This is a genomic window from Blautia aquisgranensis (genome assembly GCF_040096615.1).
In the GTDB taxonomy this organism is placed as follows: Bacteria; Bacillota; Clostridia; order Lachnospirales; family Lachnospiraceae; genus Blautia_A; species Blautia_A aquisgranensis.
In genome coordinates, this window is record NZ_JBBMEJ010000003.1 from 115,344 (window position 1) to 173,014 (window position 57,671).

Consider the following 57,671-nt stretch of genomic DNA (forward strand, 5'->3'; position numbering starts at 1 on the left):
TTTAATACCGCTTCTTGTGGCGATGCTTAAGGATGTTTTGTCAACGATGCCGTGGTCGAAAACATATTTTGCAACACAGCGGATACCGTTTCCGCACATGGCACCCTGGGAACCGTCCAGATTGTACATATCCATCTCACAGTCTGCAATCTCAGACGGACGGATCAGGATCAGGCCATCGGAACCGATTCCGAAATGGCGGTCGCTGACGAATTTTGCTACCGCGGAAGGATCCTTTACAGTTTCTTCAAAACAGTTTACATATACATAATCGTTGCCAATACCGTGCATTTTCGTGAATTTCATAATAATAACCTCCTTATTTGTGAACATTATACTTGTTTTTTCCACAGGAGCACAAGCCCTTCGTGGAAAAAACACTCCAGGTTTTCCAGTTTCTTCCTCAGATATTATAGTATACTGGATAATTGTTATCGAAAAGTGAATTTTACCAGGGAAATATTTTATTCACTTGCATTTTACGAAAAACATGGTATCATAAAACAAAGAAATATGCACAAGCATGCATAAATATTCCTGTATTTCGCCGGACGCGGTGCTGATCATGAAGTGAACAGTAACATCAGGTGGTAAAGACAAGAAGAACGTGACCGGAGCGATATACACAGAATTCAGGAGGAAAAAAGAAATGAAGAGAAAATTTATGGCACTTGCACTTGCGGCCGCTATGACAGTATCCATGACATCTGCAGTTTTTGCAGCAGACAAGATCGAGAGCGCAGATGATCTGGAAGGTAAGAAGATCGGTGTTCAGCTTGGAACAACAGGCGATACACTTGCTACAGATGTAAAGGATGCAACTGTTGAGAGATATAACAAAGGAAACGATGCAGTTCTCGCTCTGAAACAGGGTAAGGTTGACTGTGTAGTAATCGACAGCGAGCCGGCCAAGAAATTCGTTGAGAAGAATGACGATCTTGAGATCATTGAGAACGTTTTTGACAAGGAAGAGTATGCGATCTGCCTTTCCAAGGACAATGCAGATCTTACCAAAGAATTCAACGATGCACTGAAAGGGCTTGGCGACGAGGGAACTCTGGATTCCATCAGAGATAATTACATCGGCGATGATGCAGGTAAGACTCCATATGAGACCCCGAAGGATGCAGACCATTCCAAGGGAACTCTTACAATGGCTACCAACGCAACTTTCCAGCCATACGAATATTATGACGGAGACAACATCGTAGGTATCGACGTTGATATTGCACAGGCAATCTGTGACAAACTTGGATATGAGCTTAAAGTTGAGGATATGGAATTTGATGCGATCGTAAATGCAGTAAAATCCGGTAAAGCTGACTTTGGTGCAGCAGGAATGACTGTAACAGAGGATCGTAAGAAGAGTGTTGATTTTACAGATCCATATACAACAGCAGAACAGGTTATCATCGTACAGAAATAATTTTTTCTGACAGAAAACTTCAGGAACTTCATTCAGGTTCCGGATATCCGGGGTATACTTCCGGGTTTCGGAACCTGTAGTTTTGGAAAGGGTGGAAATTTTGAGTCTTATTGAACAGTTTCAGTTTAACTTTCTGGACGACAATCGCTGGCAGTTCATTGTATCCGGTCTGAAAAATACGATCATCATTACATTTTTTGCAGTACTTCTTGGTATTTTTCTGGGCTTCGTGATCGCCATTGTACGTTCAACACATGACAAAACAGGAAAACTTAAGATCCTGAACGCGATCTGCAGAGTTTATCTGACTGTAATTCGTGGAACACCTACCATGGTACAGCTGCTGATCGTATATTATGTAATTTTTGCAACTGTAGATCCAGGTAAGGTTGTGGTTGCGATCATCGCCTTTGGTATGAACTCAGCGGCATATGTGGCTGAGATCGTGCGTTCCGGTATCATGTCCATTGACCAGGGACAGTTTGAGGCCGGACGAAGCCTGGGACTTAACTACACACAGACAATGACGAAGATCATTCTTCCGCAGGCGGTCAAAAATATCCTGCCTGCTCTTGGAAACGAGCTGATTGTGCTTCTGAAAGAGACCTCCATCAGTGGTTACATTGGTCTTACTGACCTGACACGTGGCGGAGATATCATCCGAAGCCAGACCTACAGTGCGCTGTTTCCTCTGCTTGCAGTGGCAGCAATCTATCTTGTGATCGTTTGTTTCCTTACCTATCTTGTAGGAAGACTTGAGAGGAGGCTGAGAACCAATGAGCGTAAGTAATGAAGTACTTCTTGATGTGCAGGGGCTTCAGAAGGCCTATGGCAGTAATCAGGTCCTGAACGGAATCACCACACAGATCCGTCGTGGCGAGGTGGTAGCGATCATCGGACCGTCCGGCTGCGGTAAATCCACATTTCTCCGTTCCCTCAATCTTCTTGAGGAGCCTACCGGGGGAAAAATCCTCTTCGAAGGAACAGATATCACAGACCCGAAGGTGGATATCAACCGCCATCGTCAGAAAATCGGAATGGTATTTCAGCAGTTCAACCTGTTTCCGCACAAAACCGTAAAAGAGAACATCATGCTTGCTCCAGTAACACTGAAGCTGATGAGCAAGGAAGAGGCAGAAAAAACAGCTCTGGAGCTTCTGAAGCGCGTCGGCCTTCCGGATAAGGCAGATTCCTATCCGGATATGCTTTCCGGTGGTCAGAAGCAACGTATCGCCATTGCAAGATCCCTAGCCATGAACCCGGATGTGATGCTTTTTGATGAGCCAACATCCGCACTTGACCCGGAGATGGTCGGTGAGGTTCTTGAACTGATGCAGGAGCTTGCAAAATCCGGCATGACCATGGTAGTGGTAACACATGAGATGGGCTTTGCCCGCGAGGTGGCAACAAGAGTTCTTTTCATTGATGAAGGAAAGATCCAGGAAGAGAATTCCCCGAAGGAGTTTTTCGCAAATCCGAAGAACAAGAGACTTCGCGAATTCCTTTCGAAGACATTATAAGAAACACAGCAGATTGGATGGTCTTCAGTTCCTGCGTGAGGGCAGGATGAAGGGCATCCGTTTTTGGGGCATGTCTATCATTATAAAGCGTGTGCATTGAGAGAAGCATATTGCCGGTCACAGAGCAAACAGTCATCCACAGGATTTTCTGCCACTGTCGGGATTACAGTAGGATCACAGTCGTTGCTGTAAAAGACTGAGAGCTGTGTTATAATCTCTGTAAGAAGGCAGAAATAATAAAGGTTCGGAAGGCGCTTTTGACTATAGCGATCGAAGAATAAGATCTGAGGGGGAAATTTATGATTATTTACAAAGGAAAAGATTATCAGGATGTAAGCAGAAAGGCAGCCAATATCATGTCTGCACAGATCATTATGAAGCCAGATGCAGTGCTGGGTCTTGCAACCGGTTCCACTCCGGTGGGAATGTATGCACAGCTGGTGGAATGGTACAAAAAGGGAGATCTGGATTTTTCGCAGGTGACGACTGTAAATCTGGATGAGTATAAAGGGATTTCCGGGGATAATGAGCAGAGTTACCGATACTTTATGAATAAAAATCTGTTTGACCATATAAACATCGATAAAAACAAGACCTTTGTGCCGGATGGACTGGAAGAGAACAGTGACAAAGCCTGTGCAGAGTACAATGCGGTTATAAGCCGGACCGGTGGTGTGGATATGCAGCTTCTGGGAATCGGGGAAAACGGACACATCGGATTTAATGAGCCGGGTGCAGCCTTTGAGAAAGAGACGCACTGCGTGGACCTGACAGAAAGTACGATCAGGGCTAACGCGAGGTTTTTTGACAGCATGGATGAGGTTCCGAAGCAGGCATATACCATGGGAATCAAAAATATCATGGCAGCCAGAAAAATCCTTCTTGTGGCAACCGGTGTTGCCAAGGCAGAGGCTTTATATAAATCGCTTTACGGGCCGATCACGCCTAATGTTCCGGCATCCATTCTTCAGCTGCATCTGGATCTGACGGTGGTAGCCGATGAGGCTGCACTTGCGGTCATCCGGGAAAAAGGACTTCTGTAGAGGGAAGAGGAAAGTTACGACAGAGAGGGGTAAAAATCATGATCATCAGAAACGGAAAAGTATTTCAGGAAGACGGCACCTACCGGGAAATGGATCTGTATGTGGAGAAAGGCAGACTGGTTTCCTGTGAGCAGGAGGTTTCGGATAAAAAAGAGCTCGATGCGACTGGTCTGAAGGTGCTGCCGGGGCTTATTGATATCCACAGCCATGGCGCAGTGGGACATGATTTTTCCGATGCAGATGCGGCAGGTCTCCGGAAAATCCTCCAGTACGAAAAAGCCCACGGTATCACATCATATTGTCCTACTTCAATGACACTGCCGCTGGAGCAGCTGAGAGGGATTTTTGCTTCAGCAGAAAAAGTGGAGCAGGATGAGAGCTGTGCGCGAATCATAGGTGTGAATATGGAGGGACCGTTTCTTGATCCTGCGAAAAAAGGCGCGCATGTGGAAGCATACATCCGGAAGCCGGATGTGGAATTTTTCCGGGAGTGCCAGGAGGCAGCAGGTGGCAGGATACGGATCGTGACAGTAGCTCCGAATATGGAAGGCGCAGAGGACTTTATTGAAGAATTGAAGGACGATGTGGTGATCTCTCTTGGACATACAGGAGCAGATTACGACTGTGCGGTAAATGCCATGAAAAAAGGTGCTCATCATGTGACACATCTTTATAATGCCATGAATCCGCTGAATCATCGTGCGCCCGGTGTGATCGGGGCTGCGGCAGACGATCCGGACTGTATGGTGGAGATGATCGGAGACGGAATCCATATTCATCCGTCAGTGGTGCGTAATACGTTCCGGATGTTCGGGGGAGAACGTATCGTACTGATCAGCGACTCCATGATGGCAGCCGGAATGGAGAACGGAACGTATGAGCTGGGCGGTCAGGCAGTGACCATGAAAGACAGAAAAGCGGTTCTCGCTGACGGGACGATCGCAGGATCGGCAACGAATCTCTATGAATGTATGCAGTGTGTGATCGCTATGGGAGTGCCGGAGAGTGCGGCCATTTTTGCAGCGACAAGGAATCCGGCGAAGAGTATTGGGATTTACGATGAGGTGGGTTCGCTTGAACCTGGAAAAAGGGCAGATATCGTGCTTGCAGATGAAAAACTTAATCTTGTGCAGGTAATCTGAGAGAATGAGAACAGGTCAGAACTGTACAATAGAACAATGCAGAAATAAAAGGATGATTTCAATTCCTGGATAAACAGGGGTTGAAACCATCCTTTTTTGTACTTGATAATTAATTATTCAGACTGCTCCTTGCCGGAGGCATTCTTCGCAGCTTTCATTTCGCTGTAGCAGTATTTGATGATCGACTTTCTGGTTATGATTCCGATAAAAGCACCCTGGTCATCGATAACCGGAACAAAGTTCTGGTTGATGGCGCGGTCCAGAAGATCCTCCATGTTGGAGTCTGCGTGAACCGGCTTGTAGGTTGCCCGGCGGGGGATTGCCATAATTGGGATTCCTTCCGTTTCCTTGATATCGTGGATGTCTGCGCGGCGCATGCCCCAGAGAAGATCGCCCTCTGAGATGGTGCCGAGATATTTGCCGTCCATGGTAAGGATCGGGATGCAGGAGTACTTGCGGTGCTCCATTTTTTCGAGAGTTTGACGAAGAGTTTCGTCCTCGAAGATGTAGGCTACCTCGCTCTTTGGAATCAGAAAAAACAGAATGTTCACGTTATTACCTCATTTCTGCAAAAGTAAATTCGGGGTTGTTTACAGAAGCTGGAGGCCATGTGCTTCGGCAGCGTCTGTGATCTCTTTTGGCCAGAGGGATACGTGTACCTCTCCGATATGTGCCTTGCGGAGGAAGAACATGCAGATTCGGGACTGACCGATTCCACCGCCGATGGTATATGGCAGTTCTTTGTTGAGGATCGCTTTCTGGAAAGGAAGCTCTCTTCTGTCGTCGCAGCCTGCTTCTGTGAGCTGGCGGTCAAGAGCTGTTTCGTCTACACGGATTCCCATGGAGGACAGCTCAAGGGCGATATCAAGTACCGGATAATATACAAGGATATCTCCGTTCAGTTCCCAGTCATCATAGTCCGGGGCACGTCCGTCGTGGCGCTCTCCGTTGGTGAGAGTTTTTCCGACTTTCATAAGGAATACGGCACCCTTTTCACGGGTGATCTTGTATTCACGTTCCTTCGGTGTGCAGTCCGGATACATGTCAAGAAGCTCCTGGGTTGTGATGAAGAAGATATCTTTCGGCAGGATTTCCTCGATGTAGTCGTACTGTACTGCCATGTATTTCTCAGTTTTACGAAGGACGCTGTAGATATTGCGGACAGTTTCCTTGAGAGTTTCCATGGTGCGTTCTTCTTTTGAGATGATCTTCTCCCAGTCCCACTGGTCTACGTAAACAGAGTGGATATTGTCAAGATCCTCGTCGCGTCGGATCGCTACCATATCGGTATAAAGTCCTTCACCATGTGAAAAACCATATTTCTTAAGTGCATAACGTTTCCATTTAGCCAGAGAGTGTACGATCTCGGCGTTGCTGCCCTCGATCGCCTTGATATCAAAGCTTACCGGACGTTCTACACCGTTAAGGTTGTCGTTAAGACCAGACTCCGGTGCTACAAAGGTCGGAGCGGATACTCTGAGAAGATTGAGCTTCTGGGAGAGTGTCTGCTGGAAGAAATCTTTTACGGTTTTGATCGCAATCTGTGTATCATGGAGGTTCAGGTCTGCATGATAGGTTGCGGGGATTGTGATTGTATTCATTATCGGCTCCTCCTGATGATTTTTTGGCTTATCTGCTCTGTGAGGTATTATAGCAGAAAATGGGTGGGGTGGCAATAAAAGAAAAGGGCTGTGTATTATATGCCGGGTATGATATACTTAAAACAGTGAATGCAGAAAAACAGTACAAAACGAGCTTTGATGGGATAATTAACTGTCTTGGCAGATACAGGATGGAGGGAGCTTATGGCTGGTGAAAAATGTCAGGTATGTGGTGGAAAAGTTGTAAATGGAAGGTGTTCTCTCTGCGGAATGCCGTATCGGAATGACGAGGTGCTTTATCATCTGAATGAACCCCGGGAGGTGCATTATGGTCATGCTTCTGCCAGAGTCCGGGAAAAGATGCGAGGATATGCCGAAATGTCCGGCACTGGAAAAACACAGCAGAGGAGTGCAAACGGGACGGCGGGAATGCCGGGCACAGTAAGAACGGAAAAGAAGGGAAATACCGGGAAGCGCAGAGAGATAGCTGCAACAGTACAGCGATCGCAGAATAGTGGCAGCATGCCAGGGAATATGAGTGGTCAGACGAGAGGAAATATGCAGCGTGGTTTCGGAACAAGAACCGGACGGGGCGGAATCTCGGAACTGAATCGTCAGAAAACAGAGAAAACATCAGCTGATATGAATCAGAGGAAGGTCATGAACCAGCGTGAAAATCAGCCTTCTGAGAAGAAAAAATCCGGTTCAAAAGCGTGGATCATTATATGGTTCATCATAGGGATTATATGTGCGGCTCCGGAAATGTGGAAGCTGTTCCTGAACTGGCTTGTAAATAATTTGTAAGAATATTTCCGCAGTGAGATCAGGCAGTGCTAAGAGTCTGTATTTTTTTGTATACAGAAATACCTCTTTTCTTTTCATGCCAGCTGTGGTATACTCATGCCTAGCACAATATATAGAGAAAAAACAAGATATAGGTATCGTAAACACTATATATAGTATTGGGAGAGATGAGTCATGATATATGTTATTAAGAAAGACGGAACAAGAGAAGAGTTTAATCCTCTGAAGATCGTGGCTGCCGTAAACAAATCAGCAGAGCGTATTCTTTACACTTTTTCAGATGAAGAGAAGGATTTTATCTGCCGTTTTGCCCAGGAGCATGCGGATTCCCTTGGGAAAAATGAGATCGAGATCCAGGAGATGCACAACATCGTAGAGGGTGCTCTGGAGCGTGTGAATCCGGCCGTAGCCAAGAGCTATCGTGATTACCGTAACTATAAGCTGGATTTTATTCATATGATGGATGACGTCTATACCAAGAGCCAGGCGATCCGTTATATTGGCGACAAGAGCAATGCCAATACAGACAGCGCACTTGTAGCGACCAAACGAAGTCTGATCTTTAATGAGCTGAACAAGGAGCTCTACCGTAAGTTTTTTATGAACCGTAACGAGCTTCAGGCATGTAAGGACGGATACATTTATATTCATGATCAGTCTGCGCGTCTGGATACAATGAACTGCTGTCTCTTTGATGTGGCTGCTGTACTGAGCGGTGGCTTTGAGATGGGTAATGTATGGTACAATGAGCCGAAGACTCTGGATACAGCCTTTGATGTTATGGGAGATATCATCTTAAGTACAGCTGCACAGCAATACGGCGGTTTCACTGTGCCGGAGGTTGATAAGATCCTGGCTCCGTATGCGAAAAAGAGCTATGACAAATATATTTCTGAATTTATGAAATATTCTGATGAGAGCTGGAAGGGCCGTGAGGAGAGGGCAGTTGAGTATGCGCTTGATAAGGTCCGCAGAGATTATGACCAGGGCTGGCAGGGAATCGAGTACAAGCTGAATACAGTCGGTTCCTCCAGAGGTGATTATCCGTTTGTTACGGTGACACTGGGACTTGGAACAGAGCAGTTCGAGAAGATGTGTACGATCTCTCTTCTTGAGGTTCATCAGGGCGGTCAGGGTAAGGCCGGACATAAGAAACCGGTGCTTTTTCCGAAGATCGTTTTCCTCTATGATAAAGAAATTCATGGCCCTGGAAAATGCTGTGAGGATATCTTTGAAGCCGGTGTGGAATGCTCCTCAAAGACCATGTATCCGGACTGGCTTTCCATGACGGGTGCTGGCTATATCTCCAGCATGTACAAGAAATATAAAAAGGTCATCAGCCCTATGGGATGTCGTGCGTTCTTAAGTCCGTGGTATGAGCGTGGCGGAATGGAGCCGGCGGATGAGAATGATACACCTGTTTTTGTGGGACGTTTCAACATTGGTGCGGTAAGCCTTCATCTTCCGATGATCCTTGCCAAGGCGAGAGCGGAGAGCAGAGATTTCTACGAGGTTCTTGACTTCTATCTGGAAATGATCCGTAATCTTCATATCCGTACCTATGAGTATCTGGGACAGATGCGTGCATCGACCAACCCGCTTGCATACTGCGAGGGCGGATTCTACGGCGGTCATCTGAAACCGAATGAAAAGATCGGCAAGATCCTGAAACCGATGACAGCGTCCTTTGGAATTACCGCGCTGAATGAGCTGCAGGAGCTTTATAACGGCAAGTCCATTGCTGAGGATGGAGCTTTTGCACTGGAAGTTCTGAAATATATCAACGATAAGGTAAATCAGTACAAGAAAGAGGACGGATATCTTTATGCAATCTACGGAACACCGGCAGAGAGTCTCTGTGGTCTGCAGGTAGAGCAGTTCCGAAAGATGTACGGAATCATCGAGGGTGTTTCTGACAGACCTTATGTGAGCAACAGCTTCCATTGTCATGTAACAGAGGATGTAACTCCGATTGAGAAACAGGATCTGGAGGGACGTTTCTGGGAGCTTTGCAATGGCGGAAAGATTCAGTATGTGCGTTACCCGATCGGTTACAACAAAGAGGCAATCCGTACATTGATCCGCCGGGCTATGGATCTGGGCTATTATGAAGGTGTGAACCTTTCTCTTGCATACTGTGATGACTGTGGACATGAAGAACTTGAGATGGATGTGTGTCCGGTCTGCGGTTCCAGAAACCTGACCAAGATCGACCGTATGAACGGATATCTTTCCTACAGTCGTGTGCATGGAGATACCCGACTGAATGAAGCCAAGATGGCGGAGATCGCTGAGAGAAAATCCATGTAAAAATATTTTGCGGAATATTCCGGATAGTTCAGATGTTGAAAGATCCCGTACTCAGACTACTGTTGGAGCATGTCTGAATACGGGATCTAAGTAAATTTAGATATTTATTTGATGATAGTTCCTGTTTTTTCGAGGTATCCCTCTTTTGCATGAGCCATATCAGTGATGATGGTACGGCGTCCGGTACCTTTCTCAACGAAGGAAACACCTGCTTCGATCTTAGGAAGCATGGAACCTGCTGTAAACTGGTCATCAGCGATATATTTCTTCGCATCATCGGTGGAAATGGTATCCAGATAAGACTCGTGATCTGTATTACGATCAAGACTTACTTTCTCAACACTTGTGAGGATCAGCAGTGTATCTGCGTTCAGCTCCTCTGCAAGAAGTCCGGCTGCGCGGTCTTTCTCAATGATGGCGCTGGCACCGTTCAGCTGTGCACCCTGCTCGAGAACGGGGATTCCGCCGCCGCCTGCTGCGATAACGATCTGCTCAGCCTGGGAAAGAACCTTCACAGTTTCAATCTCAATGATCTTATGCGGCTTCGGAGCTGCAAGGATTCGTCTGTACTGGCCTTCGCCTACTTTTGTGACAAAGTTACCTTTTTCTTCTTCTGCCTCAGCCTCCTCGGCGTTGAGAACACGGCCGATGATCTTCTCTGGCTCTGCAAAAGCTTCATCGTAAGGATCGATGACAACCTGTGTGAGGACTGTGCTTACCGGCTTAAAAATTCCTCTGGAGATAAGCTCCGCACGAATGGCGTTCTGAAGATCATAACCGATATAACCCTGGCTCATGGCAGAACATACAGACATTGGTGCAAATGTGTAATCAGGATGTGCCTTGCCGAATTCGTTCATTGCGGTGTGGATCATCCCTACCTGCGGACCGTTGCTGTGGGAGATTACCACGCGGGTGCCTTCTTCTACCAGGTCAGCGATCGCTTTCGCTGCGAGTTTGGTAGCTTTTTTCTGTTCTGGAAGTGTGGTGCCAAGTGCTCGGTGGCCTAATGCAACTACTACGGTTTTTTCGCTCATAGGAAATACCTCATTTCTCTCTAAAATGATTACTGTTTAAAGTAATGAATACTATATTTCATTATAAAAGACCTATGTGGGAAATGCAATAGAATTATTTTTTGCAAAGGAAAAACCGCCTGACGTATCAGGCGGCTGGTTTCCTACTATTTTTTGAGGGGGGAGATAGAGAGTGGTTTTTCATCTATCCAAGATCTATTATATAGATGAATTATGTTTAAATTATGTCGTCAATCTAAAAGAAATCGAAAATTTATAAATAAAGTTTAAACAAAGTTTATATTTTTTATATGTAGTTGCGCCATATCGTGGAATGTGCTACATTAAAAGAGTCTTATTTCCGCGTTCTGCGGGAAATATTCACGCATCAGTTCGATGCAGAGATCCATTTTTGTAAAAAAATCGTAGCTGTGTATGAAGAAGCACCGGAATTGCAGGAAAATTGCCTGTTTATGCACTGCTTTTTCGAGGAGGGATGCCTTTGCTTGTGGAAAAGTAAGCTCTGATAAAGAAATCGTGTGTAAAAAAAGACTGCTGCAAAGGCAGAGACAGGAGAATGCTATGAAAAACAGAATATGGAGACGGATCCGGAAAACCGGTATTGCTGTTGCAACTGCAGGGGCTGTGTTAAGTGGCGGATTTTTAACGGAAACAGTAAAAAGTGCAGAGATTGAAGCAGTAGGAATAACGATTGGACAGAGTGGTTCCTGGACAGACAAGGAGAACGGGCGTGCGGAACTGAATATCCATGTAGAGGGGATTAAGAGATGGATTGATGAGAGAAAAAAACAGGAATCAGAAGCCCTGGAAGTGAAAAATATGCAACTGGAGGACGTGACGGCGAAAATTGCAGAAGTAAAAAATATGGAGCAGAATGCCAAAGAATATGAGGAGATGAATTTCGAAAGCAGGGAAGAAGAGATTGAAAAACCGGAAGTCGGAGAAACAGAAACTGAATGGACAGAAGAAATTGTGAATCAGGAAAATACAGGGTCAGGAAAACCAGAAGCAGAAAATACGGAATCGGAAATCGAAGAGACGGAAAATGCAGAACAGGGAGATGCAGAAACAGAGAATACAAGAGCGGAAATTGAAGTTCAGAAAACAATAGAACAGCAGACATCGGAACTGGAAAATATGGAAGATCAGGAAAGGGAGGAAGAATATGAGTACATGGAGGAGCTGGCATCCGGGGAAGCAGTACAGCAGGAGAATGAAAAGTCGGAGGAAGCGGGTGAAAGCACACCGGCGGGAGCACCGTCCGTTGGAGAAGATGTAGAATACGGGGAAAATGAGGCGGCGAAAATCTCAAATGTAGTATTGGAAGAAAAAGTGGATGGTGAGACCGAAGAGCCAGAAAAAGATTCAAAGGAAGATTCAGATGAAGTATCAGAAGCGATTACGGATGAAACTCAGAAAAAGCCACAGATAGTATTGCCAGATCTAGCACTCATAGTTTATGTTTCGGAATATTTTCAGCCGGAGTTATCGGAACTTGATGAAAATATATCCACCAGCCAGATAACCATAAAAAACCAGCAGGGAAAAAAAACAGAGATTACCAGGATAGAATATAAAATAGATGCAGATTCTTTAAACGAAGAACAGGAACCAATTTCTTTGAGGATTCCACTCCTGCTGCGTGAAGAATATCGCTGTCCGGCAGAAAATATCAGCTGCCATTTTGTACAGGATGAACCCCTCGGAAAGGATAGAAATGGTGCAGGAACCTTTCTTCTTATGAAAGAAAACGGAGAAGAACAGGTACTGGCAGAAGGAATCTCACCTGTTCTGGATGTGGAAGCAGCAAAAGCAGATATGAGCCTTGCCATAGCATCAGAAACAAAGAAAATGAAGGCCGGACAGACGATCCGTTACAGAGTTGATATTGCAAATACAGGAAAGCTGGATCTGACAGATATTCAGCTGAGTAGTATTTTTTCCTGCCCGAAGATCATTCAGCAGTGGGAAAATGCGGAAGGACTTACTGCGAAAGGCGCAAAAGCACAGCTTCTGACATTAAAAGCAGGCGAAAAGAGAACGCTCTATGTTCTGGCACCGCTGGAGAATGAGCAGGAGAAGCCTCTGGAGCATAAAATAGAGGCAGAAGCCAGCGTGAGAGGAAGAACAGGCGAGACGATCATGCGAAGTGCGTCTATGACCAGCGAGCTTCAGCCGTTAAAGGCCGACTTTACGGTAAAGAAAAACGCAGACAGGGAGAAAGCTGCACCTGGCGAAACAGTAACCTACCAGATCTGTATTGTAAATACCGGTGAAAAAACGCTTCATTCTGTAGTAGGAACCGAGCGTTTTCAGGCAGAAGGAATAGAGGCTTATTTTGTGGAGCAGGAAGGAATTACGCTGAATCGCACAAAGACAAAGGCCCTGATCCAAAAGATTGCGCCCGGAGATGCAGTTTCCCTGCAGGCGGTGGTGAAGATTCCGGAAAAAACGGTAGATCAGAAGCTTTTGAATCAGGTAACTGTTACAAGTCAGGAGACCGGAAGCCGGGTCGTGGAGGCATCTTCACAGGTCACAGTGGAAGGAAATGTAATGGCAATTAAATCAGAAGAGAATATTCAAAGAACAGAAAACGATCAGGATGAGTCGGAGATCATATATGCCCAAGGCGATTCCATGGCAAGAGCGGCGACTTCTCATCCGAAAACAGGCGATGAGTCCGGCATCGAGCTTTTTACCTTGCTTATTCTTACCGCAGGGCTTACGATTCTGGGCGGAATCTGGCTTCACCGGAAGTACAGAGAGCTCCACAAAGAAAAACGCTGAACAGGAAATTGACAGAAAGCAGTGAACATTCCGTGAAATGCCGGAGACGGGCTTTTACAGGTGGAAAGAAACGTTGAAAACAGGGGGGAGGTGTGCTATTCTATATGGTATGTACATTAACTAAGAATAGTATACTTTCCTGTTTTCCGCCCATGCGAAAAACAGGGAAAACGGAGGAGAAAAAATGAAACTTTTATCCTTATTAGAACATCTTGAATATAACTGTCTTCAGGGAAGCACAGAGCAGGAGGTAACTTCTGTTGTCTATGATTCCCGTAAAGTAGAGGAAGGAAGTCTTTTTATCTGCATCCGGGGTGCAGTGGTGGACGGACATAAATTCGTTCCGGAAGTTATTGCCAAGGGTGCAAAAACTCTGATCGTTGAGGAACCGGTGGAAGCTCCGGCTGATGTGACCGTGATCCAGGTGAAGGATACACGTTATGGCATGGCCTTTATTTCCGCTGCATGGTTCGGACATCCGGCCGAAAAACTGAAGACCATCGGAATCACAGGAACCAAGGGAAAAACCACTACCACTTATATGGTGAAATCCATTCTTGAGAATGCAGGTTATAAGGTTGGCCTGATCGGAACCATCGAAGCGATCATCGGAGAGAAGCGTATTCCGGCAGCCAATACCACACCGGAATCTTATATGGTGCAGAAATATTTTCATGATATGGTAGAAGCTGGATGTGATGCCGTTGTCATGGAGGTTTCCTCACAGGGACTGATGCTGCACAGAACTCAGGGATTTATCTTTGATTTCGGTATTTTTACCAATATCGAGCCAGACCATATCGGACCGAATGAGCATAAGGATTTTGATGATTATCTTCATTGCAAATCCATGCTTCTCAAGCAGTGCCGTGTAGGAATCGTGAACAGGGACGATGAGCATTTTGATAAGATCATTGAAGGACATACCTGTGATCTGGAAACTTATGGATTTTCCGAAAAAGCAGATCTCCGTGCTGAGGATGCAAAGCTTGTGGGCAGAAAGGGATACCTTGGTATTTCCTACCATGTGAAAGGTCTTCTGGACTTCCCGGTGGAGATTGACATTCCTGGTAAATTCAGCATTTACAATTCTCTGACAGCGATCGCAATCTGCCGTCATTTCAAGGTATCAGAGGAGAACATCATCAAGGCTCTCAAGGTGGCGAAGGTTAAAGGCCGTATTGAGATGGTTAAGGTTTCTGATGAGTTCACACTGATGATCGATTATGCACATAACGCAATGGCTCTGGAGAGCCTTCTGGGAACACTGAAGGAATACAACCCGCACAGACTGGTATGTCTGTTCGGCTGTGGCGGTAACCGTTCTAAGCTCCGCCGCTATGAAATGGGCGAAGTTTCCGGAAAAATGGCTGATCTTACCATCATCACATCCGATAATCCGCGTGATGAGGATCCGCAGGCTATTATTGATGATATCAAAGTCGGTATGGCGAAAACCGACGGTAAATATGTGGAGATTCCGGACCGTAAGGAAGCAATCGCCTACGCGATCCATCATGGTGAACCTGGTGATATCATCGTGCTTGCCGGAAAAGGTCATGAGGATTACCAGGAAATTAAGGGTAAGAAATATCCGATGGATGAGCGTGTGCTGATCCAGGAGATTCTGGAAGAAGACAGGAAAGCGTAAACGCATGATCTATGCAGATGTGATCATTGATATTTCACATGAGAAGCTTGACCGGGATTTTCAGTACCGTGTACCGGAAAGGCTGGAGAAAGAGATCTCACCGGGTGTTGTTGTCACAGTTCCCTTTGGAAAAGGCAATACGCTCCGAAAAGGTTACGTGATCGGAATCTCCGAAAAACCAAAATACGATACATCCAGGATCAAGGAGATCGAAGGGGTATCCACGGACGATGAGACAACAGAATCCCGTCTTATCGCCCTGGCTGCCTGGATGAAAGAAACATATGGTTCCACTATGATCCAGGCTCTTAAGACTGTTCTTCCTGTAAAGGATAAAGTCCGTGCAAAAGAAAAAAGACTGATTTTTTTCTGCGGGGACAGGCAGGAGGGAGAGGCACTTCTGGAGAAACTTTCCGGAAGCCGTTTTAAAGCAAGAGAGCGTTTTCTGCGGGCAATTCTGGAGTCCGGAAGTCTGGAATACACCTCTGCGGTGAAAGAACTTGGAGCAAGTACTGCGGTTCTGGAATTCTTTAAAGAAAAGGGAATGATCCGGATCGAGAGCCAGGAGATGTACCGTATTCCGGATAGCAGAGATCTGGTAAAGGAAGACAGGAAGCTGCTTTTGAACCGTGAACAGAGGGAAGCGGCGGAGCAGATCATGCGGGAATGGCAGACGCAGAAGCCCAGACCGGCGCTTCTTTTCGGAGTTACGGGAAGCGGCAAGACGCAGGTATACATGCGCCTGATTCAGCAGGTACTCTCAGAAGGCAGGCAGGCCATTGTTCTGATCCCGGAGATTGCCCTTACCTATCAGACTGTACGGCGTTTTTATGCCATGTTCGGAGATAAGGTGTCTGTGTTAAATTCCAGACTTTCCCAGGGGGAGCGTTATGACCAGTTCAAGAGAGCGAAGCGTGGCGAAGTGCAGGTGATGGTAGGACCAAGATCTGCACTTTTTACGCCATTTTCGAATCTGGGGCTGATCGTGATCGATGAGGAACATGAGCCCACTTACAAGAGTGAGAACACACCTCGGTATCATGCAAGGGAGACTGCGATCCAGAGAGCCAGACTGGAGCATGCAAAAGTGGTGATGGGGTCTGCCACACCATCACTTTCTGCATACAGCCGTGCGTCCGTTGGTGAGTATCTTCTTATAAAACTGACCTCACGTTATGAAGAAAGACCGCTTCCTAAGGTATCAATCGTGGATTTAAGGGAAGAATTAAAAAAAGGCAACCGTTCTGTCTTAAGCACGGAGCTTAAAACTTCCCTGCAGGAAACACTTCGAAGAAAAGAGCAGGCAATGCTTTTTCTTAACAGGCGTGGTTATGCAGGATTTGTTTCCTGCCGTGCCTGTGGACATGTAATGAAATGTCCTCATTGTGACGTGTCCTTAAGTGAGCATAACGGCAGTCGTCTGGTCTGTCATTATTGCGGCTATGAGACTGTGAAGCCCCAGTCATGTCCCTCCTGCGGATCTCCGCATATTGGCGGTTTCAAGGCAGGCACCCAGCAGATCGAGAAGGTTATTGAGAAGTATTTTCCAGAGGCAAAAGTGCTTCGAATGGATTTTGATACCACAAGGACGAAGGACAGCTATGAGAAGATCCTGGCATCCTTTGCCAGACATGAGGCAGACATTCTGGTGGGAACGCAGATGATCGTCAAGGGGCATGACTTTCCGGATGTGACACTTGTGGGAGTGATTGCTGCGGATCTTTCCCTGAATATGGACGATTATCACTGTGGCGAAAGAACTTTTCAGCTGCTGACCCAGGCCGTGGGCCGTGCCGGACGGGGAATGAAGCCGGGAACTGCTGTAATACAGACCTATCAGCCGGAGCATTACAGCATTCAGGCGGCAGCAGTGCAGGATTATGAGGAATTTTACAGGGAAGAGATGAGTTACCGGATGCTCATGGATTATCCGCCGGCAGCTCATATGATGACAGTTTTTGGCGCCTGCCAGGATGAGGAGCTTCTGAAAAAAGCAATGTATTATATAGAAGCTTTTATCCGCAGGGTAAGTCCGAAAGATGAACTTCACATGATCGGTCCAGCTGCGGCACCGGTAGGCAAGGTGAAGGATGTTTACAGACAGGTATTGCACCTGAAACATGTGGATATGCGTTTCCTCACAGCAGTGAGGGAAAAGCTTGAGCAGTATATAGAGATAAATTCCGGTTTCCGGAAGATATACATACAATTTGACATGAGTTAAATGAAAAGGAGAAGAGAGAAAAATGGCACTTAGAACAATCCGTGTACAGGGTGATCCTGTACTGACAAAAAAATCACGTCCTGTAGAGGAGATGACACCAAAGATCAGCGAGCTGATCACAGATATGCTGGATACCATGTATGACGCAATGGGCGTAGGACTTGCGGCACCGCAGGTTGGAATCCTGAAACGTATTGTTGTGATCGATGTAGGAGAAGGACCGATCGTTCTGATCAACCCGGAGATCCTTGAGACAAGCGGAGAGCAGACCGGCGATGAGGGATGCTTAAGTGTTCCGGGAATGGCAGGTCAGGTGACACGTCCAAATTATGTAAAAGTAAAAGCACTTGACATTAACATGGAAGAAGTGATCTACGAAGGAGAGGAGCTTCTGGCCAGAGCGTTCTGTCACGAGATCGACCATCTGGACGGAAAAATGTACACAGAGCTTGTGGAGGGAGAACTTCACAAGGTAAATTACGATTACGATGAAGAAGACTAAAGGCGGGATAATATGAAAATCGTTTATATGGGAACTCCGGACTTTGCGGTTGCACCGCTGGCTGCACTTGTGAAGAACGGATATGAGGTGGAGGCTGTAGTCACACAGCCGGATAAACCAAAGGGCAGAGGCAAGACCATGATGCCGACACCTGTAAAAGAAGAAGCAATGAAACACGATATTCCGGTACTTCAGCCTGTAAAGGTGCGCGAGCCGGAATTTGTGGAGAAGCTTTCTGAACTTAAACCGGATATCATCATTGTGGCAGCGTTCGGTCAGATCATACCGAAGAGTATTCTGGAAATGCCGAAATTCGGATGTATTAACATTCATGCTTCTCTGCTTCCGAAATACCGCGGGGCAGCTCCCATCCAGCAGGCAGTAATTGACGGGGAAAAAGAATCCGGCGTTACGATCATGCAGATGGGAACCGGCCTGGATACAGGCGATATGATCTCGAAGATCGTGGTACCTCTTGCAGAGGATGAGACAGGCGGAAGTCTCTTTGACAAGCTGGCAGAAGCAGGTGCAGAGCTTCTGATCCAGACACTGCCGTCCATTTTCGATGGAAATGCAGTTTATGAAAAACAGCCGGAGGAAAGTCCTACACCATACGCAGCTATGATCACAAAGAAAATGGGACTTCTTGATTTTTCAAAAAGTGCCACAGAGCTGGAACGCCTTGTCCGCGGCATGAATCCATGGCCAAGTGCATTTACCTTTATAAACGGAAAAAATTTAAAGGTATGGAGAAGTTCCGTAGAGAAGAAAGACGTGACCGAAACACCGGGAACTGTTGTCAGTACAGATAAAAAAGGCATCCATGTTGCATGCGGCGAAGATGTGCTGGTGCTTCATGAAGTACAGCTGGAAGGCAAGAAACGTATGGAGGCAGATGCCTTTCTGCGGGGATGCCAGTTGAAACCAGGAGACATGTTCAGAGATTCCAGGGAGTGATGAGTTATGTACGGATATGGTTATTATGGCTGGGGAATGGATCCCACAGTACTTTTACTTGTGATCGGAATGCTCCTTTCACTTGCTGCATCTGCGAAACTTAAGAGTACCTTTGCAGTATACAGAAAAGTCCGGAATCATTCCGGTATCACAGGAGCAGAAGCCGCACAGAGAATTCTCCGGGCAGCAGGGATTACAGATGTACAGGTTGTTCCGATCCGTGGAAGCCTGACAGACCATTATGATCCAAGAACAAAAACGGTTTCGCTGTCGGAAGATATTTATGGAAGAAATTCACTGGCAGCAGTTGGTGTGGCAGCGCATGAGTGTGGTCATGCGATCCAGGATGCGATCAACTATGCGCCGCTGAATATCCGTTCTGCCATTGTACCGGCTGCGAATCTGGGTTCACAGCTTTCCTGGCCGATATTTATCGCAGGACTGATTTTTTCCATTCATCCGCTGGTAACGCTGGGAATCGTGATGTTTTCCCTTGCAGTGCTTTTTCAGCTGGTGACTCTGCCGGTGGAGATCAATGCGTCATCCAGAGCGCTGAAAATGCTGGAAACCACAGGCATTTTAGGTGCCGATGAGAAAAAAGGTGCAAGAAAGGTTCTTACAGCAGCGGCTCTTACCTATGTAGCAGCGTTGGCTGCATCCATTCTGCAGCTTTTGAGACTGATTATCCTTGCAGGAGGTAGAGACCGTGATTAGCAGCGGAGTGAACACAAGAGAACTGATCCTCGAGATTCTGTTACAGATCGAGGAGGAAGGGGAGCACAGCCATATCGCGATTCGCAATGCCCTTTCCAAATACCAGTTTCTTCCGAAACAGGAGAGAAGCTTTATTACAAGAGTATGCGAGGGAACTCTGGAATACAGAATTTATATTGATTATGTGATCAATTCCTTTTCCAAGGTTTCCGTGGATAAGATGAAACCACAGATCAGGGAAATCCTGCGAAGCGGAGTTTATCAGCTGAAATTTATGGACAGTGTTCCGGACAGTGCCGTGTGCAATGAGGCTGTGAAGCTGGCCCAGAGAAAAGGTTTTTATAATCTGAAGCCTTTTGTAAACGGAGTTCTCCGCACGATCGCAAGAGAACTGAAGAACCTGGAACTCCCATCCAGGGAAGAAGATGAGGTAAAATATCTTTCTGTGAAATATTCCATGCCGGAATATCTGGTAAATAAATGGATCACGGCATATGGCGTGAAGACAACAGAAAAGATCCTAGCAGACTTTCTTACAGAGCGGCCGCTGACAGTACGCTGCCGTACGCATAAGGCATCCAAGAAAGAGATTGTTACCAGCCTGAGAGAACAGGGAGTGACAGTCGAACAGGCACCATACTTGCCATATGCATTAAAGATCTCAGATTATAATCATATTCTGACGCTGGATGCTTTTCTTCAGGGAAAGATGCTGGTACAGGATGTAAGCTCCATGCTGGTTGCTGAGGCTGCCAGTCCGAAAAAAGGAGATTACATTATTGACATGTGTGCGGCACCTGGTGGAAAAAGTATCCATGTGGCAGATAAGATGGGCGATTACGGTAATGTGGATGCCAGAGATGTAAGTCAGTATAAGGTGGATCTTATCAACGAAAATATTCACAGAACCGGTGTGATTAATGTAGACGCAAAGGTACAGGATGCAACAGTTCTTGATCCGGAGTCGGAGAAAAAAGCAGATATTGTGATCGCAGACGTTCCGTGTTCAGGCTATGGAGTTATCGGAAAAAAACCGGAGATCAAGTACAGAGCAACACCTCAGACACAGGAAGAAATCGTACTGCTTCAGAGAAGAATCCTTGACAAGGCTGCGGAATATGTGAAGCCTGACGGAACACTGATATTCAGCACGTGTACCATTGCAAGAGAAGAAAATGAAGAAAACGTATTATGGTTCCTTAAGAATTATCCATTTAAACTGGAGAGCCTGGATCCATATATTCCGGAAGAGCTTCACTGCAAATCTACAAAGATTGGATATCTGCAGCTGCTCCCGGGAATACATAAGACAGACGGCTTCTTCATTGCCAGATTCAAAAGGAAATAGTAAAAATGACAGATATAAAATCCATGACACTGGAGGAGCTTAAGAGCTTCATGACAGAGATCGGCGAAAAGCCTTTCCGGGCAAAACAGATCTATGCATGGCTGCATCAGCAGCTGGTTACCTCCTGGGATGAAATGACGAACATTTCAAAAGCCCTTCGGGAAAAGCTTTCTGTGTATCCGATCACAGCGCTGACCAAGGCAGATGTAAGGATCTCAAAAATTGATGAAACAAGAAAATATCTGTTCCGGCTGGAGGATGGAAATGTGATCGAGAGTGTTCTTATGAGATATCATCATGGAAACTCTGTATGTATTTCCTCTCAGGTAGGCTGCCGTATGGGCTGCCGGTTCTGCGCTTCCACGATCGGAGGTCTTACCAGATGTCTGAAGCCTTCCGAGATGCTGGATCAGATCTATCGTATCCAGGCGGATACCGGAGAACGTGTGGCCAACGTAGTCGTAATGGGAACCGGAGAACCGATGGATAATTACGATAACCTGATTCGCTTTATCCGGATTCTTACAGATGAGAACGGACTGGGGATCAGTCAGCGTAATGTGACGGTTTCAACCTGCGGTATCGTACCGAAGATGTATGATCTGGCAGAAGAAAAGCTTCAGATCACACTGGCACTTTCTCTTCATGCTCCAAATGATGAGAAGAGACGAGAACTGATGCCGATCGCAAATAAATATTCCATGGACGAAGTTCTGGATGCATGCCGGAATTATTTTGACAAAACAGGTCGCCGTATTACTTTTGAATACAGTCTTGTTGCCGGGGTGAACGACGGAGAGGCAGATGCGAAGCAGCTTGCCGGTCGTATCCGGGGAATCAACTGCCATGTAAATCTGATTCCGGTAAATCCAATTAAGGAACGCTCCTATGTGAGGTCTACTCGACAGGCTGTGGAGAATTTCAAAATAAAACTTGAAAAATACGGAATTAATGTTACTATTAGAAGGGAAATGGGCAGCGATATTGACGGTGCCTGTGGACAGCTAAGAAAAAGTTACATGGAAAAAACAGAAAGCGAGAAGTAACATGAGGATATACTCAGCTACTGATGTAGGGCAGAAGCGAAAGATGAATCAGGATTACGTATATGTTTCTGAAGAACCGGTGGGAAATCTGCCTAATCTTTTCACAGTCGCAGACGGAATGGGCGGACATAATGCCGGTGACTATGCATCCTCACATGCAGTACGGATCCTTGTGGATGAAATCCGTGAAGATGCGGATTATAATCCGGTAAAGGTTATTCGTCATGCCATTGAAACAGCCAATACTGAGATCAGAAACCGTGCCCAGGAAGATGAAAATCTCCGGGGTATGGGAACGACTATGGTAGTGGCGACTATTGTAGATCAGTATGCCTATGTGGCTAATGTGGGGGACAGCCGTTTGTATGTGATCCAGGATGGAATTCATCAGATTACCAGAGACCATTCTCTGGTTCAGGAGATGGTCAGAATGGGCGAGCTCAGTGAAGAAGAAGCACGCAATCATCCGGATAAAAACATTATTACAAGGGCGCTTGGAGCAGAGAAAACGGTAGATGTTGATTTCTTTGATCTGAAACTTGGAAAGGACTGTACGATTTTGATGTGTTCGGATGGTCTGAGTAATATGGTGACAGATGAGAAAATCTGGGAGATCATATCCGATCCGGAAGCAGATATTGATCAGAAAGGCAATGCGCTCCTTCGGGAAGCAAATCAGAATGGCGGTAAGGATAATATTGCAATCGTACTGGTAGAACCATTCACGAATGAGGTGGAAACATGTTAAAGACGGGAATGATCATAGCTGAACGCTATGAGATCGTAGGAAAAATCGGAACTGGCGGAATGGCTGATGTCTATAAAGCTATGGATCATAAGCTGAATCGCTTTGTAGCAGTAAAAGTCCTGAAACCGGAGTTTCGGGAGGATACTACATTTATCAAGAAATTCAAAAGTGAGGCACAGGCAGCGGCCGGTCTTACACATCCGAACATTGTCAATGTATTTGATGTTGGTGATGATGGCGGTGTTTATTACATTGTAATGGAACTGATTGAGGGAATTACGCTGAAGGAATATATTTCCAAAAAGGGAAGACTTTCTATCAAGGAAGCGACAAGTATTGCAATTCAGGTTTCAATGGGACTTGAAGCAGCGCACAGTCACGGAATTGTCCACAGAGATGTAAAACCACAGAATATCATCATATCTACAGATGGCAAGGTTAAGGTAACTGATTTCGGAATTGCAAGAGCTGCATCCTCTAATACGATCAGTTCTAACGTTATGGGATCTGTCCATTACAGTTCACCGGAACAGGTTCGAGGCGGATACAGTGATGAGAAAAGCGATATTTACTCACTGGGAATCACGTTATATGAGATGGTTACAGGAAGAGTTCCTTTTGACGGAGACACAACCGTAGCCATTGCAATCAAACATCTTCAGGAAGAGATGGTTCCGCCGAGTGTATATACACCGGATCTTCCATATAGTCTGGAGCAGATCATTTTGAAATGTACACAGAAGAGCGTGGATCGCAGATACAACCGCATGGAAGAGGTCATTGCGGACCTGAAACATTCGCTGATCGATCCGCAGGGAGATTTTGTAAAGCTTACAACAGTAGATAATGACGCCAAGACAGTTGTAATCTCAGAGGAAGAACTGGGAGAAATCAAGCATACACCGAAGCAGATTACAAAACCGGAAATAGAGACTCTTGAGAAAGAAGAGTACGATGATAACGATTATGATGATGCAGAGGAAGAATACAAACCAAGATCCGGAAGAAAATCTGAGAAGAAGCAGAGCTCAGGAAGGGGATTAACAATTGCCACACTTATCGGTGGGGTAGTTCTGATGGTTGTACTGATTGTTGTTTTCGGACGTGCTGCAGGTCTTTTCGGAACTACTGGCAGTAGCAAGACAGAAAGTTCAAAGACCGAACAGAAGGAAGAAACATCCAGTGCAATGGTAACAGTTCCGGATTTAGTAGGAAAAACCGAGGATGAGGCTAAAAATCTTGCAAATGATGCTCATCTTGGGGTTCAGATGGCAGGAGAAGAATCATCCAATCAGGAAAAAGGAAAAATTTCACATCAGGAAGCTGCAGCCGGAACACAGGTTGCAGAATATACAACTGTGAAATACTGGGTAAGCACAGGAACTGCACAGGTTACGATTCCGGATCTGGATGGACGAACAGGTATTGCTGCACAGCAGACACTTGAGGATCTTGGACTTCAGGTAACTGTGCAGAAGGAATACAGCGATACAGATGATAACGGATATGCACTTGTGGATCCGGGATATGTATACAGTGTAAATCCGGCAGCAGGGACTTCCGTACAGGGAGGATCTTCTGTAACTCTGACAGTCAGCAGGGGTGTTGACTATGGCAGCAATGCAGAAGTTCCAAGTGTTGTTGGAATGAGCAGGGATGATGCACTTACTACATTAGGTAAATTTATTGATATCCAGATTACAGAACAGCAGAGCACAGAAGCAGCGGGCACTGTTATCGCTCAGGATCCGGAGGCTTATGCAGCAGTAGATCCTGATCAGCCGATCAGCATTACGATCAGTTCAGGAGATCAGGCACCGTCTGCAGACAGTACAGCATCTACGGACAGTACAACATCCACAGGCAGTACGGCAGCAGATAACAGTACTGTGACAACAGCACCGGCGTCAGACAGTGCATCTGTGGATACAAACTGGAAATGTACTCAGACTCTGGATACACCATCCGGTTACAACGGAGGAGCAATCCGTCTGGAACTGATCCAGGAGGTAAACGGAGAGCCGAAAGCATCTACGATTCTTGATGGACAGAATGTAAGTTTTCCGTATCAGCTGGATATTTCAGGAGCTGAGGGTGTGACAAGTGGTACCATCTATCTCTATGAGCAGGTAAATGGGGATTATCAGCAGCTTGGAACCTATACAGTTACTTTTAAGCAGGCTGACTGATCATGCAGGGAAAAATTATAAAGGGTATTGCCGGATTCTACTATGTATACGCAGAAGACGGCAATACATACGAATGCAGAGCGAAGGGGATTTTCCGCAAGGATAAGTTCAAACCGCTGGTTGGTGATGATGTGGACATTACAGTTCTGGATGGAAAAGAGCTGGAAGGCAGTGTGACAGAGATTCATAAGCGTAAGAATTCGCTGATCCGTCCGGCTGTAGCCAATGTGGATCAGGCGCTGGTGATCTTTGCCATGGATAACCCGAAACCGAATTTTATGCTTCTGGATCGTTTCCTAATCATGATGGAACGTGAGAATGTCCCGGCAGTCATCTGCTTTAACAAAAAAGATCTGGCAACAGAGGAGGAACTGGAGTTTCTTTATGAGACATACCGCAGCTGTGGCTATCAGGTGATCATGTCAAGTGCCCTGAAAGGGGAAGGGCTTGGCGAGATTGAGGAAGTGCTGAAAGGAAAGACAACGGTTGTGGCAGGCCCTTCCGGCGTAGGTAAGTCGTCCCTGACCAATTCTCTCCAGGAGGAGGTTGAGATGGAGACCGGCGAAATCAGCCGTAAGCTGAAACGAGGTAAGCATACTACCCGCCATGCACAGATCATACCGGTAGCCCAGGATACATTTCTTGTGGACACACCGGGATTTTCCTCCCTGTATATTGAGAACATGGAGGAACAGGAGCTGAAAGATTATTTTCCGGAGTTCCGCGAATATGAAGGACAGTGCCGTTTTCAGGGCTGCCGTCATATCCATGAACCGGGCTGCGCCGTAAAGGAAGCCCTTGAGAACAATAAGATCAGCAGACTCCGTTATGAGGATTACCTGGAGCTGCATCAGGAATTAAAAGAGAAGAGGAGATATTAAGTCATGGAATACCGATTGTGCCCGTCGATTTTATCAGCAGATTTTAACCGACTGGGAGAACAGATTAAAATTCTTGAAAAAGAAGGAGTTGAATATCTGCACATTGATGTTATGGATGGAGATTTCGTTCCCAGTATATCCTTTGGAATGCCGGTGATCAAATCAATTCGAAAAGAATCCAACATGTTTTTCGACGTACATTTGATGGTAACAGAACCTGAGAGATATATTCGCGATTTTGTGGAATGTGGAGCAGATTCCATCACCGTGCATGCAGAGGCCTGTGAGGATCTGGAGCGTACACTGGAGCAGATTAAGGCAGCCGGTGTAAAAGCCGCTGTTTCCATTAAACCATCTACACCGGTAAATGATATCAGCCACCTTCTTGAAGATGTGGACATGGTTCTGATCATGACAGTTCAGCCGGGATTTGGTGGACAGAAGTACATGGATGAGTGTACAGAGAAGATCCAGGAGCTTCGTGAACTGATTGACGAGGAAGATCTGGATGTTGATATTCAGGTGGACGGCGGTATCAATGATGATACACTGGAGACTGTTATGCGTGCAGGAGCGAACCTTATGGTTGCCGGATCCTGGGTATTTAAGGGAGATATCACAGCTAATGTGCGCCACATTACACACAAGATCCATCACATCAAAGAAAAGCTGGACTGAAAATGACTGATACGATAATAATGAGCGGGGGCAATATCCAGGATGATTTTGCCCTCGGTTTTTTAAAAAAAAGAATTCAAAAAGGTGGAAGAGAGAGTCTGAGACTGGTGGCTGCGGATAAGGGGATGGAGTGGTTCATGCACAACCGCGGGTTTATACCGGATCTTGCAGTGGGAGACTTTGACAGCCTTTCAGAAGAGGGCAAAGCTTATATGAACAGTCTTAAGAATCTGGAGATCGTCAGACTGAAGCCGGAGAAGGATGACTCAGATACGCAGTCTGCGGTGAATCATATGATTGATGCGGGTGCCCGGGAGATTCTGATTTTCGGGGCTACAGGTACAAGACTGGATCATGTGATGGCGAATCTTGGTCTGCTCTCCATGGGAAAAGATAAGGGTGTCCGCATTGCGATCGCGGATCAGTGGAATTATATCACACTGGTAAACAGCGGGACAGTTCTTAAACGTGAGAAACAGTTTGGAAAATATGTGTCTTTTTTTACTGTTGGCGGAGATGTGGAAGGCTTGACGCTTACAGGATTCAAATATCCATTAAAAGGATATCATCTTACTGTTGCAGACAGTGGTCTGACAGTGAGTAACGAGATCATGGAAGATACTGCTGAGATCTTCTACGACAGAGGAGAGCTTCTGATGATCATGTCGAGGGACTGAACCGTAACTCAGAACAGAAAAACACAGAGCCAACAAAGCAACAGATAAGGTGTACAAAGGAGTTTCAATGTGGTATAATTCATCCGTGTTGAGACTTTTTTTGTATATAAAATACTGTAAAACAAGTTATTCATAGGAGGAATATAGAGAAATGAAGCTGGGTATCGTGGGACTCCCGAATGTAGGAAAAAGTACATTATTTAATTCACTGACAAAGGCAGGTGCGGAATCTGCGAACTATCCGTTCTGTACCATCGATCCGAATGTAGGTGTTGTAACAGTACCGGATGAAAGACTGAATCTTCTCGGAGATTTTTATAAATCCAAGAAGGTAACACCGGCAGTGATCGAGTTTGTTGATATTGCAGGACTTGTAAAAGGAGCATCCAAGGGTGAAGGTCTTGGAAACCAGTTCCTTGCCAATATCCGCGAGGTAGATGCAATTGTTCATGTTGTAAGATGTTTTGAGGATTCCAATGTTGTTCATGTAGACGGAAATATTGATCCGCTTCGTGATATTGAGACAATTAACCTGGAGCTTGTTTTCTCAGACCTTGAGATTCTGGAGAGAAGAATTGCCAAGGTTACCAAGACAGCACGTATGGATAAGGAAGCAGCCAAAGAGCTCACATTCCTTGAGAGAGTAAAGGCACATCTTGAGGACGGACAGCTTGCCATCACCCTTGAGACAGAGAATGAGGATGAGGATGCATGGCTTGCAACCTACAATCTTCTTACTGCCAAACCGGTCATCTACGCAGCCAATGTTGCAGAGGATGATATTGCAGATGACGGCGCAAACAATCAGCATGTACAGGCTGTACGCGAGTATGCTGCGAAACAGAACAGTGAGGTATTCGTAATCTGTGCACAGATTGAGGAAGAGATTTCCGAGCTTGATGAGGATGAGCGAAAAATGTTCCTGGAGGATCTGGGACTTACAGAATCCGGTCTTGAGAAGCTTGTACGTGCAAGTTATCACCTCCTTGGTCTCATGAGTTTCCTCACAGCAGGAGAGGATGAGACAAGAGCATGGACCATCAAGATCGGAACAAAAGCACCGCAGGCAGCAGGTAAGATCCATACAGATTTTGAGCGTGGATTTATCAAAGCCGAGGTTGTGAATTATCAGGATCTTCTGGATTGTGGTTCCTATGCAGGTGCCAGAGAGAAAGGTCTTGTCCGCATGGAAGGAAAAGACTATGTTGTTCAGGACGGAGATGTGATCTTATTCCGTTTTAACGTATAATAAACAGGTGATTTTATGGATATGTCAATTCGTTTCCCGGGGCTGAAACTGGTTTTGGACTATGTTCCGAAATCCTTTGAGATTTTTGGATTCGAAATAACAATCTACGGGATTCTTATTGCGGCAGGAATGCTGCTTGGTATCTTTTTTGCAGTACTGGAGGCGCGGAGAAACCATGAGGATGCGGACGCATGTCTGGATCTGGCGATCGTAACGCTGATCACAGGCGTGATAGGCGCCCGTCTTCTCTATGTGGCTTTTTCGTGGAGCCTTTATAAGAATGATCCGGGACAGATACTGAATGTCCGTTCCGGAGGGATGATGTTCTACGGTGCACTTTTAGGCGGTGTGATCGGAGGATTCATTTACTGCCACATCCGGCGGAAATCCTTCTGGCAGATGGCAGATATTGCATGTATGGGAGTTCTTATCGGGCAGATAATAGGAAAGTGGGGAAGTTTTTTTAACAGAGAATCTTTCGGAGAGTATGCGGACAATGTTCTTTCCATGCAGCTTCCGTTGACAGCGGTGAGAGCCGGAGAAGTTACTACTGCCATGAGGGAGAATCTGGAAACTGTCGGTGGTTCCGCATGTATTCTGGTTCAGCCACTGTTTCTCTATGAGAGTCTCTGGTGTCTGCTGCTGCTTTTACTGCTTATGATGCGTCTTCGTAAAAAAGCATTTCAGGGTGAGATCTTTCTGAGATATCTTGGAGGGTATGGACTGGGCAGATTTGTGATTCAGTGGTTTCGGACTGACAGGATATTTTTTCCGGGAACGGAAATAGATGTTTCGCTGGTGATTTCAGGAGTACTCTTTGTTGTGTGTACGGTGATCGTTACAGTAAGACGTATTATGACAAGGAAACGTGCCGCAGCCAGAAAACGCAGGATTGAGAAAGATTACCAGGCAGAGAAGGAAGCAGTAGAAAAAAGAGAAAACACAGCAGAGCGAATAACACCGGAAGTAATAACTACGGAAGTGGAACCACAGGAAATGATATCGGCGAAAGCAGATATACCAGAGACTGTAAGGATGAAAGGGAATACAACGGAATCAATCTTACAGAAAGAAGCAGAGTTGGAAAAGGTATCAGAAGGAACGACAGCACGAGATGACCTGTCACAGGAAACGGACAGCACGGAAAGCGAGGAAGTGATACAGTCATCGGAAGCTTCGTATGGAGAGCAAGATGAACCGGAACGAAATACAACAGGAATCGACAGAGTCCAGAAAGATGGTGCTCCTGCAACAACTGAGGGAGGAGCAAAGGAAGATGGACAGCCAGATCAGGAGCAGAAGCGATCTTCTGAAGAATCTGGAAGCCAGTCAGAGAGTTGACCGTATTCTTGAATTATATTATGAAAACTGAAACTTATAAGAGAAACAAAAATTCGTTCATATAAGGCAGGGGATTGCGAATTGTGACTGCTGGATAACGATAGAAAACTCCGCCGGAAGATCTCGGAAATTATAAGAGATCTTCCAGTGGAGTTTTTTCATACTGCAGAGAATCAATACATCTTACGGAAATCCAGAGGTGTCATTCCAGTGATCTTCCGGAACATGGCAATGAAATGGCTGGCGTCAGAGAAACCTACGGTACCGGCCACATCCTGAATCTTCATATTGGGATCGGACAAAAGCAGCTCCCTGGCCCTGCTGATACGGTACATGGTGACATATTCATATACGGAGCAGCCTAAGAAACGGCGGAATATCCTGGAAAGATACTGGGGCGATACGAATACACTCTGACTCAGTCCCGCAGCTGTGAGCTCCAGCTGATAGTTCGTTTCGATTTCTTTTATTACAGGAACGACATATCGCTGGTACAAAGGATTCTCCTGGATTTTCGGAGAGGCGGCGCAGTCTGAAAAATTCAGAAGGAAGCTGTAGCAGTCAGAGGAAAGGGATTTCAGATCCGGCGTGGGATGGTGGTATTTTCGGAGAATATTAGAGATCATACGCTGAATATGAGCTCCCTGTTCTTTCTCGATGAGAATTACATCCTGGTTTGCGGTCATGGAAGGAATACTCCCTGCCATAGTACCGGTAAATGTTGCAAACATGGTAATCCAGGAGGTGGAATCCTTGTGGTAGGAGTGAGGGATTCCGGGTGCGATCAGGATGCCCTCATTTGCACCAAGGGAATAGGTTTCGCCTTTGACTTCGATGCGGCCACAGCCTTTTTCGGTCTGAAGATAGTGATAGTATGGATAACCGTCCGGGCGGAATACCGTATCCTGTGTCCAGTGATTGCCGATGGATTCGAAGATAAACGGCGCGCTCACCGGTGTGTTTCGGAAATAGATAGACATTATTTTCACCTGTTTCTAAATGTTATATATTTTGGTGAAACATATTATATCATAATCTTACGGATTATATTATAATAACTGTATCAGAAAAGGAAAAACATAACAGTTACACAATAAAAAAACAAACAGGAGGAAGCAATGAAAAAATTCGATCATTCACTGGTAAAAGATCCTCAGTATTTCTGTGACGGAAGAATGGAAGCACATTCCGATCACATCTGTTACCGTTCCGAAGAAGAAAGAGAAGACGGTGAAACCTCGTTTCGCTGCAGCCTGAACGGAACCTGGAAATTTCAGTATGCACGCAATTATGAGAGTACGATCCAGGGCTTTGAAAAAGAGGAATATTCCTGCAAAGACTGGGAAGACATTTATGTGCCTGCACACATCCAGATGGAAGGCTACGATGCGCCGCAGTATGCCAATGTCCAGTATCCGTGGGAGGGTCATGAGGAAGTTCATCCTGGACAGATTCCGGAGCGTTTCAACCCGGTAGCCAGCTATGTGAAATATTTTTCTGTACCGGAATCCATGAAAGGAAAAAGAGTGTTTGTTTCTTTCCAGGGAGCAGAGAGTGGTCTGGCTTTATGGCTGAACGGAAATTTTGTGGGATACAGCGAGGATTCTTTTACCCCGTCGGAATTTGAACTGACGGAATATCTGAAAGACGGTGAGAACAAGCTGGCCGCGCAGGTATTCAAATGGACAGCCAGCAGCTGGTGTGAGGATCAGGACTTTTTCCGCTTCTCGGGAATTTACAGAGACGTATATCTTTACACAGTTCCGGAGGTTCATGTATATGATCTTCAGATCCGTGCAATCCCGGATGAGACATTGAAGAAGGCATCCCTGGAGCTTGCCACAGACACCTGGGGAGAAGGCAGGATAAAAATAACACTTCTGAGAAAAGGTGAGCAGATTTTTTCAGAGGAAAAAGCTCTCAGCGGTAAGAATACATATACCTGGGAGATCGAGAATCCGGTTCTGTGGAGTGCAGAAGACCCGCAGCTTTATGATCTGGAGCTGGAAGTTTGTAACGGAAACGGTGAGCTTCAGGAACTCATTCCGGAGCGCGTTGGATTCCGACGTTTTGAGATGAAAAACGGAATCATGACACTTAACGGAAAACGCATCGTATTCAAGGGCGTAAACCGCCATGAGTTCAGTTCCGTGACAGGAAGACATGTATCCGAAGAGGAGTTGCGAAAAGATATCGTCACTATGAAACGGAACAACATCAATGCCATCCGTACCTGCCACTATCCGGATGCTTCTCCGATCTACCGTCTCTGCGATGAATACGGACTTTATATGATTGCAGAAAACAATATGGAATCCCATGGTTCCTGGGATGTGGCAGAGTTTACAAAGGATTACACGGATGTGGTTCCGTATGACAAGCCGGAGTGGCTGGGAATGATGCTGGACCGTGTAAATTCCATGTACCAGCGTGACAAAAACCACCCGGCGATTCTGATCTGGTCCTGTGGAAATGAATCTTTCGGCGGAAAAGATATTTTCGAGATGTCTGAGTTTTACCGCAAAAACGATCCTACCCGACTGGTGCATTATGAGGGAGTCTGCCATGACCGGAGATACAATGCTACCAGCGATATGGAAAGCCAGATGTATCCTTCTGTAAAAGCAATCAAAAAATTCCTTGCAGAGGATGACAGCAAGCCGTTTATCTGCTGTGAGTACACACATGCCATGGGAAATTCCTGCGGCGCAATGCATAAATATACAGATCTTACAGATACCGAGCCGAAATACCAGGGTGGCTTTATCTGGGACTATATTGATCAGTCCATTTACAAAAAAGACCGCTACGGAAAAGAATTCCAGGCTTACGGCGGTGATTTCGGTGAGCGTCCGACGGATTACAATTTCAGCGGAAACGGCATTGTTTACGGTGGTGACAGAAGTGAATCCCCGAAAATGCAGGAAGTAAAATTCAACTACCAGAATATCACGGCACAGGTATCCGAAGACTCCGTTAAGGTGATCAATAAGAACCTTTTTGTAAACACAGATACCTTTGACTGCGAAGTGAAACTTGCGAAAAACGGTCATGTGATCCGAGTGGAAAGTCTGGCCACAGACGTAGCACCGTTAAGCGAAAAAACTTACACGCTTCCGTTTGGAAAACAGCAGCGTCCGGGTGAATATACCGTGACAGTAGCTTTCCTCCTCCGGAAAAAAACGCTCTGGGCAGAAGCAGGACATGAGCTTGCGTTCGGGCAGTATGTATATCAGGTTGAAGGCGAGAAAAAGACGCCCTGCAGCAGCGTTGAGATCGTAAAAAGCGTTCACAATATCGGTGTGCGGGGAGAAAATTTCCAGGTGATGTTCTCTGTGCTCAACGGTGGCCTGGTTTCGTATAAATATGCAGGAAGAGAGATGCTGGAGGCAATTCCGAAGCCGAATTTCTGGAGGGCTCCGACAGACAATGACAATGGAAATCTCATGCCTATGCGCTATGCACAGTGGAAGATCGCAAGCATGTACTTAAGCCACAAAGATTTCCGTAAGAACGCCATGTATTGCCCGGGAAATGAGCCGGAGACAACGGTTCACGAAAACAGCGTGGAGATTGCTTTTGATTATGTGATGCCTACAACACCTGTGAGCGAGTGCCGTCTGGCGTATGAGGTGTTTGGTGACGGAAGTGTAAAGACAACTCTGACCTATGATCCGGTGAAGGAACTGGGGGATATGCCGGAATTCGGTGTGCTCTTCAAGTTTAACGCAGATTATGACCATGTGAAGTGGTATGGACTGGGACCGGCCGAAACCTATGCGGACAGAAAGCATGGAGCAAAGCTTGGCATTTATGAGAATCTGGTATCGGACAACCTGGCACGCTATCTTGTGCCACAGGAATGTGGCAGCAAGGAGGGAGTCCGCTGGGCAAGTGTTACAGACAGAAAGGGCAGAGGAATGTTTTTCGAGATGGATAAAAACAGCGGACCTATGATGTTTTCAGCACTGCCGTACACACCACACGAAATGGAAAATGCCATGCACCCGTATGAGCTGCCGGAGGTACACTACACAGTAGTCCGTGCGGCAAAAGCACAGATGGGAATTGGAGGAGATGACAGCTGGGGTGCACGGACCCATTCAGAATACCTCCTGAACGCTGATGGAAAGATGGAATTTTCCTTTGTTTTCAGAGGACTCTAGGATGTCATAAAAAAACAGAATATACAGGCAGAAAAAAGCTTTCGGAGATCATCCGGAAGCTTTTTTATTTCATAATAATGCACAGAAATATAATGCCCTGAAAAAAAACCTATGGATATTTCATGAAATAAAAAAAAACTTGGATATACACTTGTTTTTTCAGGGTAAATAGTTTAGAATGATTACATAAGTGGTAGAAAGTGGTGAATAGTGGTAGCAAATGGAGATGAGTGGCAGAACACACCATTTGTACCCTGGAAGCACGAAGGGGAGAATCGTGTTTCAAGAGAGTAGGTGGGTTTCATGTTCATGGGCGAGTATAATCACACGATCGACGCGAAGGGGCGTCTGATCATACCCTCTAAATTCAGGGAGCTCTTAGGGGAAGAGTTCGTACTGACAAGAGGGCTCGATGGTTGCCTTTCTATTTATCCGATGGATGAATGGGTTGCCTTTGAAGAGAAACTCAGAGCATTACCACTTACAAATAAAGACGCAAGAACCTTTTCACGTTTCTTTGTAGCCGGAGCAACAACATGTCAGCTGGATAAGCAGGGGAGAATTCTGGTGCCGCAGACGCTGCGCCAATTCGCTGGTCTGGATAAGGATGTAGTGCTTACGGGTAATCTGAACCGGATTGAGGTCTGGAGCAAGGAGAAGTGGAGCGAGAACTGCAATTATGATGACATGGACAGCATTGCGGAGAGCATGCAGAACCTTGGAATCGTCATTTGAGCAAAGCGCAGGTAGAAATCCCACAGGAGACGGATATGGAATTTAAGCATAAATCTGTATTACTCAATGAGACCATTGACGGCTTAAGGGTAAAGCCGGATGGAATCTATGTGGATGGCACTTTAGGAGGAGCGGGACACGCCACAGAGGTGTGTAAGAAACTTTCTGCCAAGGGGAGATTTATTGGCATAGATCAAGACCAGGATGCGATAATTGCTGCGAGTGAACGGCTGTCAGCCTTTAATCAGGTGACAATCATTCGCAGCAATTATTGTTACATGGCAGATGAGCTGAGATCCCGTGGCATTGAGAAAGTGGACGGGATCCTGCTGGATTTAGGAGTGTCATCTTATCAGCTGGATAATGAGGAGAGAGGTTTTTCCTACAGGTATGATGCGCCTCTGGATATGAGAATGGACAGAAGGCAGAGCCGTACAGCCGGTGACATTGTCAACGGTTATGAGGAAAAAGAACTCTACCGTATCATCCGCGACTATGGCGAAGATAAATTCGCCAAGAATATAGCGAAACATATTGTGGCTGCCAGAGCGCAGGCACCGATTCAGACAACAGGGGAACTGACAGAAATCATAAGGGGAGCAATCCCGATGAAAATACAGGCCACAGGAGGACATCCGGCCAAGAGAACTTTTCAGGCAATCCGCATTGAGCTGAACAGAGAGCTTGATGTGCTCAGAGATTCTCTTGACGGAATGATCGATCTTCTGAACGATGGAGGAAGAATCTGTATCATTACATTCCATTCTCTGGAGGACAGGATCGTGAAGACCATTTTCCGTAAGAATGAGAATCCGTGTACCTGTCCGCCGGACTTTCCGGTATGTGTATGCGGTAAGAAGTCCAAGGGCAAGGTGATTACAAGGAAACCGATCTTACCCAGTGAAGAAGAAATGGAAGAGAATCCAAGGTCCAAGAGTGCGAAGCTTCGTGTCTTTGAACGCCGTGTGTGAAACATGTGATGTTTATGGGCAGGCAGCTAAGCGCGTCTGGAGAATTGCAACAATAAAGGTTGGAAGGTAGGCAGAAGGTAGGTAAATGGCTAAGACAGGAAGAGGAACCACAGCCAGAAGAAATCCGAATACCGTAAGGCACAGCAGAGAGGTGTATGTCCAGGGAAATGCGGTAAAGAGGCTGCAGGAAGTTCCTCACAGAACTGATCTGCCGGATGTGAAGGAGCGGCGACGGCTGGCGCAGGAAAGAGAACAGAAGAAATCAGCAGTTCCTGCTACACCTGCGAAACAGGTGGTGAGCAGGCAGGCACAGCGAAACAGAGAGAAAGCGATGGCCATGAACAAGGGCTTCGTAATGTTTCTCACAGCAGTTTCCGTTGCGGTGCTTTTTACCTGTATTAATTTTCTTCAGGTAAAATCAGAGATTACGGCAAGCATGAAGCATGTTGCCAGTCTGGAATCCGAGCTTGCTCAGCTGAAAGAGGATAACGATGCATATTACAGTCAGGTAACTTCTGATATGGATATCAGCGAAATCAAGAAGAAAGCAATCGGTGAGCTGGGAATGAAGTACCCTTCAGAGAATCAGGTACAGACTTATACGACCGAAGGAAACAGTTATGTGAGACAGTATCAGGATGTAGACACACATAAGTGACAAGGATTATAAGCAGGTGATCGATTGAGTACAAGAAGGCGCAGGCCGGTAAAAAAAATAAATTATAACATGAAGAAGAAGCTGGCAGTACTATTTTCATTAGTGTTGCTGGCTTTAGTCGGTTTGGTGGCAAGAATCACATATATTAATGCCACAAGCGGCAGCAAATATCGCAAACAGGTGTTGAGTCAGGCTCAACAGAAATATGAGAACCAGACACTACCCGCAAAAAGGGGAGATATTTATGATCGGAATGGAAACCTTCTGGCAACGAGCAACAAGGTTTATAATGTGATCCTTGACTGTCTGGAGGTCAATGATGATCAGGACAGCGTTGAACCGACGATCAAGGCACTTGTGGATGTGCTTGGTCTGGATGAAGCGGAGATGCGTAAGCTTATCACAGATGACAGCACGAAAGCCAGCCAGTATCAGATCATAAAGAAACAGATTTCCATGGATGACAAGAAAGCATTCGAGGAGTATGAAGATCCGGGAGAGGACAGCGGCCTTACAGATACACAGCTTAAGGAACGTTCCAAGATCACAGGTGTATGGTTCGAGGAGGACTATCTGAGAACATATCCGTTTAATAATACCGCCTGTGACACCATTGGTTTTACACTTTCCAGAGATGTGGCAGATGCCGGTCTGGAAGGATATTATAATGCTACACTTATCGGAACAGATGGCAGACAGTACGGATATATCAATAATAATTCTGATGTAGAGCAGACGATTATTGAACCGGTAGATGGAAAAAGTATTGAAATTTCTCTGGATCTGGGACTTCAGCAGATCGTTGAGAAATATGTAAATGCTTTTAAGGAGAAAATGGGAGCCAAGAACGTCGGCGTTATCATTGAGGATCCGAAGACCGGAGAGATCATGGCTATGGATGGCGGTGACCGTTATGATCTGAACAATCCGAGAGATCTTTCCAATGTTTATTCAGACAGTGAGATCGCAGCCATGAATGATGAGGAGACAGTGGAAGCACTGAACGGAATGTGGAGCAACTTCTGCGTGACAGATGCCTACGAGCCGGGATCTGTTGTCAAGCCGATTGTTATGAGTTCTGCTCTTGAGATGGGAGCCATTTCCGAGTCCGATACTTTCGTCTGCGATGGCGGACAGTCTTTCGGTGCGGAGGGAGCTACCACATTTATCAAATGTGCGGTCTGGCCGGATGCACACGGAACCGAGACGCTTGCTGATGTTATCGCCAATTCCTGCAACGATGGTATGATGCAGATCGCGGCGAAGATGGGTAAGGACAACTTCCTGAAGACCCAGAGCGTTTTTAACTTCGGAACAAGAACCGGTATCGATCTTCCTAACGAGGGAAGCGGTGTTATTCATACGAATGAGTCCATGGGTGAGACAGAGCTTGCATGTTCTGCTTTTGGACAGGGTTATACACTGACTATGATCCAGGAGATCAATGCCATGTGTTCTGTTGTCAACGGAGGATATTATTATCAGCCACATCTTGTGACAAAGATCAAAGACAGCAGCGGTGGAATCGTGAAGAATATCACACCAACACTGATGAAACAGACCATTTCCGATAAGATTTCGGCGGATATCCGTTCCTATATGGCTGCCAGTGTAGACCATGGTACCAGCCGTACATCCAAGGTTCAGGGTTACAGTTCAGGTGGTAAGACAGGTACAGCCGAGAAGCTTCCACGAGGAAATGGCAAGTATCTGGTATCTTTCATCGGTTTTGCACCGGTGGATGATCCTGCACTTGTGATCTATGTGGTTGTAGATGAACCGAACACAGAGGATCAGGCGAGCAGTACCTATGCACAGTACATTGCACAGGGAATTCTTTCCGAGGCACTTCCGTATCTGAACGTGCAGCCGGATGAGGCAGAGGACGGAGAGGTTCCGACAACTGAACTCTGGGATCTTTTCAAGGGAATCAGTGATTCTGCAACTGGTTCCGCAGCAGACGGACAGAAAGAGGCTATTTCTGATGAAAATGTTCCAAGTCCGCCGGAGGATGATTCTGAAGACAGCACAGAAGATAATAACGATATGCAGAGCGATGGACTGACCAATGAAGAGGCTGGTCTGCAATAAAACAGCAAAAAAGAACAAGAATACCCTTCCGGGGAGAAGTCATATATTACAGTGACAGTCTCCGGGAGGGATTTTTTATGATCCGGACTATGGTTTTTCACAGAAAAAAGATCTGGGTGATATTTTTGGGCTGTGCGCTGCTCCTTGCAGGACTGGTGGGAAGGCTTGCATATCTTATGGGAGCCAGGGCGGATTATTATTCAGAAAAAGCAGAGGATCTTCATGAGAGGGAGCGTGATATCAAGGCTGCCCGTGGAAAGATCCTGGATGCAAAAGGAAATGTCCTGGCAGATAACCGGACGGTATGCACCATATCCGTCATACATAGTCAGATCAAGGATCCGGAAAAAGTGATCCGCGTGCTTGCGGAAAAGCTGTCGCTGGATGCAGAAACAGTTCGCAAAAAAGTTGAAAAAGTTTCTTCTATTGAAAGAATACGTACAAATGTAGACAAAACTATCGGAGACGAGATCCGCGAATACGCTATGGAAGGAGTAAAAGTGGATGAGGATTACCGGCGCTATTATCCTTATGGATCGCTGGCCTCCAAGGTGCTGGGCTTTACCGGTGGGGACAATCAGGGAATCATAGGGCTGGAGGTAAAGTATGATGAGATTCTCTCAGGCGAGCCTGGAAAAATCCTCACAGTCACGGATGCCAGAGGCGTGGAGCTGGATGGAACCGGGGAGCGGAGAAAAGAGCCGGTTGCAGGAGATACGCTTCGAACCAGTCTGGATATCAATATTCAGGAGTATGTGCAGCAGGCAGCGCTGAAAGTAATGGAAGAAAAACAGGCGGAACGGGTATCGATCCTCCTTATGAATCCCCAGAACGGCGAAATCTATGCCTGTGCCAATGTGCCGGAATTTGACCTCAATGATCCTTTTACCCTGAATACGGAGGAAGCCGTAAGCCAGGCTGGTACTGATGCGAAAAAGAAACAGGAGCTTCTGAATCAGATGTGGAGAAATCCCTGTCTGAATGATACCTATGAGCCGGGCTCCACATTTAAGATCATTACCATGGCGGCAGGTCTTGAGGAGGGAGTGGTGTCGACTGAGGACCGCTTTTTCTGTCCGGGTTATAAGGTGGTAGAGGACCGGCGGATCCATTGCGCGAAGCGCACCGGACATGGAGCACAGAGTTTCGTGGAGGGAGCACAGAATTCCTGCAACCCTGTTTTCATTGAGGTGGGACTACGGCTTGGCGTGGATAGATATTATAAATATTTCCAACAGTTTGGACTTCTGAAAAAAACAGGCATCGATCTTCCTGGTGAGGCGGGAACTATCATGCACAATCCGAAAAATATGGGAGAGGTGGAACTTGCAACAGTGTCCTTTGGCCAGTCGTTTCAGATCACACCGGTGCAGCTTGCGACTACAGTCAGTACGATCATCAATGGCGGAGAAAGGATTACGCCACATTTCGGGATCAGCGTGGAAAGTGCAGACGGCACCGTAGTGAATACACTGGAATATCCGGTGGAAACAGAAGTTCTTTCAGAGGAAACTTCCCGTACTGTACGCTCCATCTTGGAAAAAGTTGTTTCCCTGGGTTCCGGAAAAAATGCCGGGATCGAAGGCTATTCCATAGGCGGAAAAACAGCAACCTCCCAGACGTTGCCCAGGGGATCGGGCCGCTATATTTCCTCTTTTTTGGGATTTGCACCGGCAGAGGACCCCACTGTTCTGGGGCTCTGTATCATTCACAATCCTCAGGGAATGTACTATGGCGGTATCATTGCGGCTCCTGTGATACGAAATATTTTTGAAAATGTGCTGCCTTATCTGGGAATAGAAAAAACAGCTTCACAGGAAACAGCAGACGGGGAAAAGACGGCAGATAGACTTGATTAATGAAAAGAAAAGCCTTATACTGTTGAGGAAGTATAAAAAAACGAAAGAATTAAAGAGGTGCGAGGATGGAGTTTCATGTAGTGATCCCTGTGCTGATCTCATTTGCGATCAGCCTTGTATTAGGACCAGTTGTTATCCCGTTTCTGAGAAGACTCAAGATGGGACAGACAGAGAGGGAACTGGGCGTTCAGTCCCACCTGAAAAAGAACGGTACACCGACGATGGGTGGAGTGATCTTTCTTATTGCAACGACCGTGACATCACTGTTTTATATCAAGGATTATCCAATGATCATTCCGGTGCTTTTTCTGACTCTGGGATTTGGACTGATCGGATTCCTGGACGATTACCTTAAGGTAGTCCTGAAGCGTTCTGACGGACTTCTGCCATGGCAGAAAATGGCTCTGCAGATCGTAGTAACAGCAGTATTTGCTTTTTATCTTGTGAACTATTCCAATGTATCCCTGACTATGAAGATCCCGTTCTGGAGCGGTCATTATCTGAACCTTGGATGGTTCGCCGTACCGGTTCTGTTTTTTGCGGTCATCGGTACTGTAAACGGAGTAAACTTTACAGACGGTCTTGATGGACTGGCTTCCAGTGTTACACTGATCGTAGCGGTATTTTTTACCGTTGTTTCCCTGGGACTTGGAAGCGGTGTGGAGCCGATCACATGTGCAGTTGTGGGCAGCCTTATGGGCTTCCTTCTGTTCAATGTATATCCGGCCAAGGTATTTATGGGCGATACCGGTTCCCTGGCACTGGGCGGATTCGTTGCGGGTGTAGCTTACGCAATGCAGATGCCGCTGTTTATCATCCTGGTAGGACTGATCTACCTTATTGAGGTACTGTCCGTTATGCTCCAGGTATCTTATTTCAAAGCAACACACGGAAAGAGAATTTTCAAGATGGCGCCTATCCACCATCATTTTGAGCTTTGCGGATGGTCTGAGACACGGGTTGTTGCAGTGTTCTCTGTTGTAACTGCTATTATGTGTCTGATCGCTCTGCTGGCATTATAAGGAGGAACAGACAGATGGATTTAAAAGGAAAAAAGGTTCTCGTATTCGGAGCCGGCAAGAGCGGTATCGGTGCAGCCGACCTGTTAGGCAGTGTTGGTGCGCAGCCAGTGATTTATGACGGAAATGCAGAACTTGACAAAGAAGCTGTTTTACATAAGACCAATGGGAAATATCAGCCGGAGATCTGGGCCGGAGAGTTTCCGGAGGGAGCGCTTGATTCCCTGGATCTTGTAGTATTAAGCCCTGGAGTTCCTACAGATCTTCCGCTTGTGAAGAGCTTCTATAAGAAAGGACTTCCTGTATGGAGCGAAGTAGAGCTTGCCTACCGCACAGGAAAAGGCGAAGTTCTTGCAATCACAGGAACCAACGGCAAGACAACGACAACAGCACTTCTCGGCAAGATCATGGGAGACGCCCGTGAATCTGTCTTTGTTGTAGGAAATATCGGAACTGCATACACATCCAAGTCATTAGAGATGCGAGACGATTCTGTGACTGTTGCAGAGATCAGCAGCTTCCAGCTTGAGACAATTGATGAGTTCAGACCGAAGGTGAGCGCGATACTGAATATCACAGAGGATCATCTGAACAGACATCACACTATGGAAGAATACATCCGTGTGAAAGAGTTGATCACGAAGAATCAGGGGCCGGAGGATGTATGCGTCCTCAATTATGAGGATAAGGTGCTTCGTAAATTCGGAGAGAATATCATTCCGAAGGTTGTATATTTCTCAAGTCTCCGTAAGCTTGACAGAGGTATTTACCTGGATGGAGATCAGATCATTCTCAAAACAGAGACTGAGGAGATTCCGATCGTTAAGACCGGTGAGCTTAAGATCCTGGGACGTCACAATCACGAGAATGTGATGGCAGCCGCAGCTATGGCTTATTATGCAGGCGTTTCCGTGGAGAGTATTCATAAGAGCGTGTGCGAATTCGTGGCAGTTCCGCACAGAATCGAATATGTGACAGAGAAGAACGGTGTTGCATACTATAACGATTCCAAGGGAACCAATCCGGATGCAGCGATCAAGGGAATTCAGGCAATGAACCGTCCGACACTTCTGATCGGTGGAGGTTATGACAAGGAATCCAGCTATGATGAGTGGATCCAGTCCTTTGATGGGAAAGTCCGCTACCTTGTTCTGATCGGACAGACAAAGGAGAAGATCAAGGCAGCAGCAGAGCACCTTGGTTTTACAGATATCATTCTCTGTGAGGATCTGAAGGAAGCAGTTCAGGTCTGTGCTGACAAGGCGAATCCGGGAGACGCAGTGCTTCTTTCACCGGCCTGTGCAAGCTGGGGACAGTTTGATAACTATGAGCAGCGTGGTGACATGTTCAAAGAATACGTCAAAGCTCTGTAATAAACCGAAAAATATATACATAAGCTGAAATAAGAGACCGCTTCTGGAGGCAGCAGGCATGAACGCAGGAGAGAATCCGACCGGAAAGACGGATATGGTTCTGATAGTGCTGGTACTGGTACTGGCTGCTGTTGGCCTGGCGGCACTTTTTTCGGCAAGCGAATATAATGGCAGGGTACGTTTTGACGACTCTGCCTATTATTTTAAAAAGCAGCTCTTTGCTACGGCACTGGGGCTGCTTGTTATGTATCTGGTGGCAAAAACAGACTACCATGTGTCTGTGGCGCTGGCTCCGGTGGCTTATCTGCTTTCGCTGCTTCTTTCCACGGCAGTTCTTCTTTTCGGGCAGGAGATCAATGGATCGAAACGGTGGCTGAATCTTGGACCGTTGTCTTTCCAGCCGTCAGAATTCGCCAAGATGGCGGTGATCCTTTTTCTTGTATGGCAGATCAGCCGGACAAAAAAGAAAACAACCGGATTCTGGTTTATGGCACGTACCATGTTGACGCTGCTGCCGGTGGTGGGACTGGTAGGCTCCAATAACTTAAGCACAGCGGTGATCATTCTGGGAATCGGCGTAATGCTGATCTTTGTGGCAAATCCAAGGTATCTGCAATTTCTTGCCCTGGGGAGTGCCGGAATCAGTTTTATAGCAGTTTTTCTTGCTGCAGAAAGCTACCGTCTGGAACGTCTGGCAATCTGGCGTGATCCGGAGAAATACGAAAAAGGATTTCAGACCATACAGGGGCTGTATGCCATCGGAAGCGGAGGAGTTTTTGGCCTGGGTCCGGGAAACAGTATTCAGAAGCTGGGCTTTGTGCCGGAAGCACAGAACGATATGATCTTTTCCATTGTGTGTGAGGAAACTGGGATCGTGGGAGCATTTCTGCTGATTCTTCTGTTCGTATTGCTGATATGGCGGCTCTGTGTGCTGGCACTGAACTGCCGGGATCTGTCGGGAACGCTTCTGTGTGCCGGGATCATGGCACATATGGCGATACAGGTGATTCTGAACATTGCGGTTGTGACCAACACCATACCAAATACAGGAATCACGCTGCCGTTTGTAAGCTATGGCGGTACCTCGGTAGTTTTTCTCATGGGAGAAATGGGGCTGGCATTAAGTGTGAGCAGTCACAGACAGAGAAAAGCTGCATAGAATAAAAAGCAAGAGGCCCGTTTTAGGAGTGGAAGGCTTGGATGTGAGCGATGAGATCATCGTAACCGGAGGAAAGCCACTGAACGGAACGGTAAGGATCCAGGGGTCGAAAAATGCGGCACTGCCAATTATGGCATCTGCGCTTCTGAGTGATGGAACCAGTGTGCTGCGGGGGTGTCCGAAAATCGCAGATGTATTTCTCATGGAAAAAATCCTCAAAGCTCTGGGGGCGGTGACATGGTGGCAGGATCATGACCTTTATCTGGACTGCAGCCGTGCAGACGGTACTGTGATCCCGGAAGCTTTTTCCGGAAAAATGCGGTCTTCCGTGATACTTCTGGGGGCAATGCTGGGACGAAATAAAAAAGCCAGCACCGGTTATCCGGGCGGATGTGTGATCGGAAAACGGCCGGTGGACCTTCATATACAGGTTTTACGCAGTTTTGGCGCTGAAATCGTGGAAAATGGAAGCAAGATCACAGGAAGCTGTGGAAAACTGAAAGGTGCAGAGATATTTTTTCCAAAAAGCAGTGTAGGGGCAACCGAGCAGGCGGTTCTGGCGGCTGCACTTGCAGAGGGAAGAACAATACTTCATGGAGGTGCGGCCGAACCGGAGATCAGATGGCTTGTCCGGTATCTGAACGGAATGGGCGCGCAGATATCCTTTCCGGAAAAAAACTGCATCTGTATTGACGGCGTGAAAAGTCTTCATCCGGGCGATGGGGTAATTCCGCCGGATCGCATCGTGGCAGGGACGTATCTTATGGCAGCAGCAGCCACGCGCGGAGAGATCATTATCGAAAATCCTCCCATCGGAGAGATGGATGGAATCCTGGAAGTATATCGGAAAATGGGTGGACAATATCATATTTTTGGTGGTAAACTAATAGTCAATGGAAAAAAGACAGGGTTGCCTCTTGCACTTCTTGAGACAGAGGTTTATCCGGGATTTCCGACAGATCTGCAGTCGCCGGTCATGGCGGTACTTGCGACCATTTCGGGGATAAGCAGAATCAGAGAGAAGATATTTGAAGACAGATATAAGACAGCTCCATGGCTGAACCGGATGGGAGCCAGGATTGAGATTAAAGACGGAACCGCTGTGATAGACGGAGGTTTTCCACTTAAGGGCTGCACTGTGGAGGCACAGGAACTTCGCGGCGGAGCGGCACTGGTAATTGCAGCACTTGCAGCAGACGGGACTACCCGGATTCGAGGTTGCCGGTTTATTGAGAGGGGCTATGAGCATATCTGTGAAGATCTGACCGCACTGGGCGGTCTTTTGATAAAGGACAGAGGAGCTTTATGAAAAAAAACAGAAAAAAACCGCTTGCAGCAGCAGGAATGATCGTAGTTCTGCTGCTGGCAGGAATTATTTTCTTTTTTACGTATTATCAGGTGGATGAAGTACAGGTGATGGGAAGCAGCCATTACTCCGAGAAGCAGATTAAAAAAATGGTTCTCAGGGGACCACTTGCGTCCAATTCGGTTCTGGCACCCATTCTCTACACGAAAAAAGATACAAAAGATGTTCCGTTTATACAGGGTTATACGGTTACCAGACTGAATCGGCATACGATTTGTGTCAGTGTCAAAGAGAAGGATATCGTAGGCTGTATTCCATATCTGGACAGTTACATATATTTTGACAGGAATGGAACTTTTATCGAGAGTTCCACAGTCAGAAATGAAAAAGTGCCGTTTTTTGATGGAATAAAAGTTAAGCATGTGCTTTATAATGAGGAGCTTCCGATCAAGGATAAAACGGTTATGAACACGGCAGTAGCACTGTCAACCATATTTCAAAAGAATGACAAGATTCCGGATCATATTGAATTCGGTGATGACGGACAGATCAGTCTGCTTTACGGAGATATAACTGTAAAGCTTGGAAAAGATGAATATCTGGAAGACAAGATGGCGAGAGTGCTGGCAATTCTTCCGATGATTTCCGGAAAAAAAGGAATTCTTCATGTGGAGAATGTGAATGACAGCTCCAAGATCATAACTCTGGAACAGGAACAGGATGAGACAGCAGATACTGCCGAAAGCTGGACCGGTGGGTATGATGAAGAAGGCAATTATACCGGCGAGGGTGAATACGATGAAAACGGCAATTATGTTGGTCCGAAGCCACAGAGTGATCTGGAATATGCACTTTCCAAATGGGTCGGTGGATACGATGAGGAAGGCGATTATACAGGAAGTGGAGAGTACGATGCAGATATGAACTATGTGGGACCGGCACCTACGGAGGAGAGTATGTCAGTCAATGGCAGTTGGAAAGGCGGATACCGGGCGGATGGCGGCTATGATGGTGTCAGTGAGTATGACCGCGACGGTAATTATGTAGGATCTGCAGAGAATGCACAGAATTCGGACAGTGCTGATAATTTGGATAGTTCTTCCGAAGATGGATCTGACAGTAGTCAGGATAACAGCATGGATGTTTCCGGTACTGGAACAGATGAAAATAACAGTGATTCTGATGGGACGGCTTATGACAGTAGTTCAGATGGTGATTACAGCTCCGAGTCTGATTCAGGTTACAGTGATGAATCAGACAGCTATGATGGATATTCAGACGGTGATTACAGTGATGAATCTGCCTATGAATAAGAGAACCACAGACATATTATAATTAGGAAAGTTTTTTTCAAAAAAACTTGCTGGAAACCTTTGGACATTTTGCCAGAGATTGTTTTGGAAATCTTTGTATTAATAGAAACAGTGCCGAAATTTAGTAAAAAAAGTATAAAAAAACAAAATTAGTGGTTGATTAATTACCGAAAAAAATATATGATATATCTATGTGTATATGTAGCTTGGAATAATTACACTGAATCGGATATCAGGTAGAAATAAAGGAGGAAGTACATTGTTAGAGATAATGACGAATGAGGCTGAGTCTTCTGCGAAGATTATTGTAATTGGAGTAGGCGGCGCAGGTAATAATGCGGTAAACAGAATGGTGGAAGAGGCCATTGGCGGAGTTGAGTTTGTAGGTGTCAACACTGATAAACAGGCCCTGACTCTGTGTAAAGCTCCGACTGTACTTCAGATTGGTGAAAAAATTACTAAGGGTCTTGGCGCCGGCGCACAGCCGGAGGTTGGTCAGAAGGCTGCTGAGGAGAGCATCGAGGAAGTTAAGAAGATCATTGAGGGAGCTGACATGGTTTTCGTTACCTGTGGTATGGGTGGCGGAACAGGAACAGGTGCTGCTCCTGTAATCGCCGGTGCGGCGAAAGAGATGGGTATCCTGACTGTCGGTGTTGTTACCAAGCCATTCCGCTTTGAAGCAAAGACCCGTATGAATAATGCACTTGCAGGAATTGAAAATCTGAAGAAAGCAGTTGATACTTTAATTGTCATTCCGAATGACAAATTACTTGAGATCGTTGACAGAAGAACGACTATGCCGGAAGCATTGCGTAAAGCTGACGAGGTTCTTCAGCAGGCCGTACAGGGAATCACAGACCTGATTAATCTGCCGGCTCTGATTAATCTTGACTTTGCAGATGTACAGACAGTTATGACAGACAAGGGAATCGCACACATCGGTATCGGTGAGGCAAGAGGCGATGATAAGGCTATGGAGGCTGTACAGCAGGCTGTATCTTCTCCGCTTCTTGAGACAACTATTAAGGGAGCAACACATGTTATCATCAATATTTCCGGTGATATTTCCCTTATGGATGCCAATGACGCAGCAAGCTATGTACAGGAGCTTACAGGTGAAGATGCAAACATCATCTTCGGTGCTATGTATGATGACTCTGTTGCAGATTATGCGAGAATTACAGTTATTGCTACAGGACTTACAGACAATAACCTCCAGAATTCTCCGTTTGGAAACAGAGCTTCCAATTCTGTGTTTGGAGCAGCTAAGAAGAATAGTCAGACATCTGCATCAGGTATGAATCTTAATATGCCAAGTTTCAGTCTGCCGACTATGAACTCCACACAGTTCAATACCAAGGCACCGACAAGCACTGTACAGAAGAAAGACATCCAGATTCCGGACTTCCTTAAGAACAGATAAATGTTTATCAGAGAATAAAAAAAACGGCAGAGAACCTGAATCTCTGCCGGTTTTTTGTATCACAGAAAATCGCGCTGTGATATCATAAAGGCATAAAGAAACTGAGCTGTGATCATATCAGCATTTGCATTCGAATGTATCGCATTTTGTATCACAGCAACGATGGGCATTATCTCCGGATACGTTGATAGAAGCAGCAGTGCATTTGCAGTGCTCATTGTAGGTGCAGTTGTGTGCTTTGCAGTCGATGTTGATCGTTTCACATCCGCATCCGGAATCTACTGCGTTCATTGCAGCCCCGTCTTTCTGGTCACGGAAGCTTTCGCAGGCTGTATCATCTGCATAGCGGGCTTCGGCTCCATCTACATTGATGGAACCTTTGGAGCAGAGGGAGTTTTTGTTGTAACAGCAGTTGTGGGCGGAACATTTTAAAAGTGTCATTTTATTTTCCTCCTGATAATAGATTAATGGATCGAAACACAAAATTTTCGGTTTTGATTCCATAAAAAGAAGTATGTCTGAAAAGAAAAAAAATATGCAGAAAAAGAAAAAATTTCAAGAAAGAGCTGACGAAAGAGCAGAACTGTTATAATTAATAAAAATAAGCTTATGAAGAAATAATAAATACGGAAACGGAGTCTGCTAAGGCAGGCTCCATTTTTTTGCAGAAGAAAATCGTTGCTCATAAGGTGAAAATTAACAAAAAATTTACGAAACCAGGTTAATTATGTCTGGCACATTGTGAACCATATTTGTACGTGATAAAATGAAAAAAACTATCAATAAAAAGGAAGCCAGTTCAGTTTCACGCTGACCCCGAAGACAGAAGGCGATGAGAACACAGAGCAGACAGTAAAGAATGAAAATGGAAAGATCACATTCGCCAAACTGAGCTACAGCAAGGCCGGAACCTACGAGTATGAACTGAGCGAGGTACAGAAAGTACCGTCCGAATATACAGCAGACCAGACGAAACATAAAGTGACAGTAGAAGTAACAGACAACGGAAAAGGCCAGCTGGAATCCAAGGTAACGTATGATGCAGATGCAGATAAGGTCGTATTTGTGAATACTTATGCAGCAAAAGGAAGAATAAATTTAACTGAAGAGAAATTCCTGACAGGAAAGACGCTCAATGAAGGAGATTACAACTTCGTATTAGCAGATGCGGACAATCAGATACTTTCGAACAAGCAAAACGATGAAGATGGAAATGTGACCGATACATGGACATCTACGTTGAAGGATCATCCGGTTATTCTGGAAGCTGGAAGCTATAAGCTTTCTGGGTTCTGAACCGTCATTGCCACTGAAACAAAAAATATCAAAGAAATCCGGAAAAAACAGTTGACAAACACAACACACCATGGTATTCTCTTAGAGTACGTAGCGAAAAGAAAGCAGAGTTCACTCTCACCTCAGCGCTGAAGACAAGCGACTCAGGTCAATATTGCACAGTACTGCGAACGGATAATCCATCAGTGCGCAGGTGTAATTTTGAAAGTGTGGACATCTGTCTGCGCTTTTTTTGTGCAGGAGATCATCCTGGCACATCAATGAGAAAGAAAAAACGAATTCTATCATGTTCATGGAGGTGTACAACAATTAGCGGTTTAATGATTAACGAACAGATCAGAGACAGAGAGGTACGCTTGATTGGTCCGGACGGAGCACAGCTTGGAATCGTGTCCGCCAGAGAAGCGATGGCGAAAGCACAGGAGGCAGGGCTTGACCTTGTAAAGATTGCCCCACAGGCGAAACCGCCGGTATGCAAGATCATTGATTACGGTAAATACCGTTACGAGCTTGCCAGAAAAGAAAAAGAGGCCAGAAAAAAGCAGAAAACCATCGATGTCAAAGAAGTGCGTCTTTCCCCGAACATTGATACGAACGATTTAAAGACGAAGGTAAATGCAGCAAGAAAGTTCCTTAGCAAGGGTGACAGAGTTAAGGTTACACTTCGTTTCCGCGGAAGAGAGATGGCACATATGTCCAGCAGCAAACATGTGCTTGACGACTTCGCAGATCTTCTGTCCGATATAGCGACTGTAGAGAAGGCTCCGAAGGTAGAAGGCAGAAGCATGACAATGTTTCTGACTGAGAAACGGTAGATATCTCAGTCTTCACGGCAATAGCCGGGCAGAACGGGATGTTATATAAAATTTAGAAGTACCAAATCAAGGAGGAATTCATAATGCCAAAAATTAAAACTTGCAGAGCAGCAGCAAAGCGCTTTAAAAAAACAGGTACAGGAAAATTAGTAAGAAATAAAGCCTACAAGAGCCATATCCTTACAAAGAAATCTCAGAAGAGAAAGAGAAATCTGAGAAAATCTACTGTTGTTGATTCTACTAACGTAAAGAGCATGAAGAAAGCATTACCATATTTATAAGATAGAGAAGACGAACAGGAGGAGAATTAAGAAATGGCAAGAATTAAAGGCGGATTAAACGCAAAGAAAAGACATAACCGTACATTAAAACTGGCAAAAGGCTACAGAGGAGCCCGTTCCAAACAGTATAGAGTAGCAAAACAGTCTGTAATGAGAGCTCTTACAAGCTCCTATGCAGGAAGAAAACAGAAGAAACGTCAGTTCAGACAGCTCTGGATCGCCCGTATCAACGCAGCTGCAAGAATGAACGGACTTTCCTACAGCAAAATGATGCACGGCCTTAAAGTTGCAAACATCGACATCAACAGAAAGATGCTTGCAGAGATGGCAGTTAACGATGCAGCAGGCTTCACAGCACTTGCTGAGATCGCTAAGAAAGCAATCGCATAAGTAAAGTATTAAGAGACGAAGGAGTCCAGGGAATTTTTCCCTGGATTTTTTTGTAAAAAAATTCAGACAATTTGCCGAAAAACGACACAAGCTGTACAGCGGACAAGTGTCCGCGTTGTGCAATCAGACGAAAAACAACAGATAACTAAATTTGCCCTTGAAATAAAAAATATGCGATGCTATAATTTTACCATTAAACATTAGTAACGCGACAAAGCGCAGGAGGAGAGATTATTATGAAGAATTGGAAGAAAGTAATCGGCGTTGCATCAGCAGCAGCGATGACAGCAGCTATGATGATGCCTACATCAGTTTTTGCAGCAGATGAGACATTTAAGATCGGTGTGATCGGACCAATGACAGGTGATTACGCACAGTACGGTACCAACGTATACAACGCAGCCAAGATCGCAGCTGATGAGATCAACGAGAACGGTGGATTCAACGGATATAAAGTAGAGATTCTTGACGCAGGTGATGACCAGGGAGATCCGGAGAAGGCTGTTAACGCATACAATGACCTGATCGATAAAGGAATGCAGATGCTGTGTGGAACTGTAACATCCGGTTCCTGTATCGCAGTAGGAGCTGAGGCAGCTGAGGATACATTCCTCTTCACACCATCCGCAACAGCACTTGACTGTATTACAGCAGGAACAAACGAGTTCCGTATGTGCTTCACAGACCCGGCACAGGGAACCAAATCTGCTCAGTACATTTCCGAGCACAAACTTGCAACGAAAGTAGCAGTACTTTATGATTCCGCTGCTGACTACAACTCCGGTGTACATGACGCATTCGTTGCAGCAGCTGCTGATGACGGACTTGAAGTAGTTGCAGATGAGGCTTACACAACAGACAGCAACACAGACTATTCTGTACAGCTTGCAAAGATCAAGAAGAGCGGCGCTGAGCTTCTTTTCCTTCCGAACTACTATTCCGACAATGCGCTGATCCTTCAGCAGGCATCTGAGGCAGGACTTGACATTAAATTCTTTGGTGTAGATGGCATGGATGGTATCCTCAATGTAGAGAACTTCGATAAATCCCTTGCGGAGGGTGTTATGCTCCTGACACCATTCTCCGCAACATCCACAGATGAGAAGAGCCAGAACTTCGTAAAAGCATACGGCGATGCTCACAACGGTGAGATCCCGAACCAGTTTGCGGCAGATACATATGATGTACTTTACGCAATGCAGCTTGCAGCTGACGATGCAAAGATCACACCAGATATGGAAAATGCAGACATCAGTGCAGCAATGAGCGCATCCATGGCAAACATCGAGCTTGACGGACTTACCGGAAAAGCAAAATGGACCGAGGATGGCGAGTGTGATAAAGAGCCGAAAGCATTCGAGATCAAAGACGGTGCTTATGTAGAGATGAAATAAGTAATTTCTGTTAACGTTAGGGGTCAGGGGACGGTCACCTTTAGTGGGAACCGTCCCCTTTTTCCCTTATCAATAAACAATTAAAAGAGGTGCGTTATGAGTTTTATATCTTATTTAAAAGACGGCATCAGTCTTGGCAGTATCTATGCAATCATCGCACTTGGATATACCATGGTTTATGGTATTGCCAAGATGCTGAACTTTGCACACGGAGATGTTATCATGGTGGGAGCTTATATCATCCTTACCTGTATCACAAGAGGCGGCATGTCACCGATCCTTGCTGTGATCCTTTCCGTTGTGATCTGTACACTGCTTGGTGTTGTCATTGAGAAGGTAGCTTACAGTCCACTTAGAAAAGCTTCCTCAAACCTGGCCGTTCTTATCACGGCTATCGGTGTCAGTTATCTGCTTCAGAACCTGGCACTTCTGATCTTCGGCGCAGATGCCAAGAGTTTCGTAGCTGTTATCAAAGTTCCGTCCATCACACTGTTTGACGGTGAGCTTACCATCAAGGGAATCACCATCGTAACCATCCTTGCATGTATCATCATCATGGTGGGACTTTCCCTCTTTGTAAAAAAGACAAAACCTGGCCGTGCCATGCAGGCGGTTTCCGAGGACAGAGATGCGGCACAGCTGATGGGAGTTAACGTCAATGCGACAATTTCCCTCACATTTGCCATCGGTTCCGGACTTGCAGCGATCGCAGGCCTTCTGCTCTGTCAGACTTATCCGACACTGACTCCGTACACAGGAGCCATGCCTGGTATCAAAGCTTTCGTAGCTGCTGTATTCGGTGGAATCGGTTCGATTCCGGGAGCTATGGTCGGCGGCATCCTTTTGGGAATCATCGAGATCTTCGGAAAAGCTTATATTTCTTCCCAGGTTGCAGATGCGATCGTATTTGCAGTCCTGATCGTCGTGCTTCTTGTAAAACCTACCGGATTGTTCGGCAAGAACATCCAGGAGAAAGTGTAAGGTGGCCGATATGAAGAATATGAAAAACAAAACAACAAAAAATAACATGATCAACTATGGAATTGTCATTGTGCTCTTTGTGATCGTACAGGCACTTTCCTCAACTGGAAATCTTTCCAGACTTCTTATGGGACTTCTTGTTCCCCTTTGTGTTTATACCATTGCATCAGTTTCCCTGAATCTGGTAGTCGGTTTTTCCGGTGAGCTGAGCCTTGGACATGCGGGCTTCATGTGCGTGGGAGCTTTTTCCAGTGCCCTGTTTTCACAGGTTGCTGCAGACTCCATTCCGCAGGTTCCTCGCTTTATCCTTGCAATCCTTGTAGGTGCGGCAGTTGCAGCACTGTTCGGTGTGATCATCGGTATTCCGGTACTTCGTCTCCGCGGTGACTACCTGGCTATTGTTACACTGGCTTTTGGTGAGATCATCAAGAACCTGATCAATGTACTTTACATTGGCGTGGATGACAAAGGACTTCACGTTGCAACAAGTGCAGCCGGTCTTCATCTGGAAGCCGGCGGAAAGCAGATCTTAAAAGGCGCCCTTGGTATTTCGGGAACAGCAACTCTTTATAAAGATATCAAGAATTACTTTTTCCTGATCGGCGTGATCCTGCTTCTTCTCACATTGTTTATTGTACAGAACCTTGTAAACTCCAGAAGCGGACGTGCTATTATGTCAACCAGGGACAACCGTATTGCAGCGGAGTCTGTAGGAATCAATATCACCAGATATAAGCTGCTGGCATTTACCATTTCTGCAGCCCTTGCAGGAGTTGCAGGTGTGCTGTATGCACATAACCTTTCTCTTCTTAAGGTTTCTGTATTCGATTACAATATGTCCATTCTGGTACTTGTGTATGTAGTACTTGGAGGAATCGGAAATATCAGAGGATCTATCATTGCAACAATTATCCTCTATGCACTGCCTGAGCTTCTCCGTGGATTCGCAAACTACCGTATGCTGATCTATGCTATCGTGCTGATCATCATGATGCTCTTTAACTGGGCACCGGCGGCGAGAGACTGGAGAGCACGTATGGTAGAAAAATTCAAAGGCAAAAAAGCGAAAAAGGAGGTGGCCTGATCATGGCAATGCTGGAAGTAAATAACCTGTCTATCCAGTTCGGCGGTCTTCGTGCTGTTGACGGCTTTAACATGACCATTGAGAAAGGACAGCTCTATGGCCTCATCGGACCTAACGGAGCCGGTAAGACAACTGTATTCAACCTTCTCACAGGTGTATACAAACCAACAGAAGGAATCATCAAACTTGACGGCCAGGACATCACAGGAAAAAGCACCATTGAGATCAACAAGGCCGGAATCGCAAGAACCTTCCAGAACATCCGTCTTTTCAAGGATATGCCTGTTCTTGACAATGTAAAAGTAGGGCTTCACAATCATCATCCATACTCCACACTGACCGGGATCTTAAGACTGCCGAAATACTATAAGGTGGAAAAAGAGATGAACGAGAGAGCGATGGAGATCCTGAAGGTTTTTGACTTGGATAAAGAAGCTGACACACTGGCCGGCAACCTGCCTTATGGTAAACAGCGTAAGCTTGAGATCGCCAGAGCACTTGCCACAGAGCCGAAGCTTCTTCTTCTGGATGAGCCGGCAGCCGGTATGAATCCTAATGAGACACAGGAACTGATGGATACTATCCGTTTCGTGAGGGAACATTTTGATATGACAGTTCTTCTGATCGAGCACGACATGAAACTGGTCGGTGGTATCTGTGAGGAACTGACTGTTCTGAATTTCGGTCAGGTACTGATCCAGGGTGAGACATCCACAGTACTGAAAGACCCGACTGTTATTACTGCATATCTGGGAGAATAAGGAGGACGAGACAATGGCAATGTTGGAAGTAAAGGACCTCCAGGTTTACTATGGTGTGATCCAGGCCCTGAAGGGAATTTCTTTTCATGTAAATCAGGGAGAGGTTATTGCGCTGATCGGTGCCAACGGTGCCGGAAAGACAACCACACTTCAGACACTTACCGGAATTCTTTCTCCGAAGTCCGGAAGCATTGTGTTTGAGGGAAAAGACCTCACAAGAACACCAGCCCATAAGATCGTAGAAATGGGAATGGCACACGTTCCGGAAGGAAGACGAGTATTTGCGGATATGTCCGTTTATGAGAATCTTCTTCTGGGGGCTTATACAAGAAAGGATAAGGCAGAGATCGCAGAGAGCCTTGCCGGTGTATACAAGAGATTTCCGCGTCTGGAAGAACGTAAAGGACAGCGTGCAGGAACTCTTTCCGGTGGTGAGCAGCAGATGCTTGCCATGGGGCGTGCACTGATGAGCAAACCGAGGATCATCCTGATGGATGAGCCGTCCATGGGTCTGTCACCGATCTTTGTAAATGAGATTTTTGATATCATCCGTGAGGTAAGCGAAAGCGGTACAACCGTACTTCTTGTTGAGCAGAATGCGAAGAAAGCACTTTCTATTGCTGATCGTGCTTATGTTCTTGAGACAGGAAGCATCACCATGGATGGAAAGGCCCAGGATCTTCTGAATGACGAAGCTGTTCAGAAGGCATATCTTGGAGAGTAGGGGGAAGATCATGGATAATTTCGTAATTACCATTGCAAGACAGTATGGAAGCGGCGGACGTACCATCGGAGAGGAGCTTGCAAAGAAATTAGGGATTTCTTACTATGACAAGGATATCATCCGTATGGCATCTGAGGAAAGTGGTATTCATGAAGAACTTTTTGGAAGAGTAGACGAAAATGTCAGTGCGAAGCAGAAGCTTTTTGCAAGATCCGGACTTTATAAAGGAGAGCTGATCCCGCCACAGAGCAAGGATTTCACATCGGACGAGAACCTGTTCAACTATCAGGCGAAGGTGATCCGCCATCTGGCAGAGACAGAGTCCTGCGTGATCATCGGACGCTGCGCCAACATGATCCTGAAAGAATACCCAAATGTTCTTCGTGTGTTTGTGTACGGAGACTGGGATTTCCGTATCTGCGAGGCGAGCAAGAAGCTCAGCGGCAGCACAAAGGATATTGAGAAATTCATGCAGAAGGATGACAAGCGTAAGGAAGACCTGTGCAGACGGTTCATGGGTGCTAACTGGGCAGATATGACGAAATACAATCTGTGCCTGGATAACGGTACTCTTGGATATGAGAAATGTATCGAAGAGATCGAGAGCGCACTTGAGATCCTGAAGAAATAAATCAGACGAAGCATATGGGAATTTCCCGGAAAGAGACTGGCTTCTGACAGTCTTTTCCCGGGAATTTTTTCATATATTGTGGAAAAGCAGGTTTAAATCCGGCGGGGAGTATGGATAAGCGAAAAAAATATTTCCAAGTAATGACAGTGTTAGGAATTGCGATGGCAGTCCTGGGTTATAGAGGAATAACTGACGGAGCGCTTCGGCTGCACGCAGATTCTGCAGTTTTCGCAGAACAGGACCGCCCGCGGGCAGCGCTAACTTTCGATGACGGCCCACATGCGAAATATACGCCAATGCTTCTGGAAGGCTTACGTAAGCGGGGAATCCATGCCAGCTTTTTTCTCATGGGAAAAAATATCGAGGGGAAAGAAAAGATCGTAGAGCAGATGCAGAAAGATGGCCATCTCATCGGCAATCACACATATGACCATGTGCAGCTGAATAAGCTTCCGGGTGACCAGGCCTGCGAACAGATCCTGAAAACCAACAATGCAATCTATGAGATCACGGGAGAGTATCCCACGTATCTGCGGCCACCCTACGGTGCCTGGCCGAAGAACCTGGAATTGTGTGTGACCATGCTGCCGGTGTTCTGGGATGTAGATACCCTGGACTGGAAAATAAGAAATGTGCAGTCCGTGGAAGAAATCGTGCAGAGGGAGGTGAAGGACGGTTCCATCATACTGATGCACGACTGTTTTGCGACTTCTGTGGAGGCTGCGCTTGAAGTTGCGGATGTGCTGAAGGCAGCAGGCTATGATCTGGTAACTGTGGATGAGTTGCTGGTTACATAGAGGAGCGCCAAACTTATATTTGCTTTTTCTGACATAAGCAGGTAATATTATAGAAATAAGAAGTTACAGGCAGGCTGCCGCAACAGATCAGGCAGCATATTTTGTATAAGCAACAGGAGTGAATACCATGGATCTATTTGAATACGCGAAATCAAAAACCTTGGATCAGGAATCCCCACTTGCATCCAGACTGCGCCCGCGGACTCTGGATGAGGTGGTAGGGCAGCAGCATATCGTAGGAAAAGATAAATTACTGTACCGTGCCATCAAGGCAGATAAACTGACCTCTGTCATTTTCTACGGCCCTCCGGGAACCGGAAAGACAACTCTGGCGAAAGTGATCGCCAATACCACAAGCGCCAATTTTACCCAGATCAATGCAACCGTGGCAGGCAAGAAGGATATGGAAACTGTGGTAAAGCAGGCCCAGGATGACCTTGGAATGTACGGAAAAAAAACGATCCTGTTTATCGATGAGATCCACCGTTTCAACAAGGGACAGCAGGATTATCTTCTTCCGTTTGTGGAGGACGGAACCATTATCCTCATCGGAGCAACTACTGAGAATC

General features: G+C 46.0%; 52 protein-coding genes and 1 pseudogene (2 of these 53 cut by a window edge). 47 read left to right on the top strand and 6 right to left on the bottom strand.

The window, feature by feature from the left end:
* A protein-coding gene (gene dapF, locus WMO28_RS04010) for a diaminopimelate epimerase (protein WP_349056143.1) crosses the window boundary here: on the bottom strand, nucleotides 1-306 show its beginning. 549 nt of this gene lie to the left of the window's left edge; only the first 306 of its 855 coding nucleotides appear in the window; it begins with the start codon at nucleotides 304-306; its stop codon lies beyond the left edge, outside the window.
* Between the two features lie 343 nt (nucleotides 307-649).
* Here dapF and WMO28_RS04015 point away from each other — a divergent pair, with 343 nt between their 5' ends.
* From WMO28_RS04015 to nagA, 5 genes are all read left to right on the top strand, one after another.
* Nucleotides 650-1,426, top strand: a complete 777-nt coding sequence (locus tag WMO28_RS04015; RefSeq protein WP_349056144.1) for a transporter substrate-binding domain-containing protein — start codon at nucleotides 650-652, stop codon at nucleotides 1,424-1,426.
* Nucleotides 1,427-1,526: 100 nt separating this feature from the next.
* Nucleotides 1,527-2,216, top strand: a complete 690-nt coding sequence (locus tag WMO28_RS04020) for an amino acid ABC transporter permease (protein WP_435375825.1) — start codon at nucleotides 1,527-1,529, stop codon at nucleotides 2,214-2,216.
* Complete coding sequence (locus tag WMO28_RS04025; RefSeq protein WP_178645263.1) at nucleotides 2,203-2,946, top strand: amino acid ABC transporter ATP-binding protein; 744 nt, start codon at nucleotides 2,203-2,205, stop codon at nucleotides 2,944-2,946. Before WMO28_RS04020 ends, WMO28_RS04025 begins: the two co-directional genes overlap by 14 nt.
* A 299-nt stretch (nucleotides 2,947-3,245) precedes the next feature.
* On the top strand, nucleotides 3,246-3,989 hold the full coding sequence (gene nagB, locus WMO28_RS04030) for a glucosamine-6-phosphate deaminase (protein WP_349056145.1): 744 nt from the start codon (nucleotides 3,246-3,248) through the stop codon (nucleotides 3,987-3,989).
* A gap of 38 nt (nucleotides 3,990-4,027) precedes the next feature.
* Nucleotides 4,028-5,131 (top strand): N-acetylglucosamine-6-phosphate deacetylase, encoded by a 1,104-nt coding sequence (nagA, locus tag WMO28_RS04035; RefSeq protein ID WP_178645265.1) that lies wholly within the window; start codon nucleotides 4,028-4,030, stop codon nucleotides 5,129-5,131.
* 113 nt (nucleotides 5,132-5,244) lie between these two features.
* Here nagA and WMO28_RS04040 read toward each other — a convergent pair whose 3' ends face one another.
* Together WMO28_RS04040 and asnA are read right to left on the bottom strand one after the other, a co-directional pair.
* Nucleotides 5,245-5,682, bottom strand: coding sequence for a CBS domain-containing protein (locus WMO28_RS04040; RefSeq protein WP_349056146.1), 438 nt, complete (start codon nucleotides 5,680-5,682; stop codon nucleotides 5,245-5,247).
* Between the two features lie 39 nt (nucleotides 5,683-5,721).
* Nucleotides 5,722-6,732: an aspartate--ammonia ligase gene (asnA, locus tag WMO28_RS04045; protein WP_178645267.1), complete on the bottom strand. Its 1,011-nt coding sequence runs from the start codon at nucleotides 6,730-6,732 to the stop codon at nucleotides 5,722-5,724.
* A 68-nt stretch (nucleotides 6,733-6,800) separates the two neighbouring features.
* On the opposite strand from asnA, the gene WMO28_RS04050 reads away from it, so the two are divergent.
* The 3 genes from WMO28_RS04050 (at nucleotide 6,801) to nrdD (ending at nucleotide 9,846) form a co-directional block, all read left to right on the top strand.
* Complete coding sequence (locus tag WMO28_RS04050) at nucleotides 6,801-6,947, top strand: hypothetical protein (protein ID WP_178645268.1); 147 nt, start codon at nucleotides 6,801-6,803, stop codon at nucleotides 6,945-6,947.
* On the top strand, nucleotides 6,937-7,536 hold the full coding sequence (locus tag WMO28_RS04055; protein WP_349056147.1) for a hypothetical protein: 600 nt from the start codon (nucleotides 6,937-6,939) through the stop codon (nucleotides 7,534-7,536). Before WMO28_RS04050 ends, WMO28_RS04055 begins: the two co-directional genes overlap by 11 nt.
* Nucleotides 7,537-7,710: 174 nt before the next feature.
* Nucleotides 7,711-9,846 carry an anaerobic ribonucleoside-triphosphate reductase gene (gene nrdD / locus WMO28_RS04060; protein WP_178644574.1) on the top strand — a complete coding sequence of 712 codons (2,136 nt, stop codon included), beginning with the start codon at nucleotides 7,711-7,713 and terminating at the stop codon, nucleotides 9,844-9,846.
* A 104-nt stretch (nucleotides 9,847-9,950) separates the two neighbouring features.
* Here the strand turns inward: nrdD and arcC are convergent, their stop codons facing one another.
* Complete coding sequence (gene arcC, locus WMO28_RS04065; protein ID WP_349056149.1) at nucleotides 9,951-10,883, bottom strand: carbamate kinase; 933 nt, start codon at nucleotides 10,881-10,883, stop codon at nucleotides 9,951-9,953.
* Nucleotides 10,884-11,444: 561 nt separating this feature from the next.
* Between arcC and WMO28_RS04070 the strand changes: the two genes are divergently transcribed.
* The 15 genes from WMO28_RS04070 (at nucleotide 11,445) to lgt (ending at nucleotide 29,875) form a co-directional block, all read left to right on the top strand.
* Nucleotides 11,445-13,670 carry a COG1470 family protein gene (locus WMO28_RS04070; RefSeq protein ID WP_349056150.1) on the top strand — a complete coding sequence of 742 codons (2,226 nt, stop codon included), beginning with the start codon at nucleotides 11,445-11,447 and terminating at the stop codon, nucleotides 13,668-13,670.
* 184 nt (nucleotides 13,671-13,854) lie between these two features.
* Nucleotides 13,855-15,321: a UDP-N-acetylmuramoyl-L-alanyl-D-glutamate--2,6-diaminopimelate ligase gene (locus WMO28_RS04075; RefSeq protein WP_349056151.1), complete on the top strand. Its 1,467-nt coding sequence runs from the start codon at nucleotides 13,855-13,857 to the stop codon at nucleotides 15,319-15,321.
* A 4-nt stretch (nucleotides 15,322-15,325) separates the two neighbouring features.
* A complete protein-coding gene (gene priA, locus WMO28_RS04080; RefSeq protein ID WP_178644734.1) occupies nucleotides 15,326-17,545 on the top strand; it encodes a replication restart helicase PriA in 2,220 nt (739 codons plus the stop codon).
* A 22-nt stretch (nucleotides 17,546-17,567) separates the two neighbouring features.
* Complete coding sequence (def, locus tag WMO28_RS04085; protein ID WP_178644732.1) at nucleotides 17,568-18,047, top strand: peptide deformylase; 480 nt, start codon at nucleotides 17,568-17,570, stop codon at nucleotides 18,045-18,047.
* A gap of 12 nt (nucleotides 18,048-18,059) precedes the next feature.
* Nucleotides 18,060-19,004 (top strand): methionyl-tRNA formyltransferase, encoded by a 945-nt coding sequence (fmt, locus tag WMO28_RS04090; protein ID WP_178644731.1) that lies wholly within the window; start codon nucleotides 18,060-18,062, stop codon nucleotides 19,002-19,004.
* Between the two features lie 6 nt (nucleotides 19,005-19,010).
* On the top strand, nucleotides 19,011-19,718 hold the full coding sequence (locus WMO28_RS04095; RefSeq protein ID WP_178644729.1) for a zinc metallopeptidase: 708 nt from the start codon (nucleotides 19,011-19,013) through the stop codon (nucleotides 19,716-19,718).
* Nucleotides 19,714-21,066, top strand: a complete 1,353-nt coding sequence (gene rsmB / locus WMO28_RS04100) for a 16S rRNA (cytosine(967)-C(5))-methyltransferase RsmB (protein ID WP_178644741.1) — start codon at nucleotides 19,714-19,716, stop codon at nucleotides 21,064-21,066. The genes WMO28_RS04095 and rsmB overlap by 5 nt, the downstream gene beginning before the upstream one ends.
* Before the next feature lie 5 nt (nucleotides 21,067-21,071).
* Nucleotides 21,072-22,112 (top strand): dual-specificity RNA methyltransferase RlmN, encoded by a 1,041-nt coding sequence (gene rlmN / locus WMO28_RS04105; protein ID WP_178644727.1) that lies wholly within the window; start codon nucleotides 21,072-21,074, stop codon nucleotides 22,110-22,112.
* Nucleotide 22,113: 1 nt separating this feature from the next.
* Nucleotides 22,114-22,860, top strand: coding sequence for a Stp1/IreP family PP2C-type Ser/Thr phosphatase (locus tag WMO28_RS04110; RefSeq protein ID WP_178644725.1), 747 nt, complete (start codon nucleotides 22,114-22,116; stop codon nucleotides 22,858-22,860).
* Nucleotides 22,854-25,049: a Stk1 family PASTA domain-containing Ser/Thr kinase gene (gene pknB / locus WMO28_RS04115; RefSeq protein ID WP_178644723.1), complete on the top strand. Its 2,196-nt coding sequence runs from the start codon at nucleotides 22,854-22,856 to the stop codon at nucleotides 25,047-25,049. Before WMO28_RS04110 ends, pknB begins: the two co-directional genes overlap by 7 nt.
* A 2-nt stretch (nucleotides 25,050-25,051) precedes the next feature.
* Complete coding sequence (rsgA, locus tag WMO28_RS04120) at nucleotides 25,052-25,930, top strand: ribosome small subunit-dependent GTPase A (RefSeq protein ID WP_349056152.1); 879 nt, start codon at nucleotides 25,052-25,054, stop codon at nucleotides 25,928-25,930.
* A 3-nt stretch (nucleotides 25,931-25,933) separates the two neighbouring features.
* Entirely contained in the window at nucleotides 25,934-26,608 is a 675-nt protein-coding gene (gene rpe / locus WMO28_RS04125; RefSeq protein WP_178644719.1) for a ribulose-phosphate 3-epimerase, read from the top strand.
* Nucleotides 26,609-26,610: 2 nt separating this feature from the next.
* Nucleotides 26,611-27,285, top strand: a complete 675-nt coding sequence (locus WMO28_RS04130; protein WP_178644717.1) for a thiamine diphosphokinase — start codon at nucleotides 26,611-26,613, stop codon at nucleotides 27,283-27,285.
* Nucleotides 27,286-27,436: 151 nt separating this feature from the next.
* Nucleotides 27,437-28,534: a redox-regulated ATPase YchF gene (gene ychF / locus WMO28_RS04135; protein WP_178644715.1), complete on the top strand. Its 1,098-nt coding sequence runs from the start codon at nucleotides 27,437-27,439 to the stop codon at nucleotides 28,532-28,534.
* A 15-nt stretch (nucleotides 28,535-28,549) separates the two neighbouring features.
* A complete protein-coding gene (gene lgt / locus WMO28_RS04140) occupies nucleotides 28,550-29,875 on the top strand; it encodes a prolipoprotein diacylglyceryl transferase (RefSeq protein WP_349056153.1) in 1,326 nt (441 codons plus the stop codon).
* Between the two features lie 173 nt (nucleotides 29,876-30,048).
* Here lgt and WMO28_RS04145 read toward each other — a convergent pair whose 3' ends face one another.
* Nucleotides 30,049-30,855, bottom strand: a complete 807-nt coding sequence (locus WMO28_RS04145) for a helix-turn-helix domain-containing protein (RefSeq protein ID WP_178644713.1) — start codon at nucleotides 30,853-30,855, stop codon at nucleotides 30,049-30,051.
* Nucleotides 30,856-30,993: 138 nt separating this feature from the next.
* Between WMO28_RS04145 and lacZ the strand changes: the two genes are divergently transcribed.
* The 12 genes from lacZ to ftsZ all read left to right on the top strand — a co-directional run bounded on the left by lacZ (nucleotide 30,994) and on the right by ftsZ (nucleotide 47,948).
* Nucleotides 30,994-34,041: a beta-galactosidase, LacZ type gene (lacZ, locus tag WMO28_RS04150; RefSeq protein ID WP_178644711.1), complete on the top strand. Its 3,048-nt coding sequence runs from the start codon at nucleotides 30,994-30,996 to the stop codon at nucleotides 34,039-34,041.
* 303 nt (nucleotides 34,042-34,344) lie between these two features.
* Nucleotides 34,345-34,776, top strand: a complete 432-nt coding sequence (mraZ, locus tag WMO28_RS04155) for a division/cell wall cluster transcriptional repressor MraZ (RefSeq protein ID WP_178644709.1) — start codon at nucleotides 34,345-34,347, stop codon at nucleotides 34,774-34,776.
* A 35-nt stretch (nucleotides 34,777-34,811) separates the two neighbouring features.
* Nucleotides 34,812-35,747, top strand: coding sequence for a 16S rRNA (cytosine(1402)-N(4))-methyltransferase RsmH (gene rsmH, locus WMO28_RS04160; RefSeq protein WP_178644707.1), 936 nt, complete (start codon nucleotides 34,812-34,814; stop codon nucleotides 35,745-35,747).
* Nucleotides 35,748-35,832: 85 nt separating this feature from the next.
* The gene (locus tag WMO28_RS04165) at nucleotides 35,833-36,405 is read left to right on the top strand and encodes an FtsB/FtsL family cell division protein (protein WP_178644705.1); all 573 of its coding nucleotides are present in this window, start codon (nucleotides 35,833-35,835) and stop codon (nucleotides 36,403-36,405) included.
* A 24-nt stretch (nucleotides 36,406-36,429) separates the two neighbouring features.
* Nucleotides 36,430-38,496 carry a peptidoglycan D,D-transpeptidase FtsI family protein gene (locus tag WMO28_RS04170; protein ID WP_349056155.1) on the top strand — a complete coding sequence of 689 codons (2,067 nt, stop codon included), beginning with the start codon at nucleotides 36,430-36,432 and terminating at the stop codon, nucleotides 38,494-38,496.
* 77 nt (nucleotides 38,497-38,573) lie between these two features.
* Nucleotides 38,574-40,355 carry a penicillin-binding transpeptidase domain-containing protein gene (locus WMO28_RS04175; protein ID WP_178644113.1) on the top strand — a complete coding sequence of 594 codons (1,782 nt, stop codon included), beginning with the start codon at nucleotides 38,574-38,576 and terminating at the stop codon, nucleotides 40,353-40,355.
* A 65-nt stretch (nucleotides 40,356-40,420) separates the two neighbouring features.
* The gene (gene mraY / locus WMO28_RS04180; protein ID WP_178644111.1) at nucleotides 40,421-41,377 is read left to right on the top strand and encodes a phospho-N-acetylmuramoyl-pentapeptide-transferase; all 957 of its coding nucleotides are present in this window, start codon (nucleotides 40,421-40,423) and stop codon (nucleotides 41,375-41,377) included.
* A 14-nt stretch (nucleotides 41,378-41,391) separates the two neighbouring features.
* Nucleotides 41,392-42,747, top strand: a complete 1,356-nt coding sequence (murD, locus tag WMO28_RS04185; RefSeq protein ID WP_349056156.1) for a UDP-N-acetylmuramoyl-L-alanine--D-glutamate ligase — start codon at nucleotides 41,392-41,394, stop codon at nucleotides 42,745-42,747.
* Between the two features lie 58 nt (nucleotides 42,748-42,805).
* Nucleotides 42,806-43,906 carry an FtsW/RodA/SpoVE family cell cycle protein gene (locus WMO28_RS04190; RefSeq protein WP_349056157.1) on the top strand — a complete coding sequence of 367 codons (1,101 nt, stop codon included), beginning with the start codon at nucleotides 42,806-42,808 and terminating at the stop codon, nucleotides 43,904-43,906.
* Between the two features lie 43 nt (nucleotides 43,907-43,949).
* Nucleotides 43,950-45,215, top strand: a complete 1,266-nt coding sequence (gene murA / locus WMO28_RS04195) for a UDP-N-acetylglucosamine 1-carboxyvinyltransferase (RefSeq protein WP_349056159.1) — start codon at nucleotides 43,950-43,952, stop codon at nucleotides 45,213-45,215.
* A complete protein-coding gene (locus WMO28_RS04200) occupies nucleotides 45,212-46,525 on the top strand; it encodes a cell division protein FtsQ/DivIB (protein ID WP_349056160.1) in 1,314 nt (437 codons plus the stop codon). Before murA ends, WMO28_RS04200 begins: the two co-directional genes overlap by 4 nt.
* A gap of 271 nt (nucleotides 46,526-46,796) precedes the next feature.
* Nucleotides 46,797-47,948 (top strand): cell division protein FtsZ, encoded by a 1,152-nt coding sequence (gene ftsZ, locus WMO28_RS04205; RefSeq protein WP_349056191.1) that lies wholly within the window; start codon nucleotides 46,797-46,799, stop codon nucleotides 47,946-47,948.
* 117 nt (nucleotides 47,949-48,065) lie between these two features.
* On the opposite strand, the gene WMO28_RS04210 is transcribed toward ftsZ, so the two are convergent.
* Entirely contained in the window at nucleotides 48,066-48,389 is a 324-nt protein-coding gene (locus WMO28_RS04210) for a DUF1540 domain-containing protein (RefSeq protein ID WP_178641788.1), read from the bottom strand.
* A gap of 360 nt (nucleotides 48,390-48,749) precedes the next feature.
* Here WMO28_RS04210 and WMO28_RS04215 point away from each other — a divergent pair.
* The 12 genes and pseudogenes from WMO28_RS04215 to WMO28_RS04270 all read left to right on the top strand — a co-directional run.
* Nucleotides 48,750-49,244 (top strand): annotated as a pseudogene (locus WMO28_RS04215) (Spy0128 family protein); the annotation flags it as partial.
* A gap of 320 nt (nucleotides 49,245-49,564) precedes the next feature.
* A complete protein-coding gene (gene infC / locus WMO28_RS04220) occupies nucleotides 49,565-50,059 on the top strand; it encodes a translation initiation factor IF-3 (protein ID WP_021977873.1) in 495 nt (164 codons plus the stop codon).
* Nucleotides 50,060-50,142: 83 nt separating this feature from the next.
* Nucleotides 50,143-50,340: a 50S ribosomal protein L35 gene (rpmI, locus tag WMO28_RS04225; RefSeq protein ID WP_019162770.1), complete on the top strand. Its 198-nt coding sequence runs from the start codon at nucleotides 50,143-50,145 to the stop codon at nucleotides 50,338-50,340.
* Between the two features lie 33 nt (nucleotides 50,341-50,373).
* The gene (gene rplT, locus WMO28_RS04230) at nucleotides 50,374-50,730 is read left to right on the top strand and encodes a 50S ribosomal protein L20 (RefSeq protein ID WP_015526090.1); all 357 of its coding nucleotides are present in this window, start codon (nucleotides 50,374-50,376) and stop codon (nucleotides 50,728-50,730) included.
* A 236-nt stretch (nucleotides 50,731-50,966) separates the two neighbouring features.
* Complete coding sequence (locus WMO28_RS04235) at nucleotides 50,967-52,124, top strand: ABC transporter substrate-binding protein (protein ID WP_173736803.1); 1,158 nt, start codon at nucleotides 50,967-50,969, stop codon at nucleotides 52,122-52,124.
* A gap of 96 nt (nucleotides 52,125-52,220) precedes the next feature.
* Entirely contained in the window at nucleotides 52,221-53,105 is an 885-nt protein-coding gene (locus WMO28_RS04240) for a branched-chain amino acid ABC transporter permease (protein ID WP_015526088.1), read from the top strand.
* 10 nt (nucleotides 53,106-53,115) lie between these two features.
* The gene (locus WMO28_RS04245; protein ID WP_022426434.1) at nucleotides 53,116-54,189 is read left to right on the top strand and encodes a branched-chain amino acid ABC transporter permease; all 1,074 of its coding nucleotides are present in this window, start codon (nucleotides 53,116-53,118) and stop codon (nucleotides 54,187-54,189) included.
* A 2-nt stretch (nucleotides 54,190-54,191) separates the two neighbouring features.
* Nucleotides 54,192-54,950: an ABC transporter ATP-binding protein gene (locus WMO28_RS04250; RefSeq protein ID WP_119239319.1), complete on the top strand. Its 759-nt coding sequence runs from the start codon at nucleotides 54,192-54,194 to the stop codon at nucleotides 54,948-54,950.
* Nucleotides 54,951-54,963: 13 nt separating this feature from the next.
* Nucleotides 54,964-55,674, top strand: a complete 711-nt coding sequence (locus WMO28_RS04255; protein ID WP_119239318.1) for an ABC transporter ATP-binding protein — start codon at nucleotides 54,964-54,966, stop codon at nucleotides 55,672-55,674.
* 10 nt (nucleotides 55,675-55,684) lie between these two features.
* Nucleotides 55,685-56,305: a cytidylate kinase family protein gene (locus WMO28_RS04260; RefSeq protein WP_178645213.1), complete on the top strand. Its 621-nt coding sequence runs from the start codon at nucleotides 55,685-55,687 to the stop codon at nucleotides 56,303-56,305.
* Nucleotides 56,306-56,415: 110 nt separating this feature from the next.
* The gene (locus WMO28_RS04265; RefSeq protein WP_178645212.1) at nucleotides 56,416-57,102 is read left to right on the top strand and encodes a polysaccharide deacetylase family protein; all 687 of its coding nucleotides are present in this window, start codon (nucleotides 56,416-56,418) and stop codon (nucleotides 57,100-57,102) included.
* Nucleotides 57,103-57,229: 127 nt separating this feature from the next.
* Nucleotides 57,230-57,671, top strand: partial view of an AAA family ATPase gene (locus tag WMO28_RS04270; protein WP_178645211.1) — the 5' end (the start) only. It continues 881 nt past the right edge of the window; only the first 442 of its 1,323 coding nucleotides appear in the window; the start codon lies at nucleotides 57,230-57,232; its stop codon lies beyond the right edge, outside the window.

Excerpts from the sequence above, each read along its gene's own strand:
- WMO28_RS04015 (WP_349056144.1), top strand. The coding sequence starts at position 650 with ATGAAGAGAAAATTTATGGCACTTGCACTTGCGGCCGCTATGACAGTA.
- WMO28_RS04025 (WP_178645263.1), top strand. The coding sequence starts at position 2,203 with ATGAGCGTAAGTAATGAAGTACTTCTTGATGTGCAGGGGCTTCAGAAG.
- nagB (WP_349056145.1), top strand. The coding sequence starts at position 3,246 with ATGATTATTTACAAAGGAAAAGATTATCAGGATGTAAGCAGAAAGGCA.
- nagA (WP_178645265.1), top strand. The coding sequence starts at position 4,028 with ATGATCATCAGAAACGGAAAAGTATTTCAGGAAGACGGCACCTACCGG.
- asnA (WP_178645267.1), bottom strand. The coding sequence starts at position 6,732 with ATGAATACAATCACAATCCCCGCAACCTATCATGCAGACCTGAACCTC.
- WMO28_RS04055 (WP_349056147.1), top strand. The coding sequence starts at position 6,937 with ATGGCTGGTGAAAAATGTCAGGTATGTGGTGGAAAAGTTGTAAATGGA.
- nrdD (WP_178644574.1), top strand. The coding sequence starts at position 7,711 with ATGATATATGTTATTAAGAAAGACGGAACAAGAGAAGAGTTTAATCCT.
- arcC (WP_349056149.1), bottom strand. The coding sequence starts at position 10,883 with ATGAGCGAAAAAACCGTAGTAGTTGCATTAGGCCACCGAGCACTTGGC.
- WMO28_RS04070 (WP_349056150.1), top strand. The coding sequence starts at position 11,445 with ATGAAAAACAGAATATGGAGACGGATCCGGAAAACCGGTATTGCTGTT.
- WMO28_RS04075 (WP_349056151.1), top strand. The coding sequence starts at position 13,855 with ATGAAACTTTTATCCTTATTAGAACATCTTGAATATAACTGTCTTCAG.
- priA (WP_178644734.1), top strand. The coding sequence starts at position 15,326 with ATGATCTATGCAGATGTGATCATTGATATTTCACATGAGAAGCTTGAC.
- def (WP_178644732.1), top strand. The coding sequence starts at position 17,568 with ATGGCACTTAGAACAATCCGTGTACAGGGTGATCCTGTACTGACAAAA.
- fmt (WP_178644731.1), top strand. The coding sequence starts at position 18,060 with ATGAAAATCGTTTATATGGGAACTCCGGACTTTGCGGTTGCACCGCTG.
- WMO28_RS04095 (WP_178644729.1), top strand. The coding sequence starts at position 19,011 with ATGTACGGATATGGTTATTATGGCTGGGGAATGGATCCCACAGTACTT.
- rlmN (WP_178644727.1), top strand. The coding sequence starts at position 21,072 with ATGACAGATATAAAATCCATGACACTGGAGGAGCTTAAGAGCTTCATG.
- WMO28_RS04110 (WP_178644725.1), top strand. The coding sequence starts at position 22,114 with ATGAGGATATACTCAGCTACTGATGTAGGGCAGAAGCGAAAGATGAAT.
- pknB (WP_178644723.1), top strand. The coding sequence starts at position 22,854 with ATGTTAAAGACGGGAATGATCATAGCTGAACGCTATGAGATCGTAGGA.
- rsgA (WP_349056152.1), top strand. The coding sequence starts at position 25,052 with ATGCAGGGAAAAATTATAAAGGGTATTGCCGGATTCTACTATGTATAC.
- rpe (WP_178644719.1), top strand. The coding sequence starts at position 25,934 with ATGGAATACCGATTGTGCCCGTCGATTTTATCAGCAGATTTTAACCGA.
- WMO28_RS04130 (WP_178644717.1), top strand. The coding sequence starts at position 26,611 with ATGACTGATACGATAATAATGAGCGGGGGCAATATCCAGGATGATTTT.
- ychF (WP_178644715.1), top strand. The coding sequence starts at position 27,437 with ATGAAGCTGGGTATCGTGGGACTCCCGAATGTAGGAAAAAGTACATTA.
- lgt (WP_349056153.1), top strand. The coding sequence starts at position 28,550 with ATGGATATGTCAATTCGTTTCCCGGGGCTGAAACTGGTTTTGGACTAT.
- WMO28_RS04145 (WP_178644713.1), bottom strand. The coding sequence starts at position 30,855 with ATGTCTATCTATTTCCGAAACACACCGGTGAGCGCGCCGTTTATCTTC.
- lacZ (WP_178644711.1), top strand. The coding sequence starts at position 30,994 with ATGAAAAAATTCGATCATTCACTGGTAAAAGATCCTCAGTATTTCTGT.
- mraZ (WP_178644709.1), top strand. The coding sequence starts at position 34,345 with ATGTTCATGGGCGAGTATAATCACACGATCGACGCGAAGGGGCGTCTG.
- rsmH (WP_178644707.1), top strand. The coding sequence starts at position 34,812 with ATGGAATTTAAGCATAAATCTGTATTACTCAATGAGACCATTGACGGC.
- WMO28_RS04165 (WP_178644705.1), top strand. The coding sequence starts at position 35,833 with ATGGCTAAGACAGGAAGAGGAACCACAGCCAGAAGAAATCCGAATACC.
- WMO28_RS04175 (WP_178644113.1), top strand. The coding sequence starts at position 38,574 with ATGATCCGGACTATGGTTTTTCACAGAAAAAAGATCTGGGTGATATTT.
- mraY (WP_178644111.1), top strand. The coding sequence starts at position 40,421 with ATGGAGTTTCATGTAGTGATCCCTGTGCTGATCTCATTTGCGATCAGC.
- murD (WP_349056156.1), top strand. The coding sequence starts at position 41,392 with ATGGATTTAAAAGGAAAAAAGGTTCTCGTATTCGGAGCCGGCAAGAGC.
- WMO28_RS04190 (WP_349056157.1), top strand. The coding sequence starts at position 42,806 with ATGAACGCAGGAGAGAATCCGACCGGAAAGACGGATATGGTTCTGATA.
- WMO28_RS04200 (WP_349056160.1), top strand. The coding sequence starts at position 45,212 with ATGAAAAAAAACAGAAAAAAACCGCTTGCAGCAGCAGGAATGATCGTA.
- ftsZ (WP_349056191.1), top strand. The coding sequence starts at position 46,797 with ATGACGAATGAGGCTGAGTCTTCTGCGAAGATTATTGTAATTGGAGTA.
- WMO28_RS04210 (WP_178641788.1), bottom strand. The coding sequence starts at position 48,389 with ATGACACTTTTAAAATGTTCCGCCCACAACTGCTGTTACAACAAAAAC.
- infC (WP_021977873.1), top strand. The coding sequence starts at position 49,565 with ATGATTAACGAACAGATCAGAGACAGAGAGGTACGCTTGATTGGTCCG.
- rpmI (WP_019162770.1), top strand. The coding sequence starts at position 50,143 with ATGCCAAAAATTAAAACTTGCAGAGCAGCAGCAAAGCGCTTTAAAAAA.
- rplT (WP_015526090.1), top strand. The coding sequence starts at position 50,374 with ATGGCAAGAATTAAAGGCGGATTAAACGCAAAGAAAAGACATAACCGT.
- WMO28_RS04235 (WP_173736803.1), top strand. The coding sequence starts at position 50,967 with ATGAAGAATTGGAAGAAAGTAATCGGCGTTGCATCAGCAGCAGCGATG.
- WMO28_RS04240 (WP_015526088.1), top strand. The coding sequence starts at position 52,221 with ATGAGTTTTATATCTTATTTAAAAGACGGCATCAGTCTTGGCAGTATC.
- WMO28_RS04245 (WP_022426434.1), top strand. The coding sequence starts at position 53,116 with ATGAAGAATATGAAAAACAAAACAACAAAAAATAACATGATCAACTAT.
- WMO28_RS04250 (WP_119239319.1), top strand. The coding sequence starts at position 54,192 with ATGGCAATGCTGGAAGTAAATAACCTGTCTATCCAGTTCGGCGGTCTT.
- WMO28_RS04255 (WP_119239318.1), top strand. The coding sequence starts at position 54,964 with ATGGCAATGTTGGAAGTAAAGGACCTCCAGGTTTACTATGGTGTGATC.
- WMO28_RS04260 (WP_178645213.1), top strand. The coding sequence starts at position 55,685 with ATGGATAATTTCGTAATTACCATTGCAAGACAGTATGGAAGCGGCGGA.
- WMO28_RS04265 (WP_178645212.1), top strand. The coding sequence starts at position 56,416 with ATGGATAAGCGAAAAAAATATTTCCAAGTAATGACAGTGTTAGGAATT.